The sequence below is a fragment of the Pseudomonas sp. PME37.24/006 genome, from assembly GCF_055556635.1.
Window position 1 is genome coordinate 742,037 of sequence record NZ_JBVHNL010000004.1, and the last position, 55,761, is coordinate 797,797.

55 protein-coding genes and 1 pseudogene (2 of these 56 only partly in view) are annotated in these 55,761 nt (G+C 60.9%); 33 read left to right on the forward strand and 23 right to left on the reverse strand.

Features of this window, described 5'->3' with window-relative positions:
* On the reverse strand, positions 1–235 hold the start of the coding sequence (locus tag ACZ3GY_RS19515; RefSeq protein ID WP_463562947.1) for a LysR family transcriptional regulator. Its footprint begins 665 nt before the window's first position; 235 of the gene's 900 nt are visible here — the first part of the coding sequence; it begins with the start codon at positions 233–235; the stop codon falls past the left edge of the window.
* Positions 236–409: 174 nt separating this feature from the next.
* Here ACZ3GY_RS19515 and ACZ3GY_RS19520 point away from each other — a divergent pair, with 174 nt between their 5' ends.
* Entirely contained in the window at positions 410–1,702 is a 1,293-nt protein-coding gene (locus tag ACZ3GY_RS19520) for an MFS transporter (protein ID WP_463562948.1), read from the forward strand.
* 159 nt (positions 1,703–1,861) lie between these two features.
* Here ACZ3GY_RS19520 and ACZ3GY_RS19525 read toward each other — a convergent pair whose 3' ends face one another.
* From ACZ3GY_RS19525 to ACZ3GY_RS19540, 4 genes are all read right to left on the reverse strand, one after another.
* A complete protein-coding gene (locus ACZ3GY_RS19525; protein WP_463566168.1) occupies positions 1,862–3,238 on the reverse strand; it encodes an aspartate aminotransferase family protein in 1,377 nt (458 codons plus the stop codon).
* A gap of 43 nt (positions 3,239–3,281) precedes the next feature.
* Positions 3,282–4,745, reverse strand: coding sequence for an NAD-dependent succinate-semialdehyde dehydrogenase (locus tag ACZ3GY_RS19530; protein ID WP_465911650.1), 1,464 nt, complete (start codon positions 4,743–4,745; stop codon positions 3,282–3,284).
* 132 nt (positions 4,746–4,877) lie between these two features.
* Positions 4,878–5,528 (reverse strand): 7-cyano-7-deazaguanine/7-aminomethyl-7-deazaguanine transporter, encoded by a 651-nt coding sequence (locus ACZ3GY_RS19535; protein ID WP_463562950.1) that lies wholly within the window; start codon positions 5,526–5,528, stop codon positions 4,878–4,880.
* A gap of 304 nt (positions 5,529–5,832) precedes the next feature.
* A complete protein-coding gene (locus ACZ3GY_RS19540; RefSeq protein ID WP_465911651.1) occupies positions 5,833–6,375 on the reverse strand; it encodes a C40 family peptidase in 543 nt (180 codons plus the stop codon).
* Between the two features lie 323 nt (positions 6,376–6,698).
* Here ACZ3GY_RS19540 and choX point away from each other — a divergent pair, with 323 nt between their 5' ends.
* Positions 6,699–7,616, forward strand: coding sequence for a choline ABC transporter substrate-binding protein (gene choX / locus ACZ3GY_RS19545; protein ID WP_465911852.1), 918 nt, complete (start codon positions 6,699–6,701; stop codon positions 7,614–7,616).
* Positions 7,617–7,623: 7 nt separating this feature from the next.
* Here choX and ACZ3GY_RS19550 read toward each other — a convergent pair whose 3' ends face one another.
* From ACZ3GY_RS19550 to ehuR, 6 genes are all read right to left on the reverse strand, one after another.
* The gene (locus ACZ3GY_RS19550) at positions 7,624–8,103 is read right to left on the reverse strand and encodes an Lrp/AsnC family transcriptional regulator (RefSeq protein WP_225836722.1); all 480 of its coding nucleotides are present in this window, start codon (positions 8,101–8,103) and stop codon (positions 7,624–7,626) included.
* Between the two features lies 1 nt (position 8,104).
* Positions 8,105–9,106 carry a N(2)-acetyl-L-2,4-diaminobutanoate deacetylase DoeB gene (gene doeB, locus ACZ3GY_RS19555; RefSeq protein WP_465911652.1) on the reverse strand — a complete coding sequence of 334 codons (1,002 nt, stop codon included), beginning with the start codon at positions 9,104–9,106 and terminating at the stop codon, positions 8,105–8,107.
* Between the two features lie 70 nt (positions 9,107–9,176).
* Positions 9,177–10,367: an ectoine hydrolase DoeA gene (gene doeA, locus ACZ3GY_RS19560; protein WP_465911653.1), complete on the reverse strand. Its 1,191-nt coding sequence runs from the start codon at positions 10,365–10,367 to the stop codon at positions 9,177–9,179.
* Positions 10,368–10,395: 28 nt separating this feature from the next.
* Entirely contained in the window at positions 10,396–11,373 is a 978-nt protein-coding gene (eutC, locus tag ACZ3GY_RS19565; protein ID WP_465911654.1) for an ectoine utilization protein EutC, read from the reverse strand.
* A 9-nt stretch (positions 11,374–11,382) separates the two neighbouring features.
* Complete coding sequence (gene eutB, locus ACZ3GY_RS19570) at positions 11,383–12,354, reverse strand: hydroxyectoine utilization dehydratase EutB (RefSeq protein WP_465911655.1); 972 nt, start codon at positions 12,352–12,354, stop codon at positions 11,383–11,385.
* Between the two features lie 199 nt (positions 12,355–12,553).
* Positions 12,554–13,951: a MocR-like ectoine utilization transcription factor EhuR gene (gene ehuR / locus ACZ3GY_RS19575; RefSeq protein ID WP_225836729.1), complete on the reverse strand. Its 1,398-nt coding sequence runs from the start codon at positions 13,949–13,951 to the stop codon at positions 12,554–12,556.
* Positions 13,952–14,201: 250 nt separating this feature from the next.
* Between ehuR and ehuB the strand changes: the two genes are divergently transcribed.
* The 4 genes from ehuB to ehuA all read left to right on the forward strand — a co-directional run bounded on the left by ehuB (position 14,202) and on the right by ehuA (position 17,271).
* Entirely contained in the window at positions 14,202–15,053 is an 852-nt protein-coding gene (gene ehuB / locus ACZ3GY_RS19580; RefSeq protein WP_463562957.1) for an ectoine/hydroxyectoine ABC transporter substrate-binding protein EhuB, read from the forward strand.
* Between the two features lie 78 nt (positions 15,054–15,131).
* Positions 15,132–15,791, forward strand: a complete 660-nt coding sequence (ehuC, locus tag ACZ3GY_RS19585; protein ID WP_465911656.1) for an ectoine/hydroxyectoine ABC transporter permease subunit EhuC — start codon at positions 15,132–15,134, stop codon at positions 15,789–15,791.
* Positions 15,788–16,450, forward strand: a complete 663-nt coding sequence (ehuD, locus tag ACZ3GY_RS19590) for an ectoine/hydroxyectoine ABC transporter permease subunit EhuD (RefSeq protein ID WP_465911657.1) — start codon at positions 15,788–15,790, stop codon at positions 16,448–16,450. Before ehuC ends, ehuD begins: the two co-directional genes overlap by 4 nt.
* Before the next feature lie 41 nt (positions 16,451–16,491).
* On the forward strand, positions 16,492–17,271 hold the full coding sequence (gene ehuA, locus ACZ3GY_RS19595) for an ectoine/hydroxyectoine ABC transporter ATP-binding protein EhuA (protein WP_465911658.1): 780 nt from the start codon (positions 16,492–16,494) through the stop codon (positions 17,269–17,271).
* Positions 17,272–17,482: 211 nt separating this feature from the next.
* Here ehuA and ACZ3GY_RS19600 read toward each other — a convergent pair whose 3' ends face one another.
* The 8 genes from ACZ3GY_RS19600 to ACZ3GY_RS19635 all read right to left on the reverse strand — a co-directional run bounded on the left by ACZ3GY_RS19600 (position 17,483) and on the right by ACZ3GY_RS19635 (position 23,833).
* A complete protein-coding gene (locus ACZ3GY_RS19600) occupies positions 17,483–18,118 on the reverse strand; it encodes a hypothetical protein (RefSeq protein WP_465911659.1) in 636 nt (211 codons plus the stop codon).
* Between the two features lie 201 nt (positions 18,119–18,319).
* The gene (locus ACZ3GY_RS19605) at positions 18,320–18,586 is read right to left on the reverse strand and encodes a PilZ domain-containing protein (RefSeq protein ID WP_463562961.1); all 267 of its coding nucleotides are present in this window, start codon (positions 18,584–18,586) and stop codon (positions 18,320–18,322) included.
* A 99-nt stretch (positions 18,587–18,685) separates the two neighbouring features.
* Positions 18,686–19,573, reverse strand: coding sequence for a lysophospholipid acyltransferase (locus tag ACZ3GY_RS19610; protein ID WP_465911660.1), 888 nt, complete (start codon positions 19,571–19,573; stop codon positions 18,686–18,688).
* 86 nt (positions 19,574–19,659) lie between these two features.
* Positions 19,660–20,271 (reverse strand): pyridoxamine 5'-phosphate oxidase family protein, encoded by a 612-nt coding sequence (locus ACZ3GY_RS19615; RefSeq protein ID WP_465911661.1) that lies wholly within the window; start codon positions 20,269–20,271, stop codon positions 19,660–19,662.
* Between the two features lie 11 nt (positions 20,272–20,282).
* Positions 20,283–20,831 carry a DNA-3-methyladenine glycosylase I gene (locus tag ACZ3GY_RS19620; RefSeq protein ID WP_465911662.1) on the reverse strand — a complete coding sequence of 183 codons (549 nt, stop codon included), beginning with the start codon at positions 20,829–20,831 and terminating at the stop codon, positions 20,283–20,285.
* 262 nt (positions 20,832–21,093) lie between these two features.
* Complete coding sequence (locus tag ACZ3GY_RS19625) at positions 21,094–21,915, reverse strand: DUF3325 domain-containing protein (RefSeq protein ID WP_465911663.1); 822 nt, start codon at positions 21,913–21,915, stop codon at positions 21,094–21,096.
* On the reverse strand, positions 21,912–22,208 hold the full coding sequence (locus ACZ3GY_RS19630) for a DUF3649 domain-containing protein (RefSeq protein ID WP_463562966.1): 297 nt from the start codon (positions 22,206–22,208) through the stop codon (positions 21,912–21,914). Before ACZ3GY_RS19630 ends, ACZ3GY_RS19625 begins: the two co-directional genes overlap by 4 nt.
* Positions 22,205–23,833 (reverse strand): PepSY-associated TM helix domain-containing protein, encoded by a 1,629-nt coding sequence (locus ACZ3GY_RS19635; protein WP_465911664.1) that lies wholly within the window; start codon positions 23,831–23,833, stop codon positions 22,205–22,207. Before ACZ3GY_RS19635 ends, ACZ3GY_RS19630 begins: the two co-directional genes overlap by 4 nt.
* A 356-nt stretch (positions 23,834–24,189) precedes the next feature.
* Between ACZ3GY_RS19635 and glyQ the strand changes: the two genes are divergently transcribed.
* From glyQ to ACZ3GY_RS19700, 13 genes are all read left to right on the forward strand, one after another.
* Positions 24,190–25,137, forward strand: a complete 948-nt coding sequence (glyQ, locus tag ACZ3GY_RS19640; protein WP_225836748.1) for a glycine--tRNA ligase subunit alpha — start codon at positions 24,190–24,192, stop codon at positions 25,135–25,137.
* Positions 25,134–27,188, forward strand: a complete 2,055-nt coding sequence (gene glyS, locus ACZ3GY_RS19645) for a glycine--tRNA ligase subunit beta (protein ID WP_465911665.1) — start codon at positions 25,134–25,136, stop codon at positions 27,186–27,188. Before glyQ ends, glyS begins: the two co-directional genes overlap by 4 nt.
* A 75-nt stretch (positions 27,189–27,263) precedes the next feature.
* Positions 27,264–27,794, forward strand: a complete 531-nt coding sequence (gmhB, locus tag ACZ3GY_RS19650) for a D-glycero-beta-D-manno-heptose 1,7-bisphosphate 7-phosphatase (RefSeq protein ID WP_465911666.1) — start codon at positions 27,264–27,266, stop codon at positions 27,792–27,794.
* Between the two features lie 35 nt (positions 27,795–27,829).
* Entirely contained in the window at positions 27,830–28,606 is a 777-nt protein-coding gene (locus tag ACZ3GY_RS19655) for a lysophospholipid acyltransferase family protein (protein ID WP_465911667.1), read from the forward strand.
* A gap of 231 nt (positions 28,607–28,837) precedes the next feature.
* The gene (locus tag ACZ3GY_RS19660) at positions 28,838–29,458 is read left to right on the forward strand and encodes a CDP-alcohol phosphatidyltransferase family protein (RefSeq protein WP_465911668.1); all 621 of its coding nucleotides are present in this window, start codon (positions 28,838–28,840) and stop codon (positions 29,456–29,458) included.
* Positions 29,459–29,468: 10 nt separating this feature from the next.
* The gene (locus tag ACZ3GY_RS19665; RefSeq protein ID WP_465911669.1) at positions 29,469–31,370 is read left to right on the forward strand and encodes a bifunctional alpha/beta hydrolase/class I SAM-dependent methyltransferase; all 1,902 of its coding nucleotides are present in this window, start codon (positions 29,469–29,471) and stop codon (positions 31,368–31,370) included.
* Positions 31,370–32,719, forward strand: coding sequence for a phosphatase PAP2/dual specificity phosphatase family protein (locus tag ACZ3GY_RS19670; protein WP_465911670.1), 1,350 nt, complete (start codon positions 31,370–31,372; stop codon positions 32,717–32,719). The genes ACZ3GY_RS19665 and ACZ3GY_RS19670 overlap by 1 nt, the downstream gene beginning before the upstream one ends.
* Positions 32,709–33,167 carry a hypothetical protein gene (locus tag ACZ3GY_RS19675; RefSeq protein WP_465911671.1) on the forward strand — a complete coding sequence of 153 codons (459 nt, stop codon included), beginning with the start codon at positions 32,709–32,711 and terminating at the stop codon, positions 33,165–33,167. Before ACZ3GY_RS19670 ends, ACZ3GY_RS19675 begins: the two co-directional genes overlap by 11 nt.
* Positions 33,168–33,177: 10 nt before the next feature.
* Positions 33,178–33,798: a lysophospholipid acyltransferase family protein gene (locus ACZ3GY_RS19680; protein WP_465911672.1), complete on the forward strand. Its 621-nt coding sequence runs from the start codon at positions 33,178–33,180 to the stop codon at positions 33,796–33,798.
* 1 nt (position 33,799) lies between these two features.
* Entirely contained in the window at positions 33,800–34,732 is a 933-nt protein-coding gene (locus tag ACZ3GY_RS19685) for a phosphatidate cytidylyltransferase (RefSeq protein WP_465911673.1), read from the forward strand.
* A gap of 512 nt (positions 34,733–35,244) precedes the next feature.
* Positions 35,245–35,433 carry a Com family DNA-binding transcriptional regulator gene (locus ACZ3GY_RS19690; protein ID WP_465911674.1) on the forward strand — a complete coding sequence of 63 codons (189 nt, stop codon included), beginning with the start codon at positions 35,245–35,247 and terminating at the stop codon, positions 35,431–35,433.
* Between the two features lie 10 nt (positions 35,434–35,443).
* Positions 35,444–36,202, forward strand: coding sequence for a hypothetical protein (locus ACZ3GY_RS19695; RefSeq protein WP_465911675.1), 759 nt, complete (start codon positions 35,444–35,446; stop codon positions 36,200–36,202).
* Between the two features lie 180 nt (positions 36,203–36,382).
* Complete coding sequence (locus tag ACZ3GY_RS19700) at positions 36,383–36,568, forward strand: hypothetical protein (protein ID WP_465911676.1); 186 nt, start codon at positions 36,383–36,385, stop codon at positions 36,566–36,568.
* Between the two features lie 544 nt (positions 36,569–37,112).
* Here the strand turns inward: ACZ3GY_RS19700 and gyrB are convergent.
* The 4 genes and pseudogenes from gyrB to dnaA form a co-directional block, all read right to left on the reverse strand.
* Positions 37,113–39,530 (reverse strand): DNA topoisomerase (ATP-hydrolyzing) subunit B, encoded by a 2,418-nt coding sequence (gene gyrB / locus ACZ3GY_RS19705; protein WP_463562982.1) that lies wholly within the window; start codon positions 39,528–39,530, stop codon positions 37,113–37,115.
* A 3-nt stretch (positions 39,531–39,533) separates the two neighbouring features.
* Positions 39,534–40,636 (reverse strand): annotated as a pseudogene (recF, locus tag ACZ3GY_RS19710) (DNA replication/repair protein RecF).
* 142 nt (positions 40,637–40,778) lie between these two features.
* Positions 40,779–41,882: a DNA polymerase III subunit beta gene (gene dnaN, locus ACZ3GY_RS19715; protein WP_225836785.1), complete on the reverse strand. Its 1,104-nt coding sequence runs from the start codon at positions 41,880–41,882 to the stop codon at positions 40,779–40,781.
* Positions 41,883–41,917: 35 nt separating this feature from the next.
* Positions 41,918–43,417 (reverse strand): chromosomal replication initiator protein DnaA, encoded by a 1,500-nt coding sequence (gene dnaA / locus ACZ3GY_RS19720; protein ID WP_463562983.1) that lies wholly within the window; start codon positions 43,415–43,417, stop codon positions 41,918–41,920.
* 523 nt (positions 43,418–43,940) lie between these two features.
* On the opposite strand from dnaA, the gene rpmH reads away from it, so the two are divergent.
* From rpmH to ACZ3GY_RS19790, 14 genes are all read left to right on the forward strand, one after another.
* On the forward strand, positions 43,941–44,075 hold the full coding sequence (gene rpmH / locus ACZ3GY_RS19725) for a 50S ribosomal protein L34 (protein WP_003213577.1): 135 nt from the start codon (positions 43,941–43,943) through the stop codon (positions 44,073–44,075).
* A gap of 15 nt (positions 44,076–44,090) precedes the next feature.
* Positions 44,091–44,492, forward strand: a complete 402-nt coding sequence (gene rnpA, locus ACZ3GY_RS19730) for a ribonuclease P protein component (protein ID WP_463562984.1) — start codon at positions 44,091–44,093, stop codon at positions 44,490–44,492.
* Positions 44,485–44,730: a membrane protein insertion efficiency factor YidD gene (gene yidD, locus ACZ3GY_RS19735; protein ID WP_463562985.1), complete on the forward strand. Its 246-nt coding sequence runs from the start codon at positions 44,485–44,487 to the stop codon at positions 44,728–44,730. Before rnpA ends, yidD begins: the two co-directional genes overlap by 8 nt.
* A 2-nt stretch (positions 44,731–44,732) precedes the next feature.
* Entirely contained in the window at positions 44,733–46,472 is a 1,740-nt protein-coding gene (gene yidC / locus ACZ3GY_RS19740) for a membrane protein insertase YidC (protein ID WP_465911677.1), read from the forward strand.
* A 75-nt stretch (positions 46,473–46,547) separates the two neighbouring features.
* Entirely contained in the window at positions 46,548–47,915 is a 1,368-nt protein-coding gene (mnmE, locus tag ACZ3GY_RS19745; RefSeq protein ID WP_465911678.1) for a tRNA uridine-5-carboxymethylaminomethyl(34) synthesis GTPase MnmE, read from the forward strand.
* Positions 47,916–48,649: 734 nt separating this feature from the next.
* Entirely contained in the window at positions 48,650–50,542 is a 1,893-nt protein-coding gene (mnmG, locus tag ACZ3GY_RS19750) for a tRNA uridine-5-carboxymethylaminomethyl(34) synthesis enzyme MnmG (protein ID WP_465911679.1), read from the forward strand.
* Positions 50,542–51,186, forward strand: coding sequence for a 16S rRNA (guanine(527)-N(7))-methyltransferase RsmG (gene rsmG / locus ACZ3GY_RS19755; protein ID WP_465911680.1), 645 nt, complete (start codon positions 50,542–50,544; stop codon positions 51,184–51,186). The genes mnmG and rsmG overlap by 1 nt, the downstream gene beginning before the upstream one ends.
* 13 nt (positions 51,187–51,199) lie before the next feature.
* On the forward strand, positions 51,200–51,988 hold the full coding sequence (locus tag ACZ3GY_RS19760; RefSeq protein ID WP_463562989.1) for a ParA family protein: 789 nt from the start codon (positions 51,200–51,202) through the stop codon (positions 51,986–51,988).
* Positions 51,989–51,999: 11 nt separating this feature from the next.
* Positions 52,000–52,872, forward strand: a complete 873-nt coding sequence (locus ACZ3GY_RS19765) for a ParB/RepB/Spo0J family partition protein (RefSeq protein ID WP_465911681.1) — start codon at positions 52,000–52,002, stop codon at positions 52,870–52,872.
* A gap of 158 nt (positions 52,873–53,030) precedes the next feature.
* Positions 53,031–53,423 (forward strand): F0F1 ATP synthase subunit I, encoded by a 393-nt coding sequence (locus tag ACZ3GY_RS19770; RefSeq protein ID WP_465911682.1) that lies wholly within the window; start codon positions 53,031–53,033, stop codon positions 53,421–53,423.
* Between the two features lie 31 nt (positions 53,424–53,454).
* The gene (atpB, locus tag ACZ3GY_RS19775; protein WP_465911683.1) at positions 53,455–54,324 is read left to right on the forward strand and encodes a F0F1 ATP synthase subunit A; all 870 of its coding nucleotides are present in this window, start codon (positions 53,455–53,457) and stop codon (positions 54,322–54,324) included.
* A 166-nt stretch (positions 54,325–54,490) separates the two neighbouring features.
* Positions 54,491–54,748: a F0F1 ATP synthase subunit C gene (atpE, locus tag ACZ3GY_RS19780; protein ID WP_003097235.1), complete on the forward strand. Its 258-nt coding sequence runs from the start codon at positions 54,491–54,493 to the stop codon at positions 54,746–54,748.
* A gap of 57 nt (positions 54,749–54,805) precedes the next feature.
* Positions 54,806–55,276 (forward strand): F0F1 ATP synthase subunit B, encoded by a 471-nt coding sequence (locus tag ACZ3GY_RS19785; protein ID WP_465911684.1) that lies wholly within the window; start codon positions 54,806–54,808, stop codon positions 55,274–55,276.
* A 14-nt stretch (positions 55,277–55,290) separates the two neighbouring features.
* Positions 55,291–55,761, forward strand: the 5' portion of a protein-coding gene (locus ACZ3GY_RS19790) for a F0F1 ATP synthase subunit delta (RefSeq protein ID WP_465911685.1). 66 nt of this gene lie beyond the right edge of the window; the window shows 471 of its 537 coding nt (coding positions 1–471); its start codon is at positions 55,291–55,293; its stop codon lies off the right edge, out of view.

A 55,761-nucleotide genomic window follows, 5' to 3' on the forward strand; every position in this document is an offset into this window, starting at 1 on the left:
CCGACTTGCTGACCTGGGCCAGGGTCTGGCGAGTCTCCTCGAGAAACAGTCGCCCGGCGTCGGTGAGCGCCACATGGCGGTTGCTGCGCTCGAACAGACGCACCCCGAGTTCCTGTTCCAGCGCTTGGATCTGCTGGCTCAGCGGTGGTTGGGAAATACCCAGCAGCTCGGCGGCGCGGCCGAAATGAAGTTCTTCGGCGACGGCCACGAAGTAACGCAGATGGCGCAGCTCCATGAATCCTTCATAGGTCGTTAAACATATCGATCGTGTCGAATATTATATTGGAAAGAACTTGCTCGCCTATTTATCCTTGTGACCATTCCCAATAACAACAACCACCCATGCCGGCATCCGCCCGCGCATGAAGTCGCGTTTCGCCTGGGAAAAATGAGTGTCCAAGAGGTCGTAATGAGTCAGCCCGTTCCACACGCACCCAACGAGTGCGTTCCCGCCAACATTGAAGAGCCTGCCTCCCGCAGCGTTGTCGCAGAGCCTGTTTATATCCAGAAAGGCACCCGTGCCTTTTTGCGCACCATCCTCGCCATGTGTTCCGGTGGTTTCGCCACTTTTGCTCTGCTCTATTGCGTGCAGCCGATGATGCCGATGCTGGCGCAGCAGTTCGATCTCAGCGCAGCGCAAAGCAGCCTGATCCTGTCCGTTTCCACCATCACCCTGGCCGTGGGCCTGTTGATAACCGGGCCGCTGTCCGATGCGCTCGGGCGCAAGCCGGTGATGGTCGTATCGCTGCTCGCCGCCGCGGTGTTCACCGTCGGCAGCGCGCTGATGCCGACCTGGGAAGGCGTTCTGGTCATGCGCGCGCTGGTTGGCCTGGCACTCAGCGGCCTGGCCGCCGTGGCCATGAGCTACCTGAGCGAGGAAATCGACCCGCTGCACCTGGGCCTGGCCATGGGCGTGTATATCGGCGGCAACGCCATCGGCGGCATGAGCGGCCGTCTGCTCAGCGGCGTACTGGTGGACTTCATGTCCTGGCACGCGGTGCTGGGCACGCTCGGCAGCCTGGGCCTGCTGGCCGGTGGGCTGTTCTGGCGCCTGCTGCCCGAGTCGCGCAACTTCCACCCACGCTCGCTACGCCCACGCAGCCTGCTGCAGGGCTACACCCTGCAGTTTCGCGATGCCGGCCTGCCGTGGCTGTTCCTGCAGGGCTTCCTGCTGATGGGCGCCTTCGTGACGATGTTCAACTACATCGGCTACCGCCTGATCGAAGCACCGTTCAAACTCGACCAGACCAGTATCGGCCTGCTCTCGGTGGTTTACCTGTCGGGCATCTACAGCTCCGCGCAGATCGGTGCCCTCGCTGACAAGCTGGGCCGTCGCAAGGTGCTCTGGGCGGTGATCGGCCTGATGCTGGCCGGCCTGGTGCTGACGCTGTTCGACGTGCTGCCGGTAATCCTGGTCGGCATGCTGCTGTTCACCTTCGGCTTCTTCGGCGCCCACTCGGTGTCGAGCAGCTGGATCGGCCGCCGCGCCACTCAGGCGAAGGGCCAGGCATCGTCGCTGTACCTGTTCTGCTACTACCTGGGCTCCAGCGTCGCTGGCACCTTGGGCGGCGTGTTCTGGCAGGCTGGCGGCTGGGACAGCCTGGGCCTGTTCATCGGCTCGCTGTTGCTGGTCTCCCTGGCCGTAGCCCTGCATCTGTCGCGTCTGCAGGCGTTGCCGATGGCGATTCAATCGCGGGGCTAAGCCGCACAAATGAAAACGCCGGCTACCTTCACAGGTCGCCGGCGTTTTTGCTTGGGCCGTACAGGTAGGGTGGATGACGCTTTTTTCATCCACCAAAAGGACGTGGCGGTGGATGGATGAAGCGTCGGCTACGCGCCCCGATCCACCCTACGGATAGACTCAAAGCACGTCGTTAGCGACTGCATCCACGGCGGCCTTGGCGATGGCGACGACTTCATCGGCCTGCGCCTTGGTGAGGATCAACGGCGGCGCGAAACCAAGAATGTCGCCGTGGGGCATGGCGCGGGCGATCATGCCGCGCTCCAGGCAGGCCGCCGACACTTTCGGGCCGACCTTTAGCGCAGGGTCGAAGGGCGTGCGGGCGTCCTTGTCGGCCATGAACTCCAGCGCGGCGAGCATGCCGTCACCACGCACTTCACCGACCAGCGGATGCCCCTCGAACGTCTGACGCAGTTGCGCGTTGAGGTAAGTGCCAACATCGGCAGCGTTGGCGGTGATGTTTTCCCGTTCGAGGATATCCAGGTTAGCCAGGGCTGCGGCGGCACAGATCGGATGGCCCGAGTAAGTCCAGCCGTGCCCCATGGCGCCGTCACGCGTCGAAGCGCTGTCGATCACGTTCCACACCTTCTCACCGACGATCACTGCTGAAAGCGGTGCATAGGCACTGGTCAGGCCCTTGGCGGTGGTCATCAGATCAGGCTTCATGCCGTAGCGCTGGCTGCCCATCTTGTCGCCGAGGCGGCCGAAGGCGCAGACCACTTCGTCGGCGATCAGCAGGATGTCGTATTTGTCGAGCACCGCCTGAATCGCCTGCCAGTAGCCCTTGGGCGGCACGATGATGCCACCGGTGCCCATCACCGGCTCGCCGATGAATGCCGCGACCGTATCCGCACCTTCGGCAAGAATCAGCTTCTCCAGATCCTCGGCGCAATGGCGTACGAAGGCCGCTTCGTCCATGCCTGCCGGCGCCTTGTAAAAATGCGGGCAGGCGGCGTGCTTGATGTCCGCTGCTGGCAGGTCGAAATGCTGATGGAAGGCGGCCAAGCCGGTGAGGCTGCCGGTCATGATTCCCGAGCCATGGTAGCCACGCTGACGGGAGATGATCTTCTTCTTCAGCGGACGGCCGAGCACGTTGTTGTAGTAACGCACCAGTTTGATCTGGGTTTCGTTGGCATCGGAGCCGGAGAGGCCGTAATAGACCTTCTTCATGCCTGCCGGCGCCCAGTCGATGATGCGGCTGGACAGCTCGATGATCGCCTCGCTGGAGTGCCCCACATAGGTGTGGTAGTAGGCCAGTTCCTTGGCCTGCTTGTAGATCGCCTCGGCCACCTCGGTACGGCCGTAGCCGATGTTCACGCAGTACAGCCCGGCGAAGGCATCGAGGTATTCGCGGCCCTGATGATCACGGATGTGCACGCCGGACGCGCCGGTGATGATCTTGCCTGGCAGCTCGCCGCTGGCATGATCATGGGCGTGGGTGGACGGGTGCATGAAGTGGGCGCGATCCTGTTCGAACAGCTTCTGGTAGTCGGTCATGGCGATCTCCATCGGATTCAGAGTAGGTAGTCGGGGCAGGGCGTCAGTAACGCTGGCCCTGATGGTGGATGCAGAAATACTTGGTCTCGACGAAGGCTTCGAAGCCGTCGCTGCCGCCTTCACGACCCAGGCCGGAGGCCTTCATGCCGCCAAAGGGAATCGGGTGGCCGGTGAACTTGGTGCCGTTGACCGCGACCATGGCGTGCTCCAGCCGGCGGATCAGCGGCTGCACCACATCCAGCCGGTTGGAACAGATGTAGGCGGCCAGCCCATATTCGGTGTCATTGGCCATGGCCACAGCCTCGTCCAGCGTGTCGAAGGCGCGCACACCGGCGATGGGCGCAAAGTTCTCTTCACGATAGATGCGCATGGCGTCGGTAACATCCGCCAGCAGCGTCGGCTGCCAGAACCAACCGCCGAGAGCATGGGGTTCACCGCCAACCAGCAAGCGCGCGCCTTTCTCCAGCGCATCAGCGACCCGCTCGGCCGTTATATCCATGGCAGCCTGGTGCATCAGCGGGCCGATAGCGTGACGATCCTCCAGGCCTGGGCCGACGCTCAAACCACGCACGGCCTTGGCGAAGCGCTGCAGAAAAGCTTCGTAGACTGGGCGCTGCACCAGGATTCGGTTGGCGGCGCAGCAATCCTGACCGGAGGTCTGGAACTTGGCGTCCAGCGCGACCTGTACCGCGTGATCTAGATCGGCGTCGTCACAGACGATCAGCGGCGCGTTGCCGCCTAGTTCCAGCGCCACCTTCTTTACATCCGTAGCAGCAGCCTGAAGCACCAGCTTGCCGACCCGGGTCGAGCCGGTGAAGCTCACCGAGCGCACGCGAACGTCCCTGACCAACGTTTCCATGGCCATCTGCGGCTCACCGAGCAGCACATTGAACACGCCGGCGGGGAAGCCCGCTTCCTCGGCCAACTGCGCCAGGGCGAAGGCAGAGTAGGGTGTTTCGTGGGCCGGCTTGACCACCACGGTGCATCCCGCCGCCAGTGCGGCAGCGGCCTTGCGGGTAATCATCGCGCAGGGAAAATTCCACGGGGTGAGCAGGGCGCAGACGCCCACCGGCTCCTTCAGCGTGCCAAGGTGAGCGCCGGGAATATGGCTGGGAATGGTCTGCCCATAGAGGCGCCGCGCTTCTTCGGCGAACCAGGGAATGAAGCTGGCGGCATAGCGGATCTCGCCACGGGCCTCGGCCAGGGGTTTGCCCTGTTCCTCGCTGAGGATGCGCGCCAGGTCTTCCTGATGCAGCAGGATCAGCTCGGCCCAGCGACGCAACAAAGCGCCGCGATGTTCCAGGCTCTGGTCACGCCAGGCGCCGAAAGCACGCTGGGCGGCATCCACGGCAGCGACGATCTGGGGCTGGCCAAGCATCGGCACATGGCCGATCACGCTGCCGTCGGCAGGATTTTGCACGGCAACGCTGGAGCCATCGTCACTATGTACCCAGTGACCATCGATGTAGCACAGCGATTTGAACAGCAGGGGATGGTCGAGGGGCATGGCGATGTCTCCGGGCCGGTGGGCGTAGGAGACATGCTAAAGAAGGGCGGCCTGGTATTTTTCCCAAGCCGGGGTGGCGCTACCGCAGTTTTTTCTGAAGACGCCGGACAGGCAGTTGGTTTTTGCCGCCAGTCAGGCAGATACGCTGCGCTGCGGAAGGCGGCGCACGATGGCGCTGAGCAGCATGCCGTACAGCGGCACGAACAGAATCAGGCTGATGGCCAGCTTGATCACGTAATCCACCGTGGCGATCTCCAGCCAGTTGGCGGCCATGAACGGATCGTCGCTATGCCAGAAGGCCACCGAGAAAAACACAAAGGTATCGAGCAGGTTGCCAAAGATGGTCGAGGCGGTAGGCGCGACCCACCACTGGCGCATGCGCCGCAGGCGATCGAATACCTGGATATCCAGAAACTGGCCAAGGGCATAGGCAAGAAAACTGGCCATGGCGATACGGAACACGAACAGGTTGAATTCGCCGAGGGCCGCCACGCCGCCGAAGGCGCCCTCGTGGAAGAGCACCGAAACGATATAGGAGGCGATCAGTGCCGGCACCATCACTCGGGCGATGACCACGCGCGCAGCGTGCTTGCCGATCAGCCTCACGGTCAGGTCGGTCGCCAGGAAGATGAACGGAAAGCTGAATGCGCCCCAGGTGGTGTGCCAGCCGAAAATGGTGATCGGCAGCTGCACCAAGTAGTTGCTGGCGATGATGATGAGGATGTGAAACGCGATCAGCGCAGCCAATACGGCGCGGCTGACCGATGCAGGAAGCAGGGTCATGTGGCATGTCCTTTTTCGTGAAATGGGGTTAGGGAACCCATTGCCGCAACCGACATGGCCACGAGCGGCGCGCAGTGTACCGCCTGCACCCACGTCAGGACAGCCCGCCCGCCGAGTGGCAGACGGCTTCATCGGTGGCGGCTTGAAGGCGGGAGCGGACGGTGAGCAGAGCGTTTGTGGGAGAGGCTTTAGCCGCGAGCTCTTTGCTCTTCAATAGAGCTCGCGGCTAAAGCCCCTCCTACAAAAAGAAAGCTCTGCATCCACCGGCCGCTTACGCCTTACAACAGTCGTTTCGCCGGCTCCGTCAGCCGTTGCTGGCCAGCTGGGTTTCTTCCGGCATCACCCGGCGAGCCAGCTGGAAGTGCTTTTTCCAGTAGCCGTCGCTGAGCTTGTCGATACGTACGTTGGTGCCGCGCCGTGGCGCGTGGATGAAGCGGTCGCTGCCCAGGTAGATGGCGACGTGATCGACGCTGCGCCCGCGAATGCGGAAGAACAGCAGGTCACCAGGCTCCAGATCGCCCTTGGCCACCTTGGGGCCATCGACCCGGGACAGGGCGCGAGAGGTACGGGGCAGTTCGAGGTCGTCGACCTTCTTGAACGCATAGTTGACCAGGCCGCTGCAGTCGAAACCACGCTCCAGGCTGGTACCGCCCCAGCGGTAGGGCGTGCCCAAGGCACCCATGGCGCGTTTGACCACGCTTTGCGCCGGCGTGTGCTCGACCTTGGCCGGCGGCACCACGCGGCTGCTGCCGTCCTGCAGGTGAACACGAAAACTGGCGGAGGCATTACCAACAGCGGCGCAGCACAGGGCGCCACCGAGAAACAGAGAAAGGAAAAATTTATTCAACGTGATGACCTTGAAGATACCCAAGCCGCCGTGAATCCTTTCCTGAATCAGCCACTTGTAACATTGATGAAATAGAGAGGGGCACTCCGCTCGTCCCGCAGGACGGACAAGTGAAATCGACGGCAAGTTCAATTTTTTCGCCACCCCCTCGACCAGCGGTCATGCTGTTTAACAGTATGCATGGAGCCTGCTGTCCAACTGCTGAATGAATCCAGATGATCGATACAGACTTGCCGATTTTCAGCGCCAATTGGCTTGCACTGCCGTGCTGACGGCCCTAGGGTTACGGCTCCCCATGCAAAAGGACGATGCCGATGAAGCCTATGAAGACCGTGATCGCTGTCAGCCTGCTGGCCATGAGTGCCAGCTTCCACAGCCTGGCGGAAGACGCCAAGTGCGCCACTGTCAGCCTTGCCGACCCAGGCTGGAGCGACATCGCGGTCACCAATGGCATCGCCAGCCTGCTGCTTGACGGCCTCGGCTACAAACCGCAGACCCGCACCCTCGCAGTGCCGATCATCTTCGCCGGTTTGCAGAAGGGCCAGGTCGATGTATTCCTCGGCAACTGGATGCCGGCCGGCCAACACGACTACGAGCGCTACGTCACCAGCGGCCAGGTCGACAAGGTGGTGGAAAACCTCGGTGGCACCGAATACACCCTGGCCGTACCGACCTACGCCTACGAAGAGGGCGTGCAGGACTTCAAGGATCTGCACAAATTCGCCGCGCGCTTCGGCAAGAAAATCTACGGCATCGGCTCCGGCTCACCGGCCAATGACTATATCCGCCAGATGATCGCCAACAACGAGTTCGATCTCGGCGACTGGGAACTGGTCGAGTCCAGCGAGCAGGCCATGCTGGTGCAGGTCGGCCGGGCCGAGAAGCGCGGCCAGTTCGTAGTGTTCCTCGGCTGGACACCGCACCCGATGAACATCCAGTACGACATGCAGTACCTCAAGGGCGGCGAGAAATTCTTCGGCAGCACCGGCTCGGTCAACACTCTGGCGCGCAAGGGCTACGTGGCCGAATGCCCGAACGTCGGCAAGCTGCTGACCAACCTGAAGTTCACCCAGGAGATGGAGAACACCATCATGGATCAGGTGCTGAACGGCAAGGTCGCCAATGCCACGGCCATCAAGACCTGGATCAAGGCCAACCCCGAGGTGCTCGATGGCTGGCTCGACGGTGTGACAACCCGTGACGGCGGCGACGCACTGCAGGCGGTAAAAGCCAAGCTGTAATTGCGCCTCACTCGTCGCCAAGCTCGGAAGGCGCGCCAGCGTTGTCCTGCTTGATGGTCTTGGTGACGATGTAGGTGAAATAGCGCTCGATACCGAGGTCTTCCAGCAACAGCTGATCGACGAAGCGCTGATAGTGATCGATGTCGCGGGCACGGATCATCGCGATGTAGTCGACGCCGCCACCCGTGGCGTAGCAGAAGGCGACTTCCGGCGCCTCACCCAGGCGCTGCTCGAAACGCCGCATGTCTTGCGCGGTGTGGCGGGCGAGGGTGATCTCCACCAGCACCTGCTGGGTCTTGAAGAGCGCGGCCCAGTCGATCTGCGCGCGATAGCCTTTGACCAGCCCGGCCGCCTCCAGCTTGCGCACACGCTCCCAGGCCGGGGTCACCGAAAGGTTGATCGCCTCGGCAAGGGCCGACTTGGTGATCCGCCCGTCCTCGGAAAGGATGCGCAGGATCTTCAGGTCGTAGCGATCGAGCTTGTGCATATCAGCCGACCACGTCAGCGATAACGGCAAGGGTGTCGCCGCCTTTCACCAGCCCGGGGAAATGCCGCGCAGCGAGCAGGCCGCTGCGCTTTGCGCGGTACTCGATGGCCAGCGCACCGGTACGTCGGGCGCTGTGGACGCGGGCAATCACCTCGCCCTTTTCCACAGCGTCACCAAGGTCGCGGCACATTTCCAGCAGGCCATCATCTTCGCTGGCGACGAAGCAGTCGCCGTCGGGCATATCGAGCATCACTGACTCATAGGCCTCGATTTCCCCGGCCAACAGGCCGAAATGGATCAGCAGGTTGCGCACGCCACGCTCGGCAATGGCCAGGCTCCTGGCCGTGCTGCTGCCACCGCCGCCCAGCTCGGTGGTGACGAAAATCTTGCCCTGTTCCTCGGCGGCCGTGTCGTACATGCCCACCGCATCGAGCTCCAGCATGCGCATGCAGTAGGGCGCGGCGAAGGCCCGCATGCCAGCCTCGCAGGCGGCATCCTGAGTCTTGTCGGCCAGCACGTGGCAGGCAGCGAAAGGCAGGAAGTCCAGCGTCCTACCGCCGGAATGGATGTCCAGCACCACATCGGCCATGGGTAGCAGGGTGCGTTGAAAATAGTCGGCGATCTTCTGCGTCACGGTGCCATCGGGCTTGCCGGGAAAGCTGCGGTTCAGATTGCCCTTGTCGATTGGCGAGGTGCGTGTGCCTGCGTGCACGGCAGGCGTATTCATGAACGGCACAATGATGATCCGCCCGCTGACATCCTCGGCGCGCAGGGTCTGCGCCAGCTTGCTCAGAGACAGCGGGCCTTCGTATTCATCGCCATGATTGCCGCCGGTAAACAGCGCCGTGGGGCCGCTGCCATTTTTCACCACGGTAAGCGGAATCATCACCGCACCCCAGGCGGAGTCGTCGCGGGAGTAGGGCAGCTTGAGGAAGCCATGCTGCACGCCGTCACGGTCGAAGTCGACGGTGGGGCTGATGGGGTTGTCACGCAACTGGGTCATTTATGGCATCCAGGCAGAGTGGACAGCCTCGCAGGCTTGTCCACCGTTCAACAAAAACGCGGCGGTGGGATCAGTCCTTCACGAACAGCTTGCGCGGTACGTCGCAGAAGGTTTCCACGCCGCGGTCGGTGATCAGGATCGATTCGGTGATCTCCAGCCCCCAGTCGTCCAGCCACAGGCCCGGCATGAAGTGGAAGGTCATCCCTGGCTGCAGCACGCTCTCGTCACTCGGCCGCAGGCTCATGGTGCGCTCGCCCCAGTCCGGTGGATAACTGATACCAATGGGGTAGCCGCAGCGGCTGTCCTTGTGGATGCCGAATTTCTCCAGCACTTTGAAGAACGCGCGGGCGATATCGCCAGTGGTATTGCCCGGCTTGGCTGCCTCCAGGCCGGCCGCGATGCCTTCGACCACGGCCTTCTCGCCATCGAGAAAATGCTGGGGCGGCTTGCCCAGGTAAACGGTGCGCGACAGCGGGCAGTGATAGCGTTTGTAGCACCCGGCAATCTCGAAAAAGGTGCCGGCGCCGCTGACCATCGGCGAGTCATCCCAGGTCAGGTGCGGGGCGCTGGCATCCGCGCCGGTGGGCAGCAGCGGCACGATGGCCGGGTAATCGCCGCCGTGCCCGTCGGCACCGAGGATGCCCGTGCGGTAGATTTCAGCGACCAGCTCGTTCTTGCGCAGGCCCGGCTCGATCTTCTCGAAGATGGCGGCGTGCATCTTCTCGACGATCTTCGCCGCGATGCGCATGTAGCCGATTTCAGTGGACGACTTGATCGCCCGCTGCCAGTTGACCAGCGCCGTAGCATCGATGAAACGCGCATTGCCAAGGTTGCGCTGCAGCGACCCGTAGGCCGCAGCGCTGAAGTAGTAGTTGTCCAGTTCGACACCGATGCTGAGCCTGTCCCAGCCACGGGCGGCGATCACGTCCCTGGACAGATAATCCATTGGGTGCCGCTCGGTGGACTGCACGTAGTGATCGGGGTAACCGATGATGTTCGCCTGCTCCATGAACACCGTGCGCTTGGCGCCATTGGCATCCTGGCCACGGCCAAACCACACCGGCTCGCCATCCAGCGCCAGCAGCACGCACTGGTGTACGTAGAACGACCAGCCGTCATAGCCGGTCAGCCAGGCCATGTTGGATGGGTCGGTGACGATCAGCAGCTCGATGCCTTTGGCCTGCATGGCACTGCGCGTCTTGGCGATACGCTGGGCGTACTCTTCCCGGCTGAAGGGAAGGTTGACGATGATTTCGGACATTGCGGTTGCCCTCCAGGGTGGAACGGATTCAGGAATCGAAGGTGAAGCCCTTGCCAGCTGCGGTCGCCCGCTCGTAGGCAAGGTTGGCGATGGCGGTGTCTTGGGCGCCTGTGCCGGTCAGATCACACAGGGTGATTTGCGCGGCGCTGCGACGCCCAGGACGCTGCCCGGCGATGACCTGGCCGAGCTCGGCGAAGTCCGTCTGGGCACCAACCAGGCCAGCGGCGATGGCGTGGTGCAGCTCGCCCAGCACACGGGTTTGGGAAAGGCGGTCGGCCACGTAGGCGTCGACCTGCGCCAGCACGGCTGGAGCGATCTCGTTCTTGTGCTCAGCATCCGAGCCCATGGCGGTGATATGCAGGCCAGGGCGCAGGTGTTCGGGCAGGATCAGCGGTTCGCGGCTCGGCGTGGTAGTGATGGCGATATCGGCGCCATCCAGCGCAGCCGCCACACTGTCGACCGCCCGGGCATCGCCCAGCTCGGCGGCCATGGCAGCGGCCTTGCTCCCGTCGCGAGCCCAGATACGTACTTCTCGCACGTCACGCACCAGGCGCAGCGCCTGCAATTGCAGGCGGGCCTGTTCACCGGCGCCGAGAATGGCAACCGCGCGGGCATCCTCCCGGGCCAGCCATTTGGCGGCCACGGCGCCAGCCGCAGCGGTGCGTACCGCAGTGAGGTAGCCGTTATCGAGCAGCAGGGCATCGGCCAGGCCGGTGTGCGCCGAGAACAGCATCATCAAACCATTGAGGCTGGGCAGGCCGAGCCTGGGATTGTCGAAAAAACCCGGACTGACCTTGATGGCGAAGCGCGGTACGCCGGGCAAGTAGGCGGTCTTCACGTCCACTTCGCCGTTGTGCTCGGGGATGTCCAACCGCAGGATCGGCGGCATCGCCACCTCGGCCGTGGCCAGCAGGCGGAAGGCGTTTTCCACCACCACCAGGCTGTCGGTATCGAGGCCGACGCAGTTGCGCAGGTCGGTCTGGTTGAGAATCAGGGTCTTGGCCATGGGGCTTCCTCAGGCGTGCGCGCCATTGAGCACGCGCAGGTGCTGGTCGATATCGATGTTGCGACCGCTGACCACCACGACCACCGGCCCACGAGGCTCGATCAGGCCTTCGAGCAGCGCGGCGATGCCCACCGCAGCGGCACCTTCCACCACCTGCCGTTCCTCGCGGTAGGCGTGGCGCATGCCCCGTGCGATGGCCGCCTCGTCGAGCAAATGCAGCTGATCGCACAGCTCGCGGGTCAGGCCAAAGGTGTAGCGGTTATCCAGGCCGATACCGCCACCGAGGGAGTCCGCCAGGGTCGCCACCTCTTCCACCTCCATCGGCTGACCGGCCTGCAGGCTGGCGTGCATCGCTGCGCCCAGGCGCATGCTGATGCCGTGGGTGCGGACGGCTGGACTAGTGGCCTTGATCGCCAGCGCCACGCCGGCGAACAGGCCACCACCGGAGAGCGGAACCAGCACGTCGCAGACGTCCGGGCACTGCTCAAGGATTTCCAGACCGAGGCTGCCCTGACCGGCGATCACATGGGGGTGGTCGAACGGCGGAATGAACGTGGCGCCCTGGTCGCGGGCGATGCGCAGTGCTTCGAGCTGGGCATCATCCTGGCTGCGCCCGCTGATCACCACCTCTGCCCCCAACTCGCGGATGGCGAGAACCTTGTTCGCCGGCACCAGCTCGGACAGGCACACAGTGGCCTTCACGCCAAGCTGAGACGCTGCAAATGCCAACGCTCTGCCATGGTTGCCGGTGGATGCGGTGACCACGCCCAGACGCTGCTGCTCGGCACTCAATTGCGCCACGGCATTGCTGGCCCCGCGCAGCTTGAAACTGCCGGTGGCCTGCTGCGATTCCAGCTTCAGCCACACCGGCACACCGAGCAGGCGAGTCAGCGAGGGCGAGGCTTCCAGCGGCGTCTGCCGAACCAGGCCGGCGATACGCTGGCGTGCCTGGAGCAGGTCGTCGAGGTGGATCGAAGGCATGGCGCGCATTCCCCGCTTGGTGTTTGCGACCGAGTGTACGAGCGGAGAAATGCACCACCGAATGTACTAGGACGATATTTTTTCATACCGCCGCATTCGACTTTTCCACAGGGCTGCCATGCAGCTAACGAGCACGCCAGCAGGCCCTGGCAAGGCGCCGGTTCATCAGAAAACCGGCCCACGCAAGGGCGCTATCGGCCTAGAAATCGTGAATCTTCGGGTACTGCTCGAAGACTTCGCGGATGGTTTTAAGGCCCTTTTGCATCTGCGCCTCGCTGCATTCGGCGCCCACGCACAGGCGCACCGCACGGGGCCGTGGCATGCCGGGCGGCACGAAAGGATCGGGCAGCGTCAGCGCCACATGCTTACGGCGCAGCTCGCGCAGCAGGCTGTCCGGCTCCCAGTGCTCCGGCACCGCAAGCCAGGCATTCAGTGAATAGGCATGGTTGCGCAGCAGGTACTCGCCCAGCTCGGCCTCGACCAGCGACTGTCGATTGGCCAACAGTTGGCGCTGCATCTGCACCATCTCTTCGGCATGCCCGCCATTGATCCAGCGAGCAGCGATCTCGCCAAGCAGCGGCGTGGCCATCCAGCTGTTGACCCGCAGGATGCTCTCGGTGCGCAGCGCCAAGCGCTTGGGCATCGCCAGGTAACCGATGCGCAAGCCGGCCAGCACCGACTTGGTCATGCTGGTGCAGTAAAACGACAACTCCGGCAGGTAATGGCTGATCGGCCGCGCCCGCTGCTGACCGGCTAGCAGCGGGCCGTAGACGTCGTCTTCGATCACGTACACGCCATAACGACGAGCGATCTCGGCGATCTCCCGACGGCGTGCATCGGGCATCAGGCAACTGGTGGGGTTGTTCAGATTCGGCGTGCACACCAGGGCAGTGATGCGCTCGTTGCCACACATATCTTCGAAGTGCTCGGGATCGATGCCGTGCTCATCCATCTCCAGGCCTTTGAGGGTAAAACCAAGCACCTGGGACGAGCCGATCACGCCGTGATCGGACAGCCCTTCGCAAAGCACCACATCGTCCGGCCCGGCCAACGAGGCCAGGGCCAGAAAGATGCCGTGGGCCGCGCCATTGGTGAGCAGCAGGTCGTCTCGGGTGACATCCAGGCCGAGCCGGGACAACCAGCGCACCCCGGCGTCACGGTGGCTCTCGAAACCGGCGATGGGGCGGAAGGCGCGAATCCATGGCTGATCCGATTCGGTCGCCAGCTCGCCGCACGTGGCCTGCCACAGGCGATCATGCTCCGCGGTGTGGACGATACGGGCGATGGAAAAATCCAGCAGCGCCTGTTCGCTGTGGTCGAGCATCGAGGTAGCCACTCGCTCGCTGGTGCGCCGCGATACGAAGCTGCCACGGCCCACCTCGCAACGCACCCGGCCCTGGCGTTCGAGTTCCTTGTAAGCGTTGGTTACCGTCTGCACGCTGATGCCCAATGCCTCGGAAACCTGCCGCTGTGGCGGCAGGCGCTGGCCGTCGGTGAGGTTGCCCTGTTCGATATCGGCGGTGATCGCCTGCACCAGCGTCTTGTACTTGGACTCACCCTGGCGAGCGCTGCCCAGTGCCTGCTTCCAGTTGTGCATACTGCTCCCGCGGGTTGGAGGCTGTTGGATACAGCATCCCGCCTGTCAGCCTGGGATTCAATTGTCCTAGTGCAATGCCACAGGCAAAAAGCCTTTTGTATGCTCGGGCTCAAGGGTGGAACCGGCGCTCGACGCGCCCAGAAAAATAGCGAATCCACCCGGGCCGTACGCGGCCAGATGCTCTTGAAAACCTGCCTCCTAACATAGCGCTCCGCTCCATCGAGCGGACTACAAGAAACAGGAGAATCACATGATAAGCAGCGTTATTCCTTCCACGGTACGTCGCCTCACCATTGCCTGCGGCGTCTTCGTCGCACTGGGTGCCACGGTCGCACAGGCCGCCGACACCCTGGAGAAGGTCAAGGAAAACAGCAGCGTGCGCATCGGCTACGCCAACGAAACGCCGTTCGCCTACACCGCGCTGGACGGCAGCGTCACCGGCGAGTCACCGGAAATCGTCAAGAAGATCTTCGAGAAGATGGGCGTCAAAACCATCAACCCGGTGCTCACCGAATGGGGTTCGCTGATCCCCGGGCTGCGCGCCAGCCGCTTCGACCTGATCGCCGCCGGCATGTACATCACCCCCGAGCGCTGCAAGCAGGTGCTGTTCACCGACCCGCATTACCAGTTGCCCGACACGCTGCTGACCAAAACCGGCAACCCGAAGAAGCTGCACAGCTATGAAGACATCGCCAAGAGCGGCGCCAAGGTGGCAATCATGGCCGGCACGGTGAACCTCGGTTATGCCCGCGATGCTGGCATCACCGACGGGCAGATCCTTCAGGTACCGGACACCACCGCACAGCTGCAGGCTGTACGCGCCGGGCGCGCCGATGCCGCGGTGGGCACGCAACTGACCATGAAGAATCTGGCCGAGAAGGGCGGCGACACGGTGGAAGCGATCAACGAGTTCAAGGACGACCCATCCCACACGGGCTACGGTGCCCTGGCTTTCCGCCCGGAAGACAAGGCGTTTCGCGACGCGGTCAACGCCGAGCTGAAGAAGTGGATCGGCACCGACGAGCACCTGGCGACGGTCAAACCGTTCGGCTTCGACAAGTCCAACATCACCGACAAGACCGCTGCCGAGCTCTGCCAGTAGGAGCGGGCTTGCCCGCGAGCGGCTTGCGCGGACGGGCAATGCATTTTCGAGTTTCCTTCGCCACATAGGACTGCACTGATGGGCGATCTCCTCCCGCTGTTGCTACAAGGCGCCTGGGTGACCGTACAGATCACCTTCTGGGGCTCGCTGCTGGCCGTCATCTCGGCGGTAATCGCCGCGCTTGGCCGGCTTTCACCCATCGGCCCACTACGTTGGCTGGCCATCGCTTATATCGAAGTGTTCCGTGGTACCTCGCTGCTGGTACAGCTGTTTTGGCTGTACTTCGTGCTGCCGATGCCGCCGTTCAACGTCGAGATGAGCGCCTACGCAGTGGCCATCGTCGGCCTCGGCCTGCATATCGGCGCCTACGGTGCGGAAGTGATGCGTGGCGCCATCCGCTCGGTGGCCAAGGGTCAGTACGAGGCGTGTCAGGCACTGAACATGTCGCCCGCCAAGCGCTTCTACCGAATCATCTTGCCGCAGGCGCTGCTGGCGGCGATTCCTCCGGGCACCAATCTGCTCATCGAGCTGCTGAAAAACACCTCGCTGGTGTCGCTGATCACCCTGTCTGACCTGGCCTTCCGTGCCCGTCAGCTGGATCAGGCGACCTTCATGACCCTGGAAATCTTCGGCCTGGCGCTGCTGATGTACTTCGTCATGGCCCAGGCGATCAACCTGGGCATGCGCCGGCTGGAAAAACGCCTGGCCCGTGGCCGCATGCGCGGAGGCCTGTCATGAATTTCTTCGACTGGCAATTCGCCTGGAGCATCCTGCCGCAGCTGCTGCAGGCCTCGCTCAATACCCTGCTGATCACCTTCGGTGGTTTCACCATCGCCATCGTGCTGGGTCTGTTCCTGGCCATCGCACGGCGCAGCCGCAAGGTATGGCTATCCTGGCCAGCCACCGGGCTGATCGAGTTCATCCGCAGCACACCGCTGCTGATCCAGGTGTACTTCCTGTTCTACGTATTCCCCAATTACGGGCTCAACCTCACCGCCTTGCAGGCAGGCATTCTCGGTATCGCCCTGCATTACGCCTGCTACACCGCCGAGGTGTATCGCGCCGGCCTGGACGCCGTGCCGCGGGCGCAGTGGGAAGCGGTCACCGCACTCAATCTGTCGCCGCTGAGCGCCTACCGCAACATCATCCTGCCCCAGGCGCTGCGTCCAATCCTGCCGGCCCTGGGCAACTACCTGGTGGCAATGCTCAAGGACACCCCGGTGCTGTCAGCCATCACCGTGGTGGAAATCATGCAGCAGGCCAAGAACATCGGTTCGGAGAGTTTCCGCTACCTGGAGCCGATCACCATGGTCGGCCTGTTCTTTCTGTTGCTCAGCCTCGGCCTCGCCTGGTGCGTGCGCCGCCTCGAAGACCGTATGGAGGAGGCGCCACGATGAACGCCCCGCATCTTTCCCCCAACGCTGCCGGAATTCCCGCCATGTCACAGCCCATCGTACGTTTCACCGACGTGACCAAGCGCTACGGCAACCTGACCGTGCTCAATCACCTGAACCTGGAAGTCGCTCCTGGCGAGAAGGTCGCCATCATCGGCCCCAGCGGTTCGGGAAAATCCACGCTGCTGCGGGCCCTGATGACCCTGGAGGACATCGACGAAGGGGTGATCGAAGTCGATGATCAGCCGCTGACTCATATGCCCGGCCGCGACGGCAGGCTGGTTCGTGCCAGCGCCAGCCATCAGCGCAAGGTGCGCGGCAAGATCGGCATGGTGTTCCAGAGCTTCAATCTGTTCCCGCACATGAATGCCATGCAGAACGTCATCGAAGCGCCGGTACAGGTGCTCGGCATGAACAAGCGCGAAGCCAGCGAGCGGGCCCGAGAGCTGCTCGACATGGTCGGCCTGGGCGCCAAGCTCGAGCATTACCCGTCACAGCTTTCCGGCGGCCAGCAGCAGCGCGTCGCCATCGCTCGCGCCTTGGCCATGCGGCCCAAGGTGATGCTGTTCGATGAAGTGACCTCGGCCCTCGACCCCGAGCTGTGCGGCGAAGTGCTCAACGTCATCCGCCGGCTGGGCAGCGAACACAAACTCACCATGCTGATGGTCACCCACCAGATGGGCTTTGCCCGCGAGTTCGCCGACCGCGTGTGCTTCTTCCACCAGGGCTGCATCCACGAACAGGGCACCCCGGCCGAACTGTTCGGCAACCCGCAGCAGGAACGTACGCAGAGCTTCCTCAGTGCGGTGAACGAGGCGCACTGAGACCTTCTCAACGAGGCGGGGACGAACCAAGCTGGTGGGCTGAAGCCTACCCTACGGGGGCGTACGCTAGGTAGGGTGGGCTTCAGCCCACCAAATTTGCTGGTTAATCGGCGGCATTCAACAGCGGAAGCGGAGCGTCCCAGAAGGCATTCCCACGCAGAGCGTGAGGAACGATCAGCGCCAGGCCCAGCCAATCCTTCTCGGCGAGACCTTACTGGCGCGGCACCTCGAACGACAGGGTCGCCACGTGTACCACGCTGTCGTAGCGCTTGCCGTCGACAGTGGCGGCGCCATTGACCTGGGCAGTCACTTCCAGCACGTAGCGGGCAGGGAAGGAGGGGTCGAGGGTCACCACGCCCTCAGCATTGGGCTTGAGGGTGCGCGTCCACTGCTCGGAGGTGTAGACGTTGACCTGCGAGGCCGACACCACGGTGCCTTTCCAGTGCAGTTTGAAGGCATTGCCGTTGGGCTCGGTCGGCACCAGTTCCAGGTCATTGACCGCCTTGGTCTCGCTGCGCCCGGCCTTGGCTTCGTAGATCACCAGGTTGTCACCTTCCGGCAGCTTGGCACTGACGCGCAGATCGCCCTGACCGCTATCGGCGATCGGGTAGGCGTCACCACTGGCGCGCAGCGCAGCGTTCTTGCCATCGGCCTGCTTGATGCTCGGCTCCAGCAGCTTGCCCAGGCTCAGCTGTTCGGTAGGCTGGAAGTCACTCAGGTAAGCCTTGGCTTGCGGGGCCGCGCCACGCTCGATCCACAGGTACTCGGCCTGGGCCACGGGCAAGGCCAAAGTGGTGCCCAGCAGCAGGGCCAGGGAAGCGGCGTGACGGCCACGGAACGGGGTCATGGGAACTCCTTTTCACGGGATTGAACGAGAAGCCCGACGCCAGCGACGGGCAAGAAAAGTGGTGGTTCATCTACAAAGACGGATAACTCGGAGAAAACCCGCACTCAGCGATGAAAAAAACACCACGACTCATTCAACAGGCGTGAAAAGCAGCGTGCCCACGCAGAGGTGGGCACACAGAGAATTTACAGCAGAAAGCGGTCAGTCGCGGATGAAGCGCAGCCCGACGCCATCGGGATCGACGCGCATCACTTCCATCTCCAGGATCGGTGCTTCGAAGGGCATGTCCTGCACCTGGCCGGTTACCCGCGTACCGAGCTCCAGCACCGCCAGATCCTCATGCCGGACGTAAACGCCGCCATCGGAAAGATCGCGAGTCTGGGCGACCAGCTCACCGAAACTCGGATGGCAGATCTTGATGCGGCACTTCATTGGTGTGCGGGGATACTGGCGCTGGTTGGCGGACATGTCCTGAACAGCCTCGTGCAAAAAGATTTGCCCTGTTAATAACTCAATTTTCTGCTTACGCCCAGCCCACCGGCGCCTCGTTGCGAGGCACCGTGAACCTCAGTACCAGCGCGTCTCACCTTCAGGGCGTTTCTTGAAGCGTTTCATGCTCCACATGTACTGGCTCGGGTAGGCACGTACGTACTTCTCCACCACGGCGCTCATCGCCGCCACGGCCGTGTAGGTGTCTTCGCTGTACATGCCTTCCGGCGCGGCTTCCAGGATCACTTTGTAACCCGAACCATCCTCCAGACGCAGCGCATGCAGGAACACGCCAACCGCCTTGTGCCCAACCAGCATGCCCGGCACGAACTTGCTGGTCAGCGCCACGGTGCCGCAGAAGGGCACGAACATCCCGGACGACAGGCTCGGCTCAGGGTCTGCGGGGATGCCCACGGCGCCGCCCTTGCGCACTTCCTTGATGACGCTGAGGATGCCTTCCTTGGTCGACGGTGCCACGCGATTGCCCAGCTGCACGCGCTGCTCGCGGAGCAAGTCGTCCACAGCCTTGAGCTTGGGCGGGCGGTAGAAAATGATCGGTTTGCACTGCGAACAGTAGAAGTGGTTGAGCACTTCCCAGTTGCCCAGGTGGCTGGTGATGCCGACCACGCCTTTGCCAGAGGCGAGAGCGGCCTCGAGCACTTCTAGGCCCTCGACTTCACGCACCCGGGCCAGCGACTTGTGCGCCGGCCAGACCCAGGCGCAGGCGCTTTCGGTCAGCGTGCGGCCAATGTCCATCAGGCTGCGGCCGACCAGCTTGTCGTGCTCGGCGGCAGTCAATTCAGGGAAGCATTTGGCCAGGTTGATGCGCACCACGTCGCGCGAGCCCGATGGCAGTTTCCACATCAGCCAGCCGATCATCGCGCCGAGCGACTGCACCGCACGCCATGGCAACAGGGCGAACAAGCGCAGGGAACCGACTACCAACGCGCCTTTGAGCTTTTCCACAAGCTGCTCCCGTCAAAAAAGGGGCACAGTGTAACCGCCTCGGGCCACCTTGACTGTTACAAGCGCCCGCCCAGGCGACGAGAGCGTCAGTACAGCAGCGTCTTCAAACGCTCCTGCAACCCGCGCTCGTATGCCTGTACGTCGAAGTCCGCCTCCATCACGGCCTTGAGGATCTCCCCCGCCGACGGCAGGCTGGAGCGCTCGACATGCCGCTCGGCATCCCACAGGCCGGAGCGCACCACCGCCTTGGAGCACTGGAAGTAGCAGGTATCGACGCTGATATGCAGCACGCTGCGCGGCAGCTTTCCCTGTGCGCTGCACAGTTCCAGCAAGGCAGGATCGACGGAGATGCTGGCGCGGCCGTTGACCCGAAAGCTCTCGCCGACGCCAGGAATCAGGAAAAGCAACGCCACATTGGGGTCGTGGATGATATTGCGCAGGCTGTCGATGCGGTTGTTGCCCGGGCGATCCGGCAGCAGCAGGGTGCGCTCGTCGACAACCCGCACGAAGCCCGGCGCATCGCCACGCGGCGAGCAATCCAGCCCATCCGGGCCATGGGTGCCAAGCACCACGAAAGGCGACGCGGCGACCAGCGCCTGATAGGGCTCGCTGAGGTAGGGGATTTCCTTGCGCAGCGAACGCTCGTGGGGCTCGCCGTACAGGGCATGAAGTTGTTCCAGGGTATCGATGCGGCTCATGGCCAATGCTCCTATTGCAGTTGCGCGTAACGATCGCAATCCTGGGTGTGATCCATGACCATGCCGGTGGCCTGCATGTAGGCGTAACAGATGGTCGGGCCGACGAAGGTGAAGCCGGCCTTTTTCAGCGCCTTGCTCATGGCCTCGGCTTCGGGAGTAACCGCAGGCACATCACCGCGACCACTGAAATGGTTGATCTTCGGCGCGCCACCAACGAACGACCAGAGCAGTGACACCGGATCGTCGAGGCGCAACCAGGCCTGAGCGTTCTTGCGCGCGGCCTGGAGTTTGAGGCGATTGCGGATGATCCCGGCGTCCTGCATCAGCGTTTCGATATACGCATCGCTCATCGCCGCCAGACGCTCGACATCGAATCCGAACAACACCTGGCGATAGCGCTCGCGCTTCTTCAGCACGGTGATCCACGACAATCCGGCCTGGGCACCTTCGAGCAGCAGCATCTCGAACAGGTGCTGCGGGTCGCGCGACGGCACGCCCCATTCTTCGTCGTGATAAGTCTGATACAGCGGGTCGTCGTTACACCAGAAACAGCGGGGCATGGCAGTCGGCTCGGCGATGGGCGAGGGCAGACTATAACCGGGGATCAACCCTGCGGATGAACTCGAATGTTCCTGTAGCCTGGGTAGAGTGCAGCGAAACCCGGGAAGCAGTTGATCGTTCCCACACTCTGCGTGGTAATGCATCGGCAGGACGCTCTGCGTCCGTACATCGTTATCCGAGCTCGCAAATCGTGGCGCGGAGCGCCCCAGGATGAATGCCCACACAGAGCGTGGGAACTATAGGCCCCTACACATCCGTCACTCAGGATTCGCGTTCGAGAAACGCCGCCAGCTCGGGCGATACCTTGTCGATATCCACCGCCGCGTGATGCACGCTGCCGTCCTTGCCTTCCACCGTCAGCCACAGCTGATCGCTGAGTTTGGCCTTGGCGGGAATCTGGATTTCTACCCAGCGATCCCAGCGGTTGCCAAAGAACACCAGGCCCGCAGCACGTAGTGAACGTGGCTTGCGGATCTTCAGATAGGCCGCGCGGATCTGGTCATCGCAGGTTTCGCAGAAGCGTACTTCGAAGGCCTTGAACGGCGTACCCAGTACCCGATGCGGCGCCTTACGCTGCGCCTCGGCCAGGGTGAACGACCAAGGACCGACCTGGCCCTGCACGGCTTCATCGCTGTGCAGCGGTTTCGGCGAAGCACTGAGCAACAGGCCGACCACCGCCACGGGCACCAGCAGCAACACGCCAGTCGCCCCGCGGCGCATCCAGTGCAGGCGTTCGACCGGCTGTGCGACGAGACTCTCGACCACCGCAGGCTTCTTCTCACGGCGTGGCGCGGCCTTGCCCGGTGACGGCTGCCATGGCCACCTTGGCAGGTAGAAAACCAACACGATACCGGCGACCGACAACCAGCCCAGCCACGCCGCCGCACCGACGCTCACGCCCCAGTGACTGAGGCTCAGGCCCAATGCCAGAGCCAAAAGCAACCAGCCTGCGGCGCGCAGTACTTGCATCCACAGCGGTGACAGCACGCGGCGCAGCAGATGCTTGCAGTGTTTTTCCATCGCCAGCGCCAGGGCGATGAAGCCACCGAGGCTCGCCAGCAGAATGGAGAGATTCAGGCTCATGCCGCACCTCCCGATTGCAACACCCAGCACAGCAATGCGACCACCGCGGTGGGGATCAGCATGCCCAGCCAGGCACGGGTCACGCTACGCACGCTGAACACCCAGATCACCGCCACCGCATACAGGGTAAAGCTGAGCATCGTGGCGGCCAGCACGGCCTGGCTTTTCGGCAGCGGCCAGACCAGCGACAACAACACGGTCAGCGCGGAGGTCAGGGCATAGCCACCCAGCGCCGCAGCCAGCACTCGCGAGACGACCAACCAGCGATAACGCGCCATCGAACCTTCTTTCATGCCAGCGCCTCCTTGCCCGACAACGCAGCCGCCGCATCGGCCTTCAGCCAGCGGCGACGAATCTTCATGGCGCCGTAGGCGAACAGCGCCGCCAGGCCGAACATGCTCAGATCGAACCCCGCCAGCACCCAGTCACCCTCGACGAGGGTCACGCCCAGATGGCGGTCGGTAGTCAGGGCGTTGATCACAGGGATCAGCCCGTAGGCCGCCACCGCCATCCAGGCCATCTCCAGCCAGGCCTTTTTCAGCGGTCGCAGCGAGGCATAGAGGAACAGCCAGCCCCAGGTCAGGAACAGACAGTGCATCTCCCAGTCCGCGCGATCACCCATGCCCACCGGCAACAGCCGGTTGGCCCAGAAGTAGGCGGCCACCGCCACCGGCAGGCCAACCAGGGTGCCGGCGTTGAGCACTTCCACGAGGCGCAGGCCGTAAGCGTCGAACAGCGCCGCACCGTCGTTGCGCTTGAGGTGCTGATTGCGCCGCTTGACCGTCCACAGCACCAGCCCGGTACCGATCATCCCGCAGCCGAGCAGGCCGGCGATCAGGTACAGCCAGCGCAGCCACCAGTCGGCGAACAATCCCTCGTGCAGGCCGATCAGCATGCGGTGGGTCTTGCCGGCGCCGTGGGTCTTGTCCGGATAGACCGTCGGCTGGCCATCGGCAGCAGCAAAGCTCAGCATCACCGGGTCATAGATGTTCACCGAGTCGCCGATGATCCGCTGCACGTCGACACGCACTGGCTCGCCCTTCACCTGGCTGATGGTCAGGCTCGACACGCCGCGATCGGGCCATTGCGTTTCAGCGCGCTGCACCAGTTCCTCGAGCGAGACCTGTGGCCGGCTGGCGGGCAGATGCTCGCGCTTGTCGCGGGCAAAGAGGTCATCGAACAACGCGCGCTGCTGCAGGTTGCCGGTGCCATACACTGCGGCGGCACCGGCCGGCATGTAGTTGAAGGCGAAGAAAATCAGGCCGCTGTAGGTGATCATCAGGAAGAACGGCAGCGCCATCACGCTGATTACGTTGTGGGCATCAAGCCAGGAGCGCTGCCCCTTGCCAGGGCGGAAGGTGAAAAAGTCTTTGAAGATCTTCTTGTGGGTGATGATCCCGGTGAGAATCGCCAGCAGCATCAGCATGGTGCACACGCCGACGATGGTGATGCCCACGTTATAGGGCATGTAATGCAGTATGTAGTGCATCTCGTACAGGGCGTCGCCACCACCGGTGGCACGCGGCTCGACTTCCTGGCGCGGCAGTCCGGTCTCGGCGTTCAGCTCTTCACGACCGCGCCGACCGAAATCGTGCCCACGCTCGGGCAGGTCTTCCCAGGCAATCGCCAGGCCCTGCTCGCCACGCGGGCGCAGCGAAGTATGCGGCAGGGTGATGGTCCAGCTCTTGGCGTTGCTGGCGACCTGCTCCAGGCGCTTGAGGCCGCGCTCGAGCATTTCGCTGCGTTCCACGCCCTCGACGCGGATCTGCAGCGGCCGCTCGGGCTGCATCCAGCGGGTGATCTCATCGTCCACGTAACCGGCAGTGCCGGTCACGAACACGAAAAACAGCACCCAGCCAACCACCAGCCCCGTCCAGGTATGCAGCCAGGCCATGGACTGGCGAAATCCCTCTTTCATCGATACTACCCTGCTTATTGTCATGAACACGGCCAGACCGCCTGCGAGGCAGGCCTGCCACCGTGGTGCTGTCCGTAGATAAAATGATGCAGCCCTGCAAACGACACGAGCATCTGCGATGCCCGTAGGCAAAATCGCCACATCTCTAAGTAAGACGGACGAGCGCAGGAAAACCGGCATTTTAACGCGACTGATTATTATTGGCAGGGTATTTCGTGCGGCTAGCTGCACTCGCGAGCAGAGTGCCATCGCCGGGGTGGTGCGTTGGTCTGTAGAGACGGCGCAGCATGCGGGCTGCGCCTTGCTTCGGGTATACTCCCCGGCTTTCTGTCGCAGCCCTAACAGGTGAATTTTTCGTGAGCCAGACAACGCCTGCCGTGCGCACCTTCCAGGACTTGATCCTCGCCCTGCAACAATACTGGGCCGAGCAAGGCTGTGTGGTATTGCAGCCCTACGATATGGAAGTGGGCGCCGGTACCTTCCACACTGCCACCTTCCTGCGTGCCATCGGCCCGGAAACCTGGAACGCCGCTTATGTGCAGCCTTCGCGTCGCCCGACCGACGGCCGTTACGGTGAGAACCCCAATCGTCTGCAGCACTACTACCAGTTTCAGGTAGTGCTCAAGCCGAACCCGGAGAACTTCCAGGAGCTGTACCTGGGTTCGCTGAAGGCCATCGGCATCGATCCGCTGGTGCACGATATCCGTTTCGTCGAAGACAACTGGGAATCGCCGACCCTCGGCGCCTGGGGTCTGGGCTGGGAAATCTGGCTCAACGGCATGGAAGTCACCCAGTTCACTTACTTCCAGCAAGTCGGTGGCATCGAGTGCTACCCGGTGACCGGTGAAATCACCTACGGCCTCGAGCGCCTGGCCATGTACATCCAGGGCGTCGATTCGGTGTACGACCTGGTGTGGGCAGACGGCCAGTTCGGCAAGGTCACCTACGGCGACGTGTTCCACCAGAACGAGGTGGAGCAGTCGACCTACAACTTCGAGCACGCCAACGTCGAGAAGCTGTTCGAGTTGTTCGATTTCTACGAGAGCGAAGCCAATCGCCTGATCGAGCTGGAACTGCCGCTACCGACCTACGAGATGGTGCTCAAGGCCTCGCACACCTTCAACCTGCTCGACGCACGCCGCGCCATTTCGGTGACCGCACGTCAGCAGTACATCCTGCGCGTGCGCACCCTGGCCCGTGCCGTGGCACAGAGTTATCTGCAGGCGCGGCGCAAACTCGGCTTCCCGCTTGCCGCCCCCGATCTGCGTGATGAAGTATTGGCCAAGCTGGAGGCAGCAGAATGAGTGCACTCGATTTTCTGGTTGAACTGGGCACTGAAGAACTGCCACCCAAAGCCCTGAAAACCCTCGGCCAGGCCTTCCTGGCAGGTGTCGAAAAAGGCCTCAAGGCCGCCGGCCTGAATTACAGCAGCGTGCGTTACTACGCCGCGCCGCGCCGCCTTGCGGTATTGGTCGAGCAACTCGCTACCCAGCAGCCGGATCGCACCGTCAACCTCGATGGCCCGCCGTTGCAGGCCGCCTTCGACGCCGACGGTAACCCGACCCAGGCCGCCCTGGGCTTCGCCAAGAAGTGTGGCGTGGAGCTGGCCGAGATCGACCAGAGTGGGCCGAAGCTGAAGTTCAGCCAGCACATTGCCGGGCAGAACGCCGCGAGCCTGCTGCCGGGCATCGTGGAAACCTCGCTGAACGAGCTGCCGATTCCCAAGCGCATGCGCTGGGGCGCCCGCAAAACCGAATTCGTCCGTCCGACCCAGTGGCTGATCATGCTGTTCGGTGATCAGGTGATCGATTGCGAAATCCTCGCCCAAAAGGCCGGCCGCGTATCGCGCGGGCATCGCTTCCATGCCAACCATGAAGTGCGCATTTCCGCACCTGCAATGTACGCCCAGGAGCTGCGCGCCGCCTACGTGATCGCCGACGCCACCGAGCGCCGCACGCTGATCGCCAAGCGCATCGAACAACTGGCTGCCGAGCAACAGGGCACCGCCATCGTGCCGCCCGCCCTGCTCGAGGAAGTCAGTGCCCTGGTCGAATGGCCGGTGCCGCTGGTGTGCTCCTTCGAGGAGCGCTTCCTGGCAGTGCCGCAGGAAGCCCTGATCACCACCATGCAGGACAACCAGAAGTACTTCTGCCTGCTGGACGCCAATGGCAAGCTGTTGCCGCGCTTCATCACCGTGGCCAACGTCGAGAGCAAAGACCCGGCGCAGATCGTTTCCGGCAACGAGAAGGTGGTGCGTCCACGTTTGACCGACGCCGAGTTCTTCTTCAAGCAGGACAAGAAGCAGAAGCTGGAAAGCTTCAACGGGCGCCTCGCCAACGTGGTCTTCCAGGCCCAGCTCGGCACCGTCTACGACAAAGCCCAGCGCATCTCGGCCCTCGCCGGCTTCATCGCCGAACGGATTGGCGGTGACGCCAAGCGTAGCGCCCGTGCCGGTCTGCTGAGCAAGTGCGACCTGGCCAGTGAAATGGTCGGTGAGTTCCCGGAAATGCAAGGCATCGCCGGTTACTACTACGCCCTGAACGACGGCGAGCCAGAAGACGTTGCCCAAGCGCTGAACGAGCAATACATGCCGCGCGGTGCCGGTGCTGAACTGCCGAGCACGCTGACCGGTGCTGCCGTAGCGCTGGCCGACAAGCTGGACACCCTGGTCGGTATCTTCGGTATCGGCATGCTGCCCACCGGCAGCAAAGACCCTTACGCGCTGCGTCGTGCGGCTCTCGGCGTGCTGCGCATTCTCATCGAGAAAGGCCTGGATCTGGATCTCGGTGCCACCGTCGACTTCGCCGTGCGTCAGTACGGCGGCAAGATCAAGCCACAGGGTCTGGCGCCACAGGTGCTCGACTTCATCTTCGACCGCCTGCGTGCGCGTTACGAAGACGAAGGCGTGGACGTCTCCGTGTACCAGGCCGTGCGCGCGGTCAACCCGCTGTCGCCGCTGGACTTCGATCAGCGCGTGCAGGCCGTGCAGGCCTTCCGTCAGCTGCCGGAAGCCGAGGCCCTGGCCGCCGCCAACAAGCGTGTGTCCAACCTGCTGGGCAAAGCCGATGGCTTGGTCGCATCGAGCATCGAAGCGCATTACTTCGATACGCCTGCCGAGTTCGCTCTCAACGCCGCCATCCAGCAGGCCGACAACGCCGTGCAACCGCTGGCACAGGCGCGTCAATACAGCGAAGCGCTGGCCCAGCTGGCCTCGCTGCGCAAACCGGTGGACAGCTTCTTCGAAGCGGTGCTGGTGAATGCCGAAGACCCCAAAGTACGTGCCAACCGCTACGCGCTACTGGCACGTCTGCGCGGGTTGTTCCTGGGTGTCGCCGATATCTCCGTGCTCGGCTAAAGCAGTCGCAAGCTGCACGCCACAAGCTGCAAATAGCAGCCTTGGCCTGCAGCTTGAGGCTTGGAGCTTGCAGCTATGAAGCTGATCATTCTCGACCGCGACGGCGTCATCAATCATGACTCCGACGCCTATATCAAAAGCCTCGACGAATGGATCCCGATTGCGGGCTCCATCGAGGCCATCGCCCGTCTGAGCAAGGCGGGCTGGACGGTGGCAGTGGCCACCAACCAATCCGGTATCGCCCGCGGTTACTACCCGCTGGCCGTACTGGAATCCATGCACACGCGGCTGCGTGAGCTGGTGGCAGAGCAGGGCGGTGAAGTCGGCCTGATCGTGCAATGCCCGCACGGACCGGATGACGGCTGCGATTGCCGCAAACCGAAACCCGGCATGCTGCTGCAGATCGCCGATTACTATGGCGTACCGCTGCAGGGCGTTTGGTTCGTCGGCGACAGCGGCAGTGACCTGCAAACCGCACGTGCCGTCGACTGTCAGCCCGTTTTGGTGAAAACCGGTAAGGGTGCTCGTACCCTGGCCAAGCCACTGCCAGCCGATACGCTGGTATTCGATGATCTGGCGGCGGTCGCCGCACAGCTTCTCACTTGATAGCGCAGGCCCGGCCTGCCACGGTAATTGCTCACATGTCGACAGTGCAGTTCTTCAGAATTTTCCTCTTCTATCTGTTGCTGTCCTCCAGCTCGTGCATCTGGTGCATCATCAGCATGTTCGTCGCCCCCTTCCTGCCGTTCCGCGCGCGTTATCGCTTCGTGGTGCAGAACTGGTGCCGCTGCGCCGTCTGGCTGGCCAAGGTGGTTGCCGGCATCAAGTACGAGATCAAGGGCCAGGAAAACATCCCTGATCAGCCCTGCGTGATCCTCGCCAAGCACCAGAGCACCTGGGAGACTTTTTTCCTGTGTGCCTACTTCGAGCCGCTGAGCCAGGTGGTCAAGCGCGAGCTGCTGTACGTACCCTTCTTTGGCTGGGCGATGGCCATGCTCAAACCAATCGCCATCGACCGCAGCAACCCCAAGGCCGCACTCAAGCAGCTCGCCAGCCAGGGCCGCGCGCGCCTGGAGCAGGGCGCCTGGGTGTTGGTATTCCCGGAAGGCACACGCATTCCGGACGGCCAGATCGGAAAGTTTTCTCGCGGCGGCACCGCGCTGGCGGTAAACAGCAAGCTGCCGGTGTTGCCCGTTGCCCACAACGCTGCGAAGTTCTGGCCGAAGGAAGGCTGGGGCAAGAAAGCCGGAACCATTCAGGTGGTATTCGGCCCACTGCTGTATGCCGAAGGCGAAGGCCCGCGCGCGATTGCCAACCTCAACGACCGTGCTTTCGCGTGGGTCAGCCAGGCGCAATTCGAGATCGGTGCGCTCGACCCGCAAAGCGCCACGGCGGAGCCGCCCAACGATCTCGCCTGAACACAGCCGATCTGTGGATAACCTGTTGAAGGATTTATTTTAAAATTTAAATAGCCGCCTCAAGGTACTGATAAAACTGGATTTTTATCGGTACCTAAAATGTCGATAAATTGGGCATAAGTTTTCATGCGGCAACATGACAACGATCACGCTGGCGTATCGCTTAGTAGGTGCTCAACCGGCTAAGCTGGCGGCCAGACAAAGAAACATGACGAAACGGAGTTCGCGTCCATGCTTTCGATTTATCAGCTCAAACCTCGCTTCCAAAACCTCCTGCGCCCACTGGTGCAGCGCCTCTTCGACCGTGGCGTGACCGCCAATCAGGTCACGCTGAGCGCTGCCATCGTGTCGGTGCTGATAGGCCTGCTGCTCGCATTTCTCCCCGGCCAGCTCTGGCTGTTCGCGCTGATCCCGCTGTGGATGCTGCTGCGTATGGCGCTCAACGCGGTGGACGGCATGCTCGCCCGAGAGTTCGGCCAGCAGTCCACGCTCGGTGCGTACCTCAACGAACTCTGCGACGTGATCGCCGATGCCGCGCTGTTCCTGCCCTTCGCGCTGTTGCCCGGCGTTTCTCCCGTGCTGGTGGTGCTGCTGGTCATCGCCGCGCTGATCAGCGAGTACGCCGGCGTCATGGGGCCCATGGTGGGCGCCTCGCGCCGCTACGACGGCCCAATGGGCAAAAGCGATCGCGCCTTCTGCTTCGGTGTACTCGGTGCCGGTGTCGCCACCGCGCTGCTGCCACTGAGCTGGATAAATCCGATTCTGGCGGTCATCACCGCACTGCTGCTGTACACGCTATACAACCGCGTACGCCAGGGTTTGGCGCAAGCGGCTTCCCCCACTGCGGAATAAGGATGCTCCAATGACAGAAGCTCGCTCGAATACCTTCACGACCCACGACGGCGTCAGCCTGTTCTACCGTCACTGGCCTGCTGTGGATGCACAGCCAGACTCGCCACGCCGCGCTATCGTCATGTTTCATCGCGGCCACGAACACGGCGGGCGCATGGCCCATCTGGTCGAGGAACTGGGCCTGCAGGGCTTCGACTTCTTCGCCTGGGACGCGCGCGGCCACGGCGAATCACCGGGCGCGCGCGGCGACAGCCCGAGCTTCGCCACCAGCGTGCGCGATGTGCAGACCTTCATCGATCACATCGCCAATACCCACGGCATCGATACCGCAGACATGGCGGTACTGGCGCAAAGCGTCGGCGCGGTGATCGTCTCCACCTGGGCACACGACTACGCCCCGAAGATCCGCGCGCTGGTGCTCGCCTCGCCAGCCTTCAAGGTCAAGCTGTACGTACCGTTCGCACGGCCAGGGTTGAAGCTGATGCGCGCCTGGCGCGGCAATTTCTTCGTCAACAGCTACGTCAAAGCCAAGTTCCTCAGCCACGACCCGCAACGCATCGCCTCGTTCGACAACGACCCGCTGATCACCCGCGCCATTTCGGTGAACATGCTGCTGGGCCTGTACGAAGCCGCCGAACGTGTGGTCGCCGATGCCCAGGCGATCCAGATACCCACCCAGTTGCTGATCTCCGGCAGCGATTTCGTGGTGCACCGCAAACCCCAGGAGCAGTTCTTCGCGCGCCTGGGCAGCCTGCACAAGGAACAGCACATCCTGCCCGGGTTCTTTCACGACACCCTGGGCGAGCGCGACCGGGCCCACGCACTAACCCGCATTCGCCGCTTCGTGCTCAAGGCATTCGAGCAGCCGCTACAGCGACCATCGCTGCTGGACGCCGACCGTCTGGGCTGGAGCTGCGCCGAAGCCGAAGAGCTGGCGGCGCCGCTGCCGAAAAACTCGCCTCGGGATCTTTACTGGCGCGCCACGCGTGCCAGCATGCGGCTCGGCAGCAGTGTGTCTGCGGGCGTGAAACTGGGCTTCGACACCGGTTTCGATTCCGGCAGTACCCTGGATTACGTGTACCGCAATACGCCCACCGGCAGCTCGCCAGTGGGCCGGCTGATCGATCGCAACTACCTGAACTCCATCGGCTGGCGTGGCATTCGCCAGCGCAAGGTGCACGCCGAAGAACTGCTGCGCCTGGCCATGGGTAAATTGCGTGAGCAGGATCGCCAGGTACGCATCGTCGATATCGCCGCGGGTCATGGCCGCTATATCCTCGAAGCGCTGGAGCAGGGTACCGAAAAGCCCGACTCGATCCTGCTGCGTGACTACAGCGACATCAACGTGCGCGACGGCGCTGCGTTGATTGAGCAGAAGGGCCTGGGCAGCATCGCCCGCTTCGTCAAAGGTGATGCCTTCGACAAGGCCGACCTGGCTGCGCTGGATCTCAGCAGGCCGTTGCAAAACGTAGGCGAGGCAGTCGATGCAAGGCAAAAAGAGGCGAGAGAGCGCAGTTTACAAGGGGTAAATGAGCATCTTGAGCCTGTTTTTAACGAAGCAGCGGCAACGCAGGTAGTTTTGCAACAGCCTGCGAAGCCGACGCTGGCGGTAGTCTCCGGCCTCTATGAATTGTTCGGCAGCAACCAGATGGTCGGCGACTCCCTGGCAGGCCTGGCGGCAGCCGTGGAAGAGGGCGGTTACCTGATCTATACCGGCCAGCCCTGGCACCCGCAGCTGGAGCTGATCGCCCGCGCGCTGACCAGCCACCGTGACGGCCAGGCCTGGGTGATGCGCCGCCGCAGTCAGGCAGAAATGGATCAGTTGGTGGAGGCTGCCGGCTTTCGCAAACTGACCCAGCGCATCGACGAGTGGGGCATCTTCAGCGTATCCCTGGCCCAGCGGGTGTCTTGATGACGCCCGCCGCGGTCATCCGCGAGAGCGGGTTATGGAAGCGCGGCATCCTCTGGCTGCTACTGCTCGCGCCGCTGTTCTTCGGCACGTACGGCTTCGCCAACTGGTTCACCGGCCAGCGCGATGACGTCGGCAGCCTGGTATTCGCCTGGGAGCGGCAGATTCCCCTGTGGCCCTGGACGATCATTCCCTACTGGTCGATCGACCTGCTCTACGGCCTGGCCTTCCTGCTGCCGGCTACCCGTGGCGCAGTGGATCGGCTCGGCTTGCGCTTGCTGACCGCGCAAGTGATCTGCATCAGCTGCTTCCTGCTCTGGCCGCTGCGCTTCACCTTCGACCGTCCGGAGCTGGACGGTTTGTTCGGGCTGATGTTCGACGTGCTGATGGGTTTTGACAAACCCTTCAATCAGGCACCGTCGCTGCACATCACCCTGCTGGTCGTGCTGTGGGCCTGCTTTGCCCATTCGGCGGTTGGTATATGGCGTGTTGTGTTGCACGTTTGGTTCGCTCTGATCGGCCTTTCGGTACTGACCACCTGGCAGCATCACTTCATCGACGTACCGACCGGCATGCTCGCCGGCTTCCTGTGTCTGTGGCTGTGGCCCAGCGAAGGACGCAGCCCACTATTCGCCTGGCACCTGGCTCGCGATCCGAAACGTTGGCGTCTGGCCTTGCGCTACGCGTTCGGTGCGACGCTATGCAGTGCGCTGGCGATCCACTTCAGTGGCTTCGCGCTGTGGTTGCTGTGGCCGGCGTTGTCGTTGCTGATGGTGGCGCTGAACTATGCGCTGTTCGATGCACAGGGTTTCCAAAAGCGTGCCGACGGGCGCCTCAGCGCTGCCAGCACCTGGTTGCTGGCGCCGTATCTGGTCGCCGCTTGGATCAATTCGCGGGCCTGGACGCGCAAGCATCCGCAGCCCGATGAGGTAGCCGACGGCGTCTGGCTCGGGCGCATTCCCGGGCGTGAAGAAGAGCAGGCTTTTTCGGCAATCGCCGACCTGTGTGCCGAGTTGCCGTGCCGAGTAAAGGACAAACCCTACCGAGAGCTGGCCTGCCTCGATCTGATCGCCCCGAACACCGCGCACTGTCTGCAGGCGGCAGTGGCCATCGACGATCTTCGCCAGCACGGGCCGGTGTTGGTGTGCTGCGCACTGGGCTACTCACGCAGCGCTACCGCGATCGCCGCCTGGCTGTTGCACAGTGGCCGTTGCATGAGCGTCGCAGAGGCCGTTTCGCTGCTTCGCCAGGCTCGCCCACAGATTGTGCTGGGAAACGCTCATTTAGAGACGCTGGAGGGCATATTGAGCCAACCAACGGCCACGTCGGGAGGCGCCTTGCATGGCCAGTGAAATGCACCTGCAACTGGTCGCAGGGCTGTTGCGCCGCGGCAAGGCACTCGACCGCCTTTCCAGTGCCCTGACCCTGCTCGCTCTGGTTATCGGCCTGGTGCCTCTACTCGGTTTCATGGCGCTCACGACGGGAGGGGCAGTGTGCGCACTTCTGCTGGTCTGCGGCCTGCTGCAGAAGTACTACGCGCTGCGTGTAGCGCTGGACGCAGAACTGTTCGTACAAGCGGCAAACGACCCGACGCAACTCAACCGTCGCACTGCAGAGCTCGATCAGGCGCTGATTCTGCTTGGCCATAAGGCCGATCAGGGTTCGCGCTCCTGGGAACAGCGTGGCCAGGGCGCCCTGCGCCTGCTGCGCCTTCAAGCCACGTGGCTCGGCCTGCAGTTGTTCATCGCCCTGGCAGCCATCGTGCTGATGCCCTGGCTTTCACACATTCGATTCGGATAAGGAGCTGTCCATGCTTGCGTCACTGGTCGCATTTCTCATCACCTCCGGTGCGCGACTGCTCACCGGCGCCCGCGCATTGTGGCTCGGCAGTACCGCGCAGTCGGTGCAGCGCATCTACTACGCCAACCACAGCAGCCACGGCGACTTCGTGCTGCTGTGGGCATCGCTACCCGCCGAGCTGCGCAAACGCACGCGCCCGGTAGCCGGTTCGGATTACTGGATGAAGGGCACGCTACGCAGCTTCCTGATCCAGCGTGTATTCAACGGCGTGCTGGTCGACCGTCAGCGTAACGACCCCAGCGCCAATCCACTGCAGGCGATGCTCGATGCGCTACAGCAAGGTGATTCGCTGATCGTCTTTCCGGAAGGTACGCGCAACCTCGAGGATGGTCTGCTGCCGTTCAAGAGCGGCCTCTACCACCTGGCCAAGGCACGACCAGACGTTGAGGTGATTCCCGTTTGGATCGCCAACCTCAACCGGGTGATGCCCAAGGGTCGATCCTTACCGTTACCACTGCTATGCACCCTGAATTTCGGCGCGCCGCTGGGCATGGGCGAAGAGGAGGGCAAAGACGCCTTCCTCGAACGCGCCCGCGACGCCCTGCTGGCCCTGGCTCCCGAGGAGGTTTGAGATGGATCGCAATACCTTGCTGTTATTCGCCGGCATCGGCGGCATCCTGCTCCTCGCCAGCCTGATCGGCTGGCTGCTGAAACTGCGCGCTGGCCCTGGTCCGCAGCCAGTCATCGACAACCTCAATGCACGCATCAACGCCTGGTGGGTGATGGTGCTGGTCATTGGCTTCGCCTTCCTGTTCGGTAATACCGGCGTGGTGGTGCTGTTCTATTTCGTGTCGTTCTACGCCCTGCGCGAGTTCATGACCCTGACGCCGACCCGGCGCAGCGACTATCCGGCACTGATCGCCGCGTTCTACTTCGCCTTGCCCATGCAGTACCTGCTGATCGGCATCGGTTGGTATGGCTTGTTCGCCATCTTCATTCCGGTCTACCTGTTCCTGTTGCTGCCGATCCTATCGTCCCTGGGTGGCGACACCACGCGCTTCCTGGAGCGCACGTCCAAGGTGCAATGGGGGCTGATGATCGCCGTGTACTGCATCTCCACCGTGCCGGCACTGCTGACCCTGGAAATCGCCGGCTTTGAGGGCCGCAACCTGCTGCTGATCGCCTGGCTGGTGATCGTCGTGCAGATCTCCGACGTGCTGCAGTACGTCTGCGGCAAGCTGGCAGGCAAACACAAGATCGCCCCCAACCTGTCGCCGTCGAAGACCGTGGAAGGCTTCTTCGGTGGCGTGGCACTGGCGACGCTGATCGGTGCCTCGCTGTACTGGATCACCCCGTTCGCCTTCTGGCAGGCCGGCCTGTTCGCCTTGCTGGTGTGCCTGCTCGGCTTCGCCGGCGGCCTGGTGATGTCAGCGATCAAACGCGACCGTGGCGTGAAGGACTGGGGCCACATGATCGAAGGCCACGGCGGCATGCTCGACCGCCTCGACTCGGTCTGCTTCGCCGCCCCGGTGTTCTTCCATATGGTGCGCTACTGGTGGGGGTGAAGCTTCAATCGCATCGACAAATAATTGATTAATAAAAACCCGGCTAGAGGCCGGGTTTTTTGTGCACCGAAAACACAATAAGTCGGCGGGCAAATAAAGTGTGATTCCTCCCCTAATAAGAATCAGGACTACAGATATGTCCGCTTTTTCTCAGTACGTTTCCGTTGATTGTGGGGGTTACGGCCTGTCCCACTTGTTGCCATGACACTGGGGGGGTATAAATTAGCCATCTTCAACGAGGTGCGTTAGCAGCCCTCGAACGTCAAACCCGGCCCTTGCGCCGGTTTTTTTGTTTATGGCGCGCCGTGGTCGTGGTGCCGAGCCCATGGACGGGCTACCCAAAAGAAAGCCCCGCCGAAGCGGGGCTTTTTCGTTTGTTCAAAAGAGAGGGCGACTTCAGCCGGTGCGGACACACCGACAGAGGCCGCCGACCAGCAGAGTGCACCTGCAAGCCAGCCAAGGCCCCCTCACTCTCGCGAGAGCGGGGCGAGCCTAGCAGAAACCAAAAGGCTATGCAGATGTTGAAAGAATGCCGTTGTGGCAAGTGCAACCGACTTCTCGCCCGAGTAGGTGAGTACACCACCATCCAAATCAAGTGCTCGCGCTGCAGCACGCTGAATCACCTGAAGACCGAGAGTCTCGTTACCCCGCCTCTGAGCGCCTCTACTGCGGATCAATCCGCACTATCCCAAACTATCTGAGGTGACACGCATGAAACTGAATAAAAAATACCTGGCTCTGGCTGCTGTGACCCTGGCTTCAGCAGTGAGTGCGATCAATGCACAAGCAGCGACGCAGACTCTGTGCGAGAACATCGCGCGGCCGGCTGGTTACCTGTCTGTGCAGGCTGACATTCCGAACAGCCGCTGCCCGACTGGCAAGGCTATCAAATGGACGACTCCTTCGGACGGCTTGGCCATCCTGCTCGCACCACAACTCGATGACATTACGCCGCCATACCGGGTTACCCGTGTGAATAAGAACGGAGCTAACCAACTGCTCAGCTTGAGCATCGCCGAAGTGAAGGACGGTGGTACGTTCTGCTCGATCCGCTCTGTGCCGTACAACTTCTTCAATGTGGTTGGCGGCTTTGTGAGCAACTGCAACACCAGCGGTACCTCGACGTTGCCCAACACCTGGAAGCTGTACAAGGTGTTCGGATCTTCGATTGAGGTGCCTTCTTCTGGTGGTGCCGCAAAGGTGAGCGTGGCGATCAACAGTCGCCTGAGCAAGCCGACCCTCAACTATGTGGTGCGTACGACCGCCAACCTGAATGGCCAAGTGACTACGATCAACCGGCCTGGCTTTACTCAGTCTGGGAAGTACACGCTGAAGCAGCTCGCGCCGAGCTTGGTTGAGAAGGCAGAGCAGGGCGCGTCCTTCTCGTTCCAGGTGGTGATTTTTGATGGCCCGACTGCCATCGCGGACGGTACTACCACCGCTACCGGTGCTCAGCTGATCGGTAACTGATGTAGTTCGGCCCCAGCTTCGGCTGGGGTCGTTCATTTATTTCGGCTGATACAGCCAACTGTCCGCGCTGCGGGCATTTCTTTTTCTGGCCCTTGGCAGCTTGGGAGGTTGTGACATGAGCGATCCGCTGAGCGAGCTAGCACTTTGCGGGCTGGGGCCAGGGTCTGCTTTAGCGACATCATGGCTGGTGCGGACGGCAACGCCGCTACGGGCGCACCGTGCGGTGCCCTGGTATTCGTGATTGCACCGCCCGACCTGAAGGGCAAAGCGCGTCTGCTGTTGTTCTTCGTAAGCCCATTGATGGGCTACCTGCTCAGCCCCGCGCTGGACGAGCTAAAGCTGTCGGGCATGCGCCCACTAGTTTAACCCAGGCCCTGCGGCTTTCGCCGCATCGGCCACGGTTGTGGGCATCGCCATGGCCTGTATCAAGAAGCTCGAGGCACCTTTAGCCGGGATATGTCCATCGCGGCTTATAGGGGAATCTACATTCTGATTCGCGATCTGCGAATTCCGGCGTAGGCATGGCCGGTGGTCATCCAGTTGGTTGCGTTCGCCTATGCGCTGCGCGGTCGCGGAGGAATCTCGCTGGTGTTCTCTGACCGAATCAGACCGGTTTGGTCTGGGTCGAGCGGCGTCGAGCTGCGGTAACATGGGATGAGTAAGGCTAGCCGACTGCTGTAGCCAAGCGCTACTGCTGGCTGATCATCTTCAGGGCAATCCTCTCTGCCTGCCTAATGGAGACTATTTGAGGGAGCAGATCAGCAGCAGCCTGCTTGCTGATGAGCGATGGGATCGTTAGATCGTTATAAGTTGCTGATCTATAAATAAAAACCGGCCAAAAGGCCGGTTTTTATTTATACCGTGACAGTAACGCCCAATCGCGATACTTATTGTGCCCATCGACAAGGCATCAAACGTCGAGGTTGGACACCGCCAGGGCGTTGGTCTCGATGAAGTCACGACGCGGCTCGACTTCGTCACCCATCAGGGTGTTGAAGATCTGGTCAGCGGCGATGGCGTCTTCAATGCGGACTTTGAGCATGCGACGAACCTCAGGATCCATAGTGGTTTCCCACAGCTGGTTGGGGTTCATCTCGCCAAGACCTTTGTATCGCTGGATGCTGTGACGCTTGGTACTTTCGGTCATCAGCCAGGTCAGGCCTTCTTTGAAGGTGGTGACCGGCTTCTTGCGCTCGCCACGCTGCACGTAGGCGCCTTCTTCCAGCAGACTGTTCAACTGGTCACCCAGGGTGGTGACGGTTTTGTAGTCGTTGCTGGTGAAGAAATCACGGTTGAAGGTGATGTAGCTGGAGTTGCCATGGGAGATCAGCTCGACCTCAGGCAACCACAGGTGACGTTCCTGGTCTTCACGTAGGCTGGTCTTGTAGGCCAGACCGGATTTTTCCATGGTCTTCAAGCGGGCATCGAACAGAGTCAGCCAGCTTTCCATGGCAGCCTTGTCGGCCATCAGTTCGGTAGTCACACCCGACAGGTAGACGAAGTGCTCGGTGAGTTCCATGGGGTACAGGCGCGACAGACGCTTGAGGGTCTTCATCACCAGGCGGTAGTCATTGACCAGACGCTCCAGCGACGCACCGGACAGACCCGGTGCACTCTCATTGACGTGCAGGCTGGCGTCTTCCAGGGCCGACTGGGTCATGTATTCCTCCATGGCCTCGTCGTCCTTGATGTACTGCTCCTGTTTGCCTTTCTTGACCTTGTACAGCGGCGGCTGTGCGATGTAGATGTAGCCGCGCTCGACCAGCTCTGGCAACTGGCGGAAGAAGAAGGTCAGCAGCAGGGTACGGATGTGCGAACCGTCGACGTCAGCATCGGTCATGATGATGATGTTGTGGTAACGCAGCTTGTCGATGTTGTATTCCTCGCGGCCGATACCACAACCGAGCGCGGTGATCAGCGTGCCGACTTCCTGAGAGGAGATCATCTTGTCGAAGCGTGCTTTTTCGACGTTGAGGATCTTGCCCTTGAGCGGCAGGATCGCCTGGGTCTTGCGGTTACGGCCCTGCTTGGCAGAACCGCCCGCGGAGTCACCCTCCACGATGTACAGTTCGGAGAGGGCAGGATCCTTCTCCTGGCAGTCGGCCAGTTTGCCTGGCAGGCCTGCGATATCCAGCGCGCCTTTACGACGGGTCATTTCACGCGCTTTACGCGCCGCTTCACGGGCACGAGCGGCGTCGATCATCTTGCCGACAACAGCCTTGGCTTCGTTAGGGTTTTCCAGCAGGAAGTCAGAGAAGTACTTGCCCATTTCCTGCTCGACCGCGGTTTTCACCTCGGAGGAGACCAACTTGTCCTTGGTCTGCGAGCTGAATTTCGGGTCCGGAACCTTGACCGAGATGATCGCGGTCAAACCTTCACGGGCATCGTCGCCCGTGGTGGCGATCTTGTGCTTTTTGGCCAGACCTTCCTGCTCGATGTAGTTGTTCAGGTTGCGCGTCAGCGCCGAACGGAAGCCCGCCAGGTGGGTACCGCCGTCACGCTGAGGAATGTTGTTGGTGAAGCACAGCAGGTTTTCGTTGAAGCTGTCGTTCCACTGCAGGGCCACTTCCACACCGACGCCGTCATCACGTTGTACGGAGAAGTGGAACACCTGGTTCACGGCTGTCTTGTTGACGTTCAGGTATTCAACGAATGCACGTAGGCCACCCTCGTACTTGAACAGTTCCTCCTTGGCGGTACGCTCATCCTTCAGAAGGATGCCGACACCAGAGTTCAAGAACGACAGTTCGCGCAGGCGCTTGGCCAGAATGTCCCAACTGAAGTGAATGTTGGCGAAGGTGTCTGCCGACGGCTTGAAGTGAATCTGTGTACCTGTGGTATCGCTGTCGCCAACAGCCGCGATAGGTGCTTGTGGCACACCGTGAATGTAGGTCTGTTCCCAAATCTTGCCGCTGCGGCGAATGGTCAACACCAACTCTCTAGAGAGCGCGTTGACCACCGAAACACCAACACCGTGCAGGCCGCCAGAAACCTTGTAGCTGTTGTCGTCGAACTTACCGCCGGCGTGCAGCACGGTCATGATGACCTCGGCAGCAGAGACGCCTTCTTCCTTGTGAATATCGACCGGAATACCACGGCCATTGTCGCGCACACTGATCGACTCATCCGGGTGGATGGTAATGGTGATATCGCTGCAGTGCCCCGCCAGGGCTTCATCGATGGAGTTATCGACCACCTCGAAGACCATGTGGTGCAGACCGCTGCCGTCATCGGTGTCGCCGATGTACATGCCAGGCCGCTTGCGTACGGCATCCAGGCCTTTAAGGACCTTAATGTTATTGGAGTCGTACGTTTGGTTTTCGCTCATGCTTCACTCCCGGTGGTCGAGGTCTGGGTGATACGTCCATGTTCCACGTGGAACATGGAAACCGGCGTATCCGTTTGCCAGCCATCGCTCAACAATTCATGGTCTACGCAGGTGATGAATACCTGGCAGTTCAAATCTTCCAACAAACGGCACAATGCGCGGCGGTGCTGTTCATCCAGTTCTGACGGTAAGTCATCCACCAGATAGATACATTGGCCACGCTTGGCCTGATCAACCAAATGCCCTTGGGCAATCCGTAAGGCGCACACCACCAACTTCTGCTGGCCGCGCGACAAGATGTCCGCTGCGTTGTGCGCACCAAGCCTCAACCTGAGGTCTGCTCGCTGCGGGCCGGATTGGGTATGCCCAATCTGCTGGTCACGCAACAGGGAAGACGTCAGCACTTCATTCAGGGGGCGGTCTTTGTCCCATCCCCGGTAGTAACTCAGCGTGAGCCCCTGAAGCTCAACCAGCTCGCTCAGGGTGCGCTCGAAGACAGGCTTCAGCTGCTGTATGTAGGATCGCCGATAAATGTCGATTTCATCGCTGGCCAGGCACAACTCGCGATCCCAGGCCGCTTGAGAAACGGCATCAAGTGTACCACGGCGAAGCCACGAGTTCCGCTGCTTGAGGGCCTTCTGCAGGCGCTGCCAGGCGGGGAGAAAACGAGGTTCCACGTGGAACACTCCCCAATCGAGAAACTGCCGACGGATTTTCGGTGAGCCTTCGAGCAAGCGAAAGCTATCGGGATTGATCAGTTGCAACGGCAGGGTTTCAGCAAGTTGCGCTGCGCTGCGCGCATTCTGTCCGTCGATGCGAATCTGAAAGTCACCCTGGCGATCCCGTGAAACGCCCAAATTGCTCTGCCGCCCATCAGCGAGGTTCACCTGCCCAAACAGAGTGCAGACTTGTTGCTCGTACTGGATAACGGGCAATAGCCGAGCACTGCGAAACGAACGCGCAAGGCCGAGCAGGTGAATGCCTTCAAGCACGCTGGTTTTACCGCTGCCGTTGGCGCCATAGAGGATGTTGATGCGCGGGGAGGGCATCAGCGTCGATGGCTGAAGATTGCGCACCGCGGTCAGGTTAATGCGGATCAGGGACATGAAGCGGGCCGTCGAGGAAGGGGCAAGCAAATAGTACTGCCAGAAACGAAATCAGCTTTGGATGTAGCGGGTCAGGGTCTGATCCGAACATACCAAAGCTGATTTCAATAACGCCTGGGTTGCCTGTTAGCGGCAGCGACAATTACAGGCGCATCGGCATGACGACATAAGCGGAATCGTCATTGTCGGCTTCCTGCACCAGCGCACTGCTGTTGGAATCGGAAAGAATCAAACGCACCTGCTCGGTAGTCATCACGCCCAGCACATCGAGCAGATAGCTGACGTTGAAACCGATCTCCAGCGCACCACCGTTGTACTCGACAGCGATTTCTTCTTCGGCTTCTTCCTGCTCCGGGTTGTTGGCCTGGATTTTCAGCAGGCCAGCGGCCAGTTGCAGACGAATGCCGCGATACTTTTCGTTCGACAGAATCGCTGTACGGCTGAAGGCTTCACGCAGGCCCTGACGATCGGCAACGACCAACTTGTCGCCACCACGCGGCAATACGCGCTCGTAATCCGGGAACTTGCCGTCGACCAGCTTGGAGGTGAAGGTGAACTCGCCGGTGGTCGCACGAATGTGATGCTGACCCAGAACGATACTAACGGTGCCGTCCTGTTCGGTAAGCAGACGGGCCAGCTCCAGGATACCTTTGCGTGGCACGATCACCTGATGACGCTCGACCTGCTCGATGCTGGCTTCCATGGAGCACATCGCCAGACGATGGCCATCGGTGGCGACAGCGCGCAGCACACCGGTTTGCACTTCCAGCAACATACCGTTGAGGTAGTAACGGACGTCCTGCTGAGCCATGGCGAAGCTGGTGCGCTCGATCAGGCGACGCAGTTTGCTCTGCACCAGATCGAAGGTCAGCGAACCCGGACCTTCTTCGACGGTTGGGAAGTCGTTGGCAGGCAAAGTGGACAGCGTAAAACGGCTGCGACCGGCCTTGACCAGCAGCTTCTGCTCGTCGACACGAATGTCGATCAGCGCGTCAGACGGCAAGCTCTTGCAGATATCCATCAGCTTGCGGGCCGGTACGGTGATTTCACCCGGCTCGGCAGCATCTTCCAGCGTCACACGCCCGACCAACTCGACTTCAAGGTCGGTGCCGGTCAGCGACAGCTGCTGGCCTTCGACGACCAGCAGCACATTGGATAGAACCGGCAAGGTCTGGCGGCGTTCCACGACGCCGGCGACCAGTTGCAGGGGTTTCAACAGGGCTTCGCGTTGAATGGTGAAGTGCATGGTCTAGTCCCTTGCCTCGTGCGTGGAGTTGCGTATCAAGTAGTCAGTGTACGCAGCAGATTCTTGTAGTCCTCGCGAATATCCGCATCGGACTCCCTAAGTTGAGCAATCTTACGACAGGCGTGCAATACCGTGGTGTGATCGCGACCGCCGAAGGCCACACCGATTTCCGGCAGGCTGTGGTTGGTCAGTTCCTTGGACAGCGCCATCGCCACCTGACGCGGTCTGGCGATGGAGCGAGAACGACGCTTGGACAACAGATCGGAAATCTTGATCTTGTAGTACTCGGCCGTGGTGCGCTGGATATTGTCGATACTGACCAGCTTGTCTTGCAGGGCCAACAGATCCTTCAGCGACTCGCGAATCAGCTCGATGGTGATGTCACGCCCCATGAAGTGCGAGTGGGCGATCACCCGCTTCAACGCACCTTCCAGCTCACGTACGTTGGAGCGGATACGTTGGGCGATGAAAAATGCCGCGTCGTGAGGCAGATCGATCCTGGCCTGATCGGCTTTTTTCATCAGGATCGCCACACGGGTTTCCAGTTCGGGCGGCTCTACCGCCACGGTCAGGCCCCAGCCGAAACGTGACTTGAGGCGCTCTTCCAACCCTTCGATCTCTTTCGGGTAGCGGTCGCTGGTGAGGATCACCTGCTGGCCACCTTCGAGAAGCGCATTGAAGGTATGGAAAAACTCTTCCTGGGAGCGTTCCTTTTTGGCAAAGAACTGGATGTCATCGATCAGCAGCGCATCCACCGAACGGTAGAAGCGCTTGAATTCGTTGATCGCATTCAGCTGTAGCGCCTTGACCATGTCGGCCACAAAACGCTCGGAATGCAGGTAGACCACCTTGGCGTTCGGGTTCTTCGCCAGCAGGTGGTTACCCACCGCGTGCATCAAATGCGTCTTGCCGAGGCCAACGCCACCATAAAGGAAGAGCGGGTTGTAACCGTGTTTGGGATTGTCCGCTACCTGCCAGGCAGCAGCGCGAGCCAACTGGTTCGACTTACCCTCGACGAAGTTGTCGAAGGTAAACGTACGGTTGAGATAGCTGGTGTGCTTGAGACCACCTTCTACCTGTACATTACGCTCATTGCGCGCCGGAGCAACGCTGGATGCGGCACCGGCCATGGAATCAAAGCTGGCCCGCGAGGGTTCGGATTGAGCCGGAGGTTTTGGCGGCGGTGCAATGACCTGTGGCACGGGGGCCGGGGAAGACGGAGGCAAGCTGCTGTAATTGGAAACCGGCTGGGAAGGTGAGGGCGTCAGCACAGCCCGTGGCGCCGAGCTACGACGGCTGCCGATCAACAGCGATATGGCGGGTACCACACCCATTGCACGCTCACCTAACAGCTCGAGCATACGGCTCATGTACTTCTCATTAACCCAGTCGAGCACGAAACGATTGGGTGCGTAGACACGCAGCTCATCGCCTTCGGCTTCTACTTGTAGTGGACGGATCCAGGTGTTGAATTGCTGGGCAGGCAGTTCGTCGCGTAGAAGTTCTACGCACTGCTGCCAAAGTTCCACGGACACGGACATCCCCTGATCAAAAGCGCTGAGTCAAAAACAGCCGCCATTGTAGCCTCCACAGCCCGAGTTATCCACATACGAAAGCTCTCGAGTACATGCCAAATCAAGGCGTTACCCGATATGTCGCATGTCGGATGAATAACTATAAACCCTGTGGATAAAGCACCTTGAGATCAGTGTGCAACCCTAGGCGAAACTCGGTGGATAATCAGCCTGTGGGTAAGTAGCCCTTTCGTCCCCAGCTTATAACCACGTACCTAACAACTGCGGCACCGCTTTCTGACAGAGTTTCATACTCGCTTAAGCCTTACAGACAAAGGCCTAAAGGCACTTATCCACAGAATATTGGTTACGTAAATATAAAAACAATAACAAGCTCTTCTTAAAAGATTCTTTCCTTTATATATTTATCTATCTCGAAAACACTTGGTTGGAAATTGACCTGGCCTGCGGCTTTGTCTAGAATCGCCGGTCTCTTAAAACGGGGGCCATTCCGGCCCGTTGTCGACAGCCAGGTAACCGCATCATGAAACGCACTTTCCAACCCAGCACCATCAAACGCGCTCGTACCCACGGCTTCCGTGCTCGTATGGCTACCAAGAACGGCCGTGCCGTCCTGTCGCGTCGTCGCGCCAAGGGCCGTGCTCGTCTCGCAGTCTGATATTCCAGTCTTGTGGTGAGTCGAGGCTTCGGCCGGGAGAAGCGCCTGCTAACTCCCCGGCAATTCAAGGCAGTTTTCGACTCTCCCAGTGGCAAAGCGCCGGGCAAGAGTGTCCTGCTGCTTGCGCGCAACAATGAGCTTGATCATTCACGCCTAGGTCTGGTGATCGGGAAGAAAAGCGTCAAGCTCGCTGTTGAGCGCAACCGCCTGAAACGCCAGATCCGCGAATCGTTCCGCCTCAGCCAGGACAACCTGGTCGGCTGGGACATCGTGGTGGTAGCGCGTAAAGGCCTGGGCGATCTGCAGAATGCCGAACTGGCTCAACAGTTCGGCAAACTGTGGAAACGCCTCGCCCGCAGCAAACCCGCCCAACAGGCCGATGCCCAGACTGGGGTGAACGACAATCCGAATGCGTAAACTGGCTCAAGCTCCAATCCGGTTTTACCAGTACGCCATCAGCCCGTTGATGGCCAGTCATTGTCGTTTCTACCCCTCTTGTTCCTGCTACGCGCTTGAAGCCATCGAAACCCATGGCGTCCTGCGTGGTGGCTGGCTGACCGTTCGTCGTCTGGGACGTTGTCACCCCTGGCATCCCGGAGGCTACGATCCGGTGCCCCTCGCGAAACACTCCCGATCCTCTTCGATGGCCGAATAATCATGGATATCAAACGCTCGATCCTGATCGTCGCCCTGGCAGTCGTGTCCTACATGATGGTTCTTCAGTGGAACCAGGACTACGGCCAGGCCGCTCTGCCGAATCAGACAGCTTCGACCAGCAAAGCCGCTCCCAGCTTGCCGGAAACCGCCTCCGTTGCCAGCAACGACGATGTCCCAACGGCAAACGCCGACGGCAGCGCTCCTAGCCCGGTGGAGGCCGTCGCTGTCAGCGATGAGCTGATCCAGGTCAAAACCGACGTTCTGGATCTGGCCATCGATCCGCGCGGTGGTGATGTGGTGCGTCTGCAACTGCCGCACTACCCGCGTCGTCAGGATCGTCCCGATGTGCCCTTCCAGTTGTTCGACAACGGTAGCGAGCACCTGTACCTGGCACAAAGCGGCTTGACCGGCACCAATGGTCCGGACGCCCGTGCCAACGGACGCCCGCTGTACAACAGCGAGCAGCGCGTCTATCAATTGGCAGACGGCCAGGATCAACTGCAGGTCGATCTGAAATTCAGCGAAGCCGGCGTCAACTACATCAAGCGTTTCACCTTCAACCGTGGCCTCGTCGCAGGCTGTTCGGCCAAGGAAGTGGAGCAGAAGAAAGCCGGTTGCATCAATGGTAACGGCTACCAGATCGGTGTTTCTTACCTGATCGACAACCAGAGCGGTGCCGCCTGGAGCGGTAATCTGTTCGCCCAGCTGAAGCGCGACAATAGCGGCGATCCATCCTCAAGCACCGCCACCGGCACTGCTACCTACCTCGGTGCAGCACTGTGGACCGCTGAGAAGCCCTATACCAAAGTGTCGATGAAAGACATCGACAAGCAGGGTCTCAAGGAAACCGTACAAGGCGGCTGGATCGCCTGGCTGCAGCACTACTTCGTGACTGCCTGGATTCCGTCGAAAGACGACACCAATCTGGTACAGACCCGCAAGGACAGCCAAGGTAACTACATCATTGGCTACACCGGCCCTGCACTGAGCATTCCTGCCGGCGCTGAAGGCCAGACCAGCACCACGCTGTATGCCGGTCCGAAGATTCAGAAGGATCTCGCTGCGCTGTCGCCGGGTCTGGATAAGACGGTCGACTACGGCATTCTCTGGTTCCTTGCCGAACCGATCTTCTGGTTGCTGGAACATATCCACAACATTCTGGGCAACTGGGGCTTCTCGATCATCGTCCTGACGCTGATCATCAAGCTGGCTTTCTTCCCGCTGTCAGCTGCCAGCTACCGTTCCATGGCGCGCATGCGCGCCGTATCACCGAAGCTGCAGGCTTTGAAAGAACAGTTCGGTGATGATCGCCAGAAGATGTCCCAGGCGATGATGGAGCTGTACAAGAAAGAGAAGATCAACCCGCTGGGTGGCTGCCTGCCAATCCTGGTGCAGATGCCGGTATTCCTCGCGCTGTACTGGACTCTGCTGGAATCCGTAGAGATGCGTCAGGCACCGTGGATCCTGTGGATCACCGACCTGTCGATCAAGGATCCGTTCTTCATCCTGCCGATCATCATGGGCGCTACCATGTTCATCCAGCAGCAGTTGAACCCGACACCGCCAGATCCCATGCAGGCTCGTGTAATGAAGATGATGCCGATCATTTTCACCTTCTTCTTCCTGTGGTTCCCGGCTGGTCTGGTGCTGTACTGGGTGGTCAACAACGTCCTGTCCATCGCTCAGCAGTGGTACATTACCCGCAAGATCGAAGCGCAGACCAAGGCTGCAGCGGCCTGATCTACCCCGCTTCGCCAGCTACAGACAGAGCGCCCCCTTGTGGGGCGTTCTGCTATCCAGCGTTTGGAGGAATTTATGCCTACATCCCGTGAAACCATCGCCGCCGTCGCTACCGCCCAGGGGCGTGGTGGTGTAGGTATCGTGAGGGTCTCCGGCCCACGCGCACGGATGATTGCGATCACCCTGAGTGGTATCGAGCCTACCCCTCGACATGCGCATTACAGCGCGTGGCATGACGATGCCGGTGACGTGATCGACGAAGGCCTGTTGCTGTTCTTTCCAGGCCCCAACTCCTTCACCGGTGAGGATGTACTCGAATTGCAGGGCCATGGCGGCCCGGTAGTCCTGGATATGCTCCTGCAACGCAGCCTGGAGCTTGGAGCACGCCAAGCCCGCCCGGGTGAGTTCAGTGAACGCGCCTTTCTCAACGACAAACTCGACCTGGCTCAGGCAGAAGCCATTGCCGACCTTATCGAGGCTAGTTCTGCACAGGCAGCGCGCAATGCTGTGCGCTCGCTGCAAGGCGAATTCTCCCGGCGTGTGCACGAGTTGACCGAACGGTTGATCAGCCTGCGCATCTATGTGGAAGCTGCCATCGACTTCCCTGAAGAGGAAATCGACTTTCTTGCCGATGGCCATGTACTGAGTCTGCTCGAAGGCGTACGTGCACAGTTATCCACAGTTTTACGCGAGGCTGGCCAGGGTGCGTTGCTGCGCGATGGTATGAACGTGGTGATCGCCGGTCGCCCGAATGCGGGTAAATCCAGCCTGCTCAATGCGCTGGCCGGGCGCGAAGCCGCTATCGTCACCGATGTCGCCGGCACCACGCGGGATGTGCTCCGTGAACATATCCACATCGATGGCATGCCGCTGCACGTGATCGATACTGCCGGGCTGCGTGACACCGAGGATCAGGTCGAGCGGATCGGTGTAGAGCGCGCGCTGAAGGCCATTAGCGAAGCGGATCGGGTACTTTTGGTGGTCGATTCCACCGCGCCCGAGGCCAATGATCCTTTTGCCCTGTGGCCGGAGTTTCTCGAGCAACGACCGAACCCAGCTCAAGTCACGCTGATCCGTAACAAGGCCGATTTGTCGGCCGAAGCCATAGGCCTGCAGACCAGCGACGACGGTCATGCCACGCTGGTGTTATCGGCGAAGTCCAGCGATGGCCTGGATCTGCTGCGTGAACACCTGAAGGCCTGCATGGGCTTCCAGCAGACGGCGGAAAGCGGCTTCAGCGCTCGTCGCCGCCACCTGGATGCGCTGCATCAGGCTCAGAGCCACCTCGATCACGGCCATGCCCAACTGACACTTGCAGGCGCTGGCGAGCTGCTTGCCGAAGACCTGCGTCAGGCCCAACAGGCGCTGGGTGAGATTACGGGTGCCTTTAGCTCCGACGATCTGCTGGGGCGCATCTTCTCGAGCTTCTGCATCGGTAAATAACTGCTTCTGGATGCAGCGGCATTGCCGAGATCACCCAAACGGTGCTCTCGGCCTGGTACTGATCTCGCACTTATCCCCAGCCATACACTCCCCGTCAGTGGATCAGGCAATGATCCAACGCGTCTGCACGTGCACCTCCCACCCAGTCTCCGTCCGCAGTCACCCACGCAGTTAGTGGCAGGGAATGCTGCGCGTATACAGCTAGCTACGAACTGCCCATTTCAACGCTCACCTTCAGTTGAGAGTGAAAATTGGATTTCCACAGGGAAAATAAACCCTGTGGAAAACCAACTCTAAGCTATGCCTATAACCCGGTGAAAAAGCTAGGGATAAACCACCCTGTGAATAAGTACCACTTTTACACACAGGCTGATCACTGCTACCTAACACCCTCCGCCCAGGATAATCCCGCTTTCATACATCGCTGTACACTATGTGGTTACTGGCCTGTAGGGATCTATCCACAGAAATCGCGTAGACCATTTATAAACATAAAAACAAGCTTTATAAAAAAATCATTCTTTATTCTTTTATTTACCTTAAGACCCTCTGCCTACCAAACACGATGTCCTGACAGGGATGAAGCACATCTGGCAGGCGTACAAAATGATCGTTGACCAATTGGCTATTTTTTGTTCAAAAGGCTTCTTTCAACCTGGCTAAGTCCCTATACTTGCCGCCCTTTCTCGCTTTCAAACTAAAAAGCTCCCTTCTCAACAGGCACGAGGTGCGTGGTGGATTTCCCTTCCCGTTTTCAGGTGATCGTCATCGGCGGCGGCCATGCCGGTACCGAGGCTGCGCTTGCAGCGGCGCGCATGGGCGTAAAAACCCTGCTGCTAACCCACAACGTGGAAACCCTCGGGCAGATGAGCTGCAATCCGGCCATAGGCGGGATCGGCAAAAGCCACCTGGTCAAGGAAATCGACGCCCTGGGTGGCGCCATGGCGATTGCCACCGACAAGGGCGGCATCCAGTTCCGCGTACTCAACAGCCGAAAAGGCCCAGCAGTACGTGCGACCCGTGCCCAGGCTGACCGCATCCTGTACAAGGCCGCGGTGCGCGAGATCCTGGAAAACCAGCCCAACCTGTGGATATTCCAGCAGGCTGCTGACGACCTGATCGTCGAGCAGGACGAAGTCAAAGGCGTGGTCACCCAGATGGGTCTGCGTTTCTTCGCCGATTCCGTCGTGCTGACCACCGGCACCTTCCTCGGCGGACTTATCCACATCGGCCTGCAGAACTATTCCGGCGGTCGTGCCGGCGATCCACCTTCGAACGCCCTCGCCAAGCGCATGCGTGAATTGCCGCTGCGCGTCGGTCGCCTGAAAACCGGTACGCCACCGCGCATCGATGGTCGCTCGGTGGACTTCTCGGCGATGACCGAGCAGCCAGGCGATACACCGATTCCGGTGATGTCGTTCATGGGCAACAGGGAACAGCATCCTCGCCAGGTGAGCTGTTGGATCACTCACACCAACGCCCGTACCCACGAAATCATCGCGGCCAACCTCGACCGTTCGCCGATGTATTCTGGGGTTATCGAAGGTGTCGGCCCGCGTTACTGCCCGTCGATCGAAGACAAGATCCACCGTTTCGCCGACAAGGACAGCCACCAGGTGTTCATCGAGCCGGAAGGCCTGACCACCCATGAGCTGTACCCCAACGGCATCTCCACCTCGCTGCCGTTCGACGTGCAATTGCAGATCGTGCAAAGCATCCGCGGCATGGAGAACGCTCATATCGTGCGCCCGGGCTATGCCATTGAGTACGACTACTTCGATCCGCGCGACCTGAAGTACAGCCTGGAGACCAAGGTCATCGGCGGCCTGTTCTTCGCTGGGCAGATCAACGGCACCACCGGCTACGAAGAAGCCGGCGCACAGGGCCTGCTGGCCGGTGCCAACGCCGCATTGCGCGCCCAGGGCAAGGACAGCTGGTGTCCACGCCGCGACGAGGCGTACATCGGCGTGCTGGTCGACGACCTGATCACCCTGGGCACCCAGGAGCCGTACCGCATGTTCACCTCGCGGGCCGAATACCGTCTGATCCTGCGCGAAGACAATGCCGATCTGCGCCTGACCGAAAAGGGGCGCGAGCTGGGCCTTGTGGATGATGAACGCTGGGCAGCCTTCGAGGCCAAGCGTGAAGGCATCACCCGCGAAGAGCAGCGCTTGAAAAGTACTTGGGTACGCCCGAACACGCCTCAAGGCGACGCCATCGTCGAACGTTTTGGTACGCCGCTGACCCATGAGTACAACCTGCTCAACCTGCTGTCGCGCCCGGAGATCGATTACGTTGGCCTGGTCGAGGTGACCGGTGAAGGCGCTGAAGATCCCCAGGTCGCCGAGCAGGTCGAGATCAAGACCAAGTACGCCGGTTACATCGAGCGTCAGCAGGACGAGATCGCTCGTCTGCGCGCCAGTGAAGATACCGTGCTGCCGGAAGACATCGACTACGCCAATATTTCTGGCCTATCGAAAGAGATTCAGCACAAGCTGGGCAACGCCCGGCCCCAGACCCTGGGCCAGGCATCACGGATTCCGGGCGTCACCCCAGCAGCGATTTCCCTATTGCTGATCCACTTGAAGAAACGTGGCGCCGGTCGCCAGCTGGAGCAGACCGCCTGATGTCCGTTACGTCTCGTCATGCCGAAGAACTGCAACAAGGCGCCCGCGAACTGGGTGTCACTCTGTCCGAGCAGCAACACGAGCGATTGCTCGCCTACCTGGCATTGCTGATCAAATGGAACAAGGCCTACAACCTGACCGCCGTGCGCGACCCCGACGAGATGGTCTCGCGCCATCTGCTCGACAGCCTCAGCGTGGTGCCCTTCGTCGCAGAGGCTGGGGATAACTGGCTGGACGTCGGCAGTGGCGGCGGTATGCCAGGAATTCCGCTGGCCATCCTGTTTCCTGAGCGGCGCTTCACGCTGCTCGATTCCAATGGCAAGAAAACCCGTTTCCTGACCCAGGTCAAACTCGAGCTGAAGCTGGTCAACCTGGAAGTTATCCACAGCCGTGTGGAAGCCTTCACGCCGGAGCACCCGTTCAGCGGTATCTGTTCGCGGGCTTTCAGCTCGCTGGAAGATTTTTCCAACTGGACGCGCCACCTTGGCGATACCCAGACCCAGTGGCTGGCGATGAAGGGCGTGCATCCGGATGACGAGCTGCAAGCACTGCCAGCAGACTTCCGTCTCACTGCAACCCACGTGCTCAAGGTTCCCGGTTGCCAAGGTCAACGCCATCTGTTGATACTGCGTCGCTCGGTTTAGGGGGAACGGCAACATGGCTAAAGTATTCGCAATCGCCAACCAGAAAGGCGGCGTGGGCAAGACCACGACCTGCATCAACCTGGCGGCTTCCCTGGTTGCGACCAAACGCCGTGTGCTGCTCATCGACCTTGATCCACAGGGCAACGCCACCACCGGTAGCGGTGTGGACAAACAGGCGCTGGAGCATTCCATCTACGACGTGCTGGTTGGCGAGTGCAACCTGGTCGAGGCCATGCAGTTCTCCGAGCACGGCGGTTACCAGCTGCTGCCGGCCAACCGCGATCTGACCGCCGCGGAAGTTGGCCTGCTGGAAATGAAGATGAAGGAGAGCCGCCTGCGTTACGCCTTGGCGCCGATCCGTGAGAATTACGATTACATCCTCATCGACTGTCCGCCGGCGCTGTCCATGCTGACCGTCAACGCTCTGGTCGCCGCCGATGGGGTGATCATTCCGATGCAGTGTGAGTACTACGCACTAGAGGGGCTGAGCGATCTGGTCGATAGCATCAAGCGTATTGGCAAGCTGCTCAATCCGTCGCTGAAGATCGAGGGCCTGCTGCGCACCATGTATGACCCGCGCATCAGCCTGACCAACGATGTATCGGCGCAGCTCAAGGAACATTTCCCTGACACGCTCTATCAAACCGTCATCCCGCGCAACGTGCGCCTGGCCGAAGCGCCAAGTTTTGGCATGCCGGCGCTGGTCTACGACAAGCAATCACGTGGAGCGATCGCTTATCTGGCGCTGGCTGGCGAATTGGTTCGCCGCCAGCGTGCGAACGCTCACACCGCAAACGTATAAGGAATTCATGCATGGCCGCCAAGAAACGTGGGCTGGGACGAGGCCTGGACGCCCTATTGGGGGGCTCCAGCGTCGACGCCCTGGAGGAAGAAGCGGTCAAGGCTGACACCAGCGAGCTGCAGCACCTGCCCCTGGATCTGATCCAGCGCGGCAAGTACCAGCCGCGCCGTGATATGGATGCCACTGCGCTCGAAGAGCTGGCCCAGTCGATCAAGGCTCACGGTGTGATGCAACCTATCGTCGTGCGTCCTGTAGGCGACGGTCGTTTCGAGATCGTCGCCGGTGAACGCCGCTGGCGAGCGACTCAGCAAGCCGGCCTGGAACGCATCCCGGCGCTGGTACGCGAGCTGCCAGACGAAGCGGCCATTGCCATGGCGCTGATCGAGAACATTCAGCGCGAAGACCTCAGTCCGATCGAAGAAGCGATGGCCCTGCAGCGCCTGCAGCAGGAGTTTCAGCTCACCCAGCAACAGGTCGCCGAAGCAGTTGGCAAGTCGCGGGTAACCATCACTAACCTGCTGCGCCTTATCGCCTTGCCAGAAGAAGTAAAAACTCTTCTCTCCCATGGTGATCTGGAAATGGGCCACGCTCGTGCGTTGCTTGGTTTGCCTGCCGAACAGCAGACAGAAGGAGCGCGACACGTTGTCGCACGCGGGCTTACCGTCCGTCAGACCGAGGCAATGGTTCGGCAATGGCTGAACACACAGGAGAAGCCCGTTGCCCCTACCAAGACCGATCCGGATATCAGTCGCCTCGAACAGCGCCTGGCTGAGCGGCTGGGCTCTCCCGTACAGATCAAGCATGGGCAGAAGGGCAAAGGGCAATTGGTCATCCGCTATAACTCCCTCGATGAACTCCAGGGCGTTCTAGCCCACATCCGCTGAAACAATTGCCCGCGCAGCACTAGTGCGAAAAGGCTTTCGGGCAGTTGAATGGGGTGGGAACCACCCCTATACTCTGCGCGCATTTCGACGGCACAAAATGTGCCAAGTTATTGATTAGCTTGGTAACGAAGTCTGAGTACGATCTACCGGGAAAAATGATGGATTCACGCACGCCAAAACGCCTGCCATTCCATCGATTACCGGTGTTTCCTGTTCTGGTGGCTCAACTGATAGTGGCATTGGTTCTTGCCGCTGCCTGCTGGCACTGGCGTGGCTCGATCGGTGGATATTCGGGCTTGTACGGCGGCCTGATTGCCTGGTTGCCGAATGTGTACTTCGCCCACAAGGCATTCCGGTTTTCCGGAGCGCGGGCGGCCCAAGCTATCGTTCGGTCGTTCTACGCCGGCGAAGCAGGGAAACTGGTTCTGACAGCGGTGCTTTTTGCGCTGGTGTTTGCAGGTGTGAAGCCTTTGGATGCGCTGGCGTTGTTCGGCGTATTCCTGCTGACCCAATTGGTCAACTGGTTCGCACCCTTGCTGATGAAGAGATAACTTTTAAAGCCTTAGAGCGTTTGAGGGATTTATGGCAGCTGCAGAAACCGCTTCGGGTTATATCCAGCATCACTTGCAGAATCTGACCTATGGTCAGCATCCGGTGAATGGCTGGGGCTTCGCCCACTCCGCTGAAGAAGCCAAAGAAATGGGCTTCTGGGCGTTCCACCTCGATACCCTGGGCATGTCCGTGGTGCTGGGTCTGATCTTCATCTTCCTGTTCAAGGCTGCCGCCAAGCGTGCCACCTCGGGCCAACCGGGCGGTCTGCAAAACTTCGTCGAAGTGCTGGTCGAGTTCGTCGACGGCAGCGTCAAGGACACCTTCCACGGCCGTAACGCGCTGATCGCGCCGCTGGCTCTGACCATCTTCGTCTGGATCTTCCTGATGAACCTGATGGACTTGGTGCCGGTTGACTGGATTCCGGTCGCTGCTGCCAAGATCGCCGGTGACGAGCACCTGTTCTTCCGCGCTGTACCGACCACTGACCCGAATGCGACCCTGGGCATGGCCCTTTCGGTGTTCGCACTGATCATTTTCTACAGCATCAAGGTCAAGGGCATCGGTGGCTTCCTTGGCGAACTGACCATGCATCCGTTCAGCGCCAAGAACATTTTCGTGAAAATTCTGCTGATCCCGGTCAACCTCCTGCTGGAGTTCGTGACCCTGATCGCCAAGCCGATTTCCCTGGCTCTGCGTCTGTTCGGCAACCTGTACGCTGGTGAGCTGATCTTCATCCTCATCGCGGTGATGTTCGGTGGTGGCATCCTGTTGGCAGCACTGGCAGGCGTACTGCAGTGGGCCTGGGCAGTCTTCCACCTGATCATCATCACGCTGCAGGCATTCATCTTCATGATGCTGACCATCGTTTACTTGTCGATGGCGCACGAAGACAGCCATTGATGATGTGCCGCGTATCCATTGCCTTGCTGGCCGGATGCGTGACGTTGTCGATGGATTCCGGCTTCGACTGGAACGCCCGCAAGGGCACTGGAAGTAACGGTTTTGCTTTACCGCTTTACCCTTAGAAAAACCTAAACCAATACGACGTAAAAAGTCGGGAGGAAAGATGGAAACTGTAGTTGGTCTGACCGCGATCGCTGTTGCTCTGCTGATTGGCCTGGGCGCTCTGGGTACCGCCATTGGCTTCGGCCTGCTGGGCGGCAAATTCCTGGAAGGCGCTGCGCGTCAGCCGGAAATGGTTCCAATGCTGCAAGTGAAAATGTTCATCGTCGCCGGCCTGCTCGACGCCGTGACCATGATCGGTGTTGGTATTGCACTGTTCTTCACCTTCGCGAACCCCTTCGTTGGTCAAATCGCTGGCTGATCACTCGAATTTTCGAGTTGATTGGTGTGATGGACAACGAACGAGCGAGGTGTTGGCGTGAACATTAATGCAACCCTGATTGGCCAATCCGTTGCCTTTTTCATCTTCGTGCTGTTCTGCATGAAGTTCGTATGGCCTCCGGTCATTGCGGCTTTGCAAGAGCGTCAGAAGAAGATTGCAGAAGGTCTGGATGCTGCCAGTCGTGCGGCTCGTGATCTGGAGTTGGCCCAAGAGAAAGCGGGTCAGCAACTGCGCGAAGCCAAGACACAGGCTGCTGAGATCATTGAGCAAGCCAAGAAACGCGGTACCCAGATTGTCGACGAAGCTCGTGATCAGGCTCGCGTCGAAGCGGATCGTGTGAAGGCTCAGGCTCAGGCCGAGATCGAACAGGAAATCAACAGCGTCAAAGATGCCCTGCGTGCCCAAGTGGGTGCTCTGGCCGTCGGCGGTGCCGAGAAGATCTTGGGCGTATCTATCGACCAAAACGCGCATGCGGAGCTGGTTTCCAAACTGGCAGCCGAAATTTAAGCGAGGGCGCGATCATGGCAGAACTGACCACGTTGGCCCGACCTTACGCTAAGGCGGCTTTCGAATACGCCCAGGCCCACCAGCAACTGGCCTCTTGGTCAGCCATGCTTGGCCTGGCAGCGGTGGTGTCTCAGGACGCCACGCTGCAGCGCGTGTTCAAGGCTCCGCGTTTGACGAGTACAGACAAGGCCACCACCTTTGTTGAGGTGTGTGGTGACAAGTTCGACGCCCAGGTACGCAATTTCATCCATGTTGTCGCAGAGAACGATCGTCTGGCCCTGTTGCCGGAAATCTACTCGCTGTTCGAGCTGTACAAGGCCGAACAAGAGAAGTCGATCGACGTGGATGTCACCAGTGCCTTCGCATTGAGCGATGAACAGCAAGACAAACTCGCCAAGGTTCTCAGTGCACGGCTCGGCCGGGAAGTGCGCCTGCATGCTGCGGAGGACGCTACCTTGATTGGTGGTGTCGTGATCCGCGCCGGC

Excerpts from the sequence above, each read along its gene's own strand:
- doeA (WP_465911653.1), bottom strand. The coding sequence starts at position 10,367 with ATGTCCGAAATCATCGTCAACCTTCCCTTCAGCCGGGAAGAGTACGCC.
- ACZ3GY_RS19535 (WP_463562950.1), bottom strand. The coding sequence starts at position 5,528 with ATGACCCTGCTTCCTGCATCGGTCAGCCGCGCCGTATTGGCTGCGCTG.
- eutB (WP_465911655.1), bottom strand. The coding sequence starts at position 12,354 with ATGCCTTCGATCCACCTCGACGACCTGCTCCAGGCACGCCAGCGTATC.
- ACZ3GY_RS19630 (WP_463562966.1), bottom strand. The coding sequence starts at position 22,208 with ATGAAAGAAGGTTCGATGGCGCGTTATCGCTGGTTGGTCGTCTCGCGA.
- dnaN (WP_225836785.1), bottom strand. The coding sequence starts at position 41,882 with ATGCACTTCACCATTCAACGCGAAGCCCTGTTGAAACCCCTGCAACTG.
- ACZ3GY_RS19700 (WP_465911676.1), top strand. The coding sequence starts at position 36,383 with ATGGCTGGTGCGGACGGCAACGCCGCTACGGGCGCACCGTGCGGTGCC.
- ACZ3GY_RS19690 (WP_465911674.1), top strand. The coding sequence starts at position 35,245 with ATGCAGATGTTGAAAGAATGCCGTTGTGGCAAGTGCAACCGACTTCTC.
- ACZ3GY_RS19530 (WP_465911650.1), bottom strand. The coding sequence starts at position 4,745 with ATGCCCCTCGACCATCCCCTGCTGTTCAAATCGCTGTGCTACATCGAT.
- ACZ3GY_RS19655 (WP_465911667.1), top strand. The coding sequence starts at position 27,830 with ATGTCGACAGTGCAGTTCTTCAGAATTTTCCTCTTCTATCTGTTGCTG.
- ehuR (WP_225836729.1), bottom strand. The coding sequence starts at position 13,951 with ATGCACAACTGGAAGCAGGCACTGGGCAGCGCTCGCCAGGGTGAGTCC.
- ACZ3GY_RS19635 (WP_465911664.1), bottom strand. The coding sequence starts at position 23,833 with ATGAAAGAGGGATTTCGCCAGTCCATGGCCTGGCTGCATACCTGGACG.
- ACZ3GY_RS19670 (WP_465911670.1), top strand. The coding sequence starts at position 31,370 with ATGACGCCCGCCGCGGTCATCCGCGAGAGCGGGTTATGGAAGCGCGGC.
- ehuC (WP_465911656.1), top strand. The coding sequence starts at position 15,132 with ATGGGCGATCTCCTCCCGCTGTTGCTACAAGGCGCCTGGGTGACCGTA.
- ACZ3GY_RS19605 (WP_463562961.1), bottom strand. The coding sequence starts at position 18,586 with ATGTCCGCCAACCAGCGCCAGTATCCCCGCACACCAATGAAGTGCCGC.
- ACZ3GY_RS19770 (WP_465911682.1), top strand. The coding sequence starts at position 53,031 with ATGGATTCACGCACGCCAAAACGCCTGCCATTCCATCGATTACCGGTG.
- ehuB (WP_463562957.1), top strand. The coding sequence starts at position 14,202 with ATGATAAGCAGCGTTATTCCTTCCACGGTACGTCGCCTCACCATTGCC.
- ACZ3GY_RS19760 (WP_463562989.1), top strand. The coding sequence starts at position 51,200 with ATGGCTAAAGTATTCGCAATCGCCAACCAGAAAGGCGGCGTGGGCAAG.
- ACZ3GY_RS19550 (WP_225836722.1), bottom strand. The coding sequence starts at position 8,103 with ATGCACAAGCTCGATCGCTACGACCTGAAGATCCTGCGCATCCTTTCC.
- ACZ3GY_RS19525 (WP_463566168.1), bottom strand. The coding sequence starts at position 3,238 with ATGACCGACTACCAGAAGCTGTTCGAACAGGATCGCGCCCACTTCATG.
- eutC (WP_465911654.1), bottom strand. The coding sequence starts at position 11,373 with ATGGCCAAGACCCTGATTCTCAACCAGACCGACCTGCGCAACTGCGTC.
- ACZ3GY_RS19665 (WP_465911669.1), top strand. The coding sequence starts at position 29,469 with ATGACAGAAGCTCGCTCGAATACCTTCACGACCCACGACGGCGTCAGC.
- rsmG (WP_465911680.1), top strand. The coding sequence starts at position 50,542 with ATGTCCGTTACGTCTCGTCATGCCGAAGAACTGCAACAAGGCGCCCGC.
- rpmH (WP_003213577.1), top strand. The coding sequence starts at position 43,941 with ATGAAACGCACTTTCCAACCCAGCACCATCAAACGCGCTCGTACCCAC.
- gyrB (WP_463562982.1), bottom strand. The coding sequence starts at position 39,530 with ATGAGCGAAAACCAAACGTACGACTCCAATAACATTAAGGTCCTTAAA.
- ACZ3GY_RS19680 (WP_465911672.1), top strand. The coding sequence starts at position 33,178 with ATGCTTGCGTCACTGGTCGCATTTCTCATCACCTCCGGTGCGCGACTG.
- doeB (WP_465911652.1), bottom strand. The coding sequence starts at position 9,106 with ATGACCCAGTTGCGTGACAACCCCATCAGCCCCACCGTCGACTTCGAC.
- ACZ3GY_RS19600 (WP_465911659.1), bottom strand. The coding sequence starts at position 18,118 with ATGACCCCGTTCCGTGGCCGTCACGCCGCTTCCCTGGCCCTGCTGCTG.
- ehuD (WP_465911657.1), top strand. The coding sequence starts at position 15,788 with ATGAATTTCTTCGACTGGCAATTCGCCTGGAGCATCCTGCCGCAGCTG.
- ACZ3GY_RS19695 (WP_465911675.1), top strand. The coding sequence starts at position 35,444 with ATGAAACTGAATAAAAAATACCTGGCTCTGGCTGCTGTGACCCTGGCT.
- yidC (WP_465911677.1), top strand. The coding sequence starts at position 44,733 with ATGGATATCAAACGCTCGATCCTGATCGTCGCCCTGGCAGTCGTGTCC.
- ACZ3GY_RS19685 (WP_465911673.1), top strand. The coding sequence starts at position 33,800 with ATGGATCGCAATACCTTGCTGTTATTCGCCGGCATCGGCGGCATCCTG.
- glyS (WP_465911665.1), top strand. The coding sequence starts at position 25,134 with ATGAGTGCACTCGATTTTCTGGTTGAACTGGGCACTGAAGAACTGCCA.
- ACZ3GY_RS19520 (WP_463562948.1), top strand. The coding sequence starts at position 410 with ATGAGTCAGCCCGTTCCACACGCACCCAACGAGTGCGTTCCCGCCAAC.
- choX (WP_465911852.1), top strand. The coding sequence starts at position 6,699 with ATGAAGACCGTGATCGCTGTCAGCCTGCTGGCCATGAGTGCCAGCTTC.
- atpB (WP_465911683.1), top strand. The coding sequence starts at position 53,455 with ATGGCAGCTGCAGAAACCGCTTCGGGTTATATCCAGCATCACTTGCAG.
- ACZ3GY_RS19625 (WP_465911663.1), bottom strand. The coding sequence starts at position 21,915 with ATGAGCCTGAATCTCTCCATTCTGCTGGCGAGCCTCGGTGGCTTCATC.
- atpE (WP_003097235.1), top strand. The coding sequence starts at position 54,491 with ATGGAAACTGTAGTTGGTCTGACCGCGATCGCTGTTGCTCTGCTGATT.
- ACZ3GY_RS19620 (WP_465911662.1), bottom strand. The coding sequence starts at position 20,831 with ATGCCCCGCTGTTTCTGGTGTAACGACGACCCGCTGTATCAGACTTAT.
- mnmE (WP_465911678.1), top strand. The coding sequence starts at position 46,548 with ATGCCTACATCCCGTGAAACCATCGCCGCCGTCGCTACCGCCCAGGGG.
- ACZ3GY_RS19660 (WP_465911668.1), top strand. The coding sequence starts at position 28,838 with ATGCTTTCGATTTATCAGCTCAAACCTCGCTTCCAAAACCTCCTGCGC.
- ACZ3GY_RS19765 (WP_465911681.1), top strand. The coding sequence starts at position 52,000 with ATGGCCGCCAAGAAACGTGGGCTGGGACGAGGCCTGGACGCCCTATTG.
- yidD (WP_463562985.1), top strand. The coding sequence starts at position 44,485 with ATGCGTAAACTGGCTCAAGCTCCAATCCGGTTTTACCAGTACGCCATC.
- ehuA (WP_465911658.1), top strand. The coding sequence starts at position 16,492 with ATGTCACAGCCCATCGTACGTTTCACCGACGTGACCAAGCGCTACGGC.
- ACZ3GY_RS19615 (WP_465911661.1), bottom strand. The coding sequence starts at position 20,271 with ATGAGCCGCATCGATACCCTGGAACAACTTCATGCCCTGTACGGCGAG.
- gmhB (WP_465911666.1), top strand. The coding sequence starts at position 27,264 with ATGAAGCTGATCATTCTCGACCGCGACGGCGTCATCAATCATGACTCC.
- ACZ3GY_RS19675 (WP_465911671.1), top strand. The coding sequence starts at position 32,709 with ATGGCCAGTGAAATGCACCTGCAACTGGTCGCAGGGCTGTTGCGCCGC.